The sequence below is a fragment of the Butyrivibrio sp. LC3010 genome (genome assembly GCF_000424385.1).
GTDB lineage: Bacteria > Bacillota > Clostridia > Lachnospirales > Lachnospiraceae > Butyrivibrio.
The window spans coordinates 1-57,671 of sequence record NZ_KE384179.1 but is presented as its reverse complement, the minus strand read 5'-3'; the positions used below and the strand labels follow the sequence as shown (position 1 = coordinate 57,671).

At 40.3% G+C, this 57,671-nt stretch carries 43 protein-coding genes and 1 riboswitch (1 of these 44 running past the window's edge); of the genes, 36 read left to right on the top strand and 7 right to left on the bottom strand.

Annotated features, from left to right (window positions below):
- Positions 1-222 carry the start of a GGDEF domain-containing protein gene (locus tag G622_RS0120050; RefSeq protein WP_026512123.1) on the bottom strand. The gene continues 1,488 nt to the left of window position 1, outside the view, so only the first 222 of its 1,710 coding nucleotides appear in the window; the start codon lies at positions 220-222; the stop codon falls past the left edge of the window.
- A gap of 250 nt (positions 223-472) precedes the next feature.
- On the opposite strand from G622_RS0120050, the gene G622_RS0120045 reads away from it, so the two are divergent.
- Positions 473-4,066: a PD-(D/E)XK nuclease family protein gene (locus G622_RS0120045; protein WP_081675435.1), complete on the top strand. Its 3,594-nt coding sequence runs from the start codon at positions 473-475 to the stop codon at positions 4,064-4,066.
- A 120-nt stretch (positions 4,067-4,186) separates the two neighbouring features.
- Positions 4,187-7,882, top strand: coding sequence for a helicase-exonuclease AddAB subunit AddA (gene addA, locus G622_RS0120040; protein ID WP_081675434.1), 3,696 nt, complete (start codon positions 4,187-4,189; stop codon positions 7,880-7,882).
- Here addA and G622_RS0120035 read toward each other — a convergent pair.
- Together G622_RS0120035 and asnA are read right to left on the bottom strand one after the other, a co-directional pair.
- The gene (locus G622_RS0120035; protein WP_044958217.1) at positions 7,877-8,572 is read right to left on the bottom strand and encodes an energy-coupled thiamine transporter ThiT; all 696 of its coding nucleotides are present in this window, start codon (positions 8,570-8,572) and stop codon (positions 7,877-7,879) included. The genes addA and G622_RS0120035 overlap by 6 nt on opposite strands.
- 58 nt (positions 8,573-8,630) lie before the next feature.
- Positions 8,631-8,729, bottom strand: a riboswitch (TPP riboswitch).
- Between the two features lie 104 nt (positions 8,730-8,833).
- A complete protein-coding gene (gene asnA / locus G622_RS0120030; protein WP_026512119.1) occupies positions 8,834-9,844 on the bottom strand; it encodes an aspartate--ammonia ligase in 1,011 nt (336 codons plus the stop codon).
- A gap of 272 nt (positions 9,845-10,116) precedes the next feature.
- Here asnA and G622_RS0120025 point away from each other — a divergent pair, with 272 nt between their 5' ends.
- The 12 genes from G622_RS0120025 to G622_RS23965 all read left to right on the top strand — a co-directional run bounded on the left by G622_RS0120025 (position 10,117) and on the right by G622_RS23965 (position 24,854).
- On the top strand, positions 10,117-10,347 hold the full coding sequence (locus tag G622_RS0120025) for an HPr family phosphocarrier protein (RefSeq protein WP_026512118.1): 231 nt from the start codon (positions 10,117-10,119) through the stop codon (positions 10,345-10,347).
- 250 nt (positions 10,348-10,597) lie between these two features.
- Positions 10,598-13,009, top strand: coding sequence for an ATP-dependent DNA helicase (locus G622_RS23980; RefSeq protein ID WP_044958216.1), 2,412 nt, complete (start codon positions 10,598-10,600; stop codon positions 13,007-13,009).
- Positions 13,010-13,497: 488 nt separating this feature from the next.
- A complete protein-coding gene (locus G622_RS0120015; RefSeq protein WP_026512117.1) occupies positions 13,498-16,170 on the top strand; it encodes a valine--tRNA ligase in 2,673 nt (890 codons plus the stop codon).
- Positions 16,171-16,180: 10 nt separating this feature from the next.
- Positions 16,181-17,581, top strand: a complete 1,401-nt coding sequence (locus G622_RS0120010; protein WP_049945987.1) for a bifunctional folylpolyglutamate synthase/dihydrofolate synthase — start codon at positions 16,181-16,183, stop codon at positions 17,579-17,581.
- A 36-nt stretch (positions 17,582-17,617) separates the two neighbouring features.
- On the top strand, positions 17,618-17,785 hold the full coding sequence (locus G622_RS26285; RefSeq protein ID WP_044915549.1) for a hypothetical protein: 168 nt from the start codon (positions 17,618-17,620) through the stop codon (positions 17,783-17,785).
- Between the two features lie 40 nt (positions 17,786-17,825).
- Entirely contained in the window at positions 17,826-19,238 is a 1,413-nt protein-coding gene (locus tag G622_RS0120000; RefSeq protein ID WP_026512115.1) for a tetratricopeptide repeat protein, read from the top strand.
- Positions 19,225-20,628 carry an MBOAT family O-acyltransferase gene (locus G622_RS0119995; protein WP_049945986.1) on the top strand — a complete coding sequence of 468 codons (1,404 nt, stop codon included), beginning with the start codon at positions 19,225-19,227 and terminating at the stop codon, positions 20,626-20,628. The genes G622_RS0120000 and G622_RS0119995 overlap by 14 nt, the downstream gene beginning before the upstream one ends.
- A gap of 25 nt (positions 20,629-20,653) precedes the next feature.
- Complete coding sequence (locus G622_RS24980; protein ID WP_049945985.1) at positions 20,654-21,925, top strand: GDSL-type esterase/lipase family protein; 1,272 nt, start codon at positions 20,654-20,656, stop codon at positions 21,923-21,925.
- A gap of 11 nt (positions 21,926-21,936) precedes the next feature.
- Positions 21,937-22,179, top strand: a complete 243-nt coding sequence (locus G622_RS0119985) for a hypothetical protein (RefSeq protein WP_026512113.1) — start codon at positions 21,937-21,939, stop codon at positions 22,177-22,179.
- Between the two features lie 91 nt (positions 22,180-22,270).
- Positions 22,271-22,645 carry a RidA family protein gene (locus G622_RS0119980; protein WP_026512112.1) on the top strand — a complete coding sequence of 125 codons (375 nt, stop codon included), beginning with the start codon at positions 22,271-22,273 and terminating at the stop codon, positions 22,643-22,645.
- A 16-nt stretch (positions 22,646-22,661) separates the two neighbouring features.
- A complete protein-coding gene (locus tag G622_RS0119975; protein ID WP_026512111.1) occupies positions 22,662-23,726 on the top strand; it encodes a tetratricopeptide repeat protein in 1,065 nt (354 codons plus the stop codon).
- A gap of 6 nt (positions 23,727-23,732) precedes the next feature.
- Positions 23,733-24,854, top strand: a complete 1,122-nt coding sequence (locus G622_RS23965) for a D-alanyl-D-alanine carboxypeptidase family protein (protein ID WP_049945984.1) — start codon at positions 23,733-23,735, stop codon at positions 24,852-24,854.
- Positions 24,855-24,927: 73 nt separating this feature from the next.
- Here G622_RS23965 and G622_RS0119965 read toward each other — a convergent pair whose 3' ends face one another.
- Positions 24,928-25,365 (bottom strand): PH domain-containing protein, encoded by a 438-nt coding sequence (locus tag G622_RS0119965; protein ID WP_026512110.1) that lies wholly within the window; start codon positions 25,363-25,365, stop codon positions 24,928-24,930.
- Positions 25,366-25,744: 379 nt separating this feature from the next.
- Here G622_RS0119965 and G622_RS0119960 point away from each other — a divergent pair, with 379 nt between their 5' ends.
- From G622_RS0119960 to G622_RS0119915, 10 genes are all read left to right on the top strand, one after another.
- Positions 25,745-27,406, top strand: coding sequence for a sensor domain-containing phosphodiesterase (locus G622_RS0119960; protein WP_026512109.1), 1,662 nt, complete (start codon positions 25,745-25,747; stop codon positions 27,404-27,406).
- 127 nt (positions 27,407-27,533) lie between these two features.
- Entirely contained in the window at positions 27,534-28,256 is a 723-nt protein-coding gene (locus G622_RS0119955; protein WP_026512108.1) for a hypothetical protein, read from the top strand.
- 28 nt (positions 28,257-28,284) lie between these two features.
- On the top strand, positions 28,285-28,791 hold the full coding sequence (locus G622_RS0119950; RefSeq protein ID WP_155831573.1) for a hypothetical protein: 507 nt from the start codon (positions 28,285-28,287) through the stop codon (positions 28,789-28,791).
- 18 nt (positions 28,792-28,809) lie between these two features.
- Positions 28,810-29,097 (top strand): hypothetical protein, encoded by a 288-nt coding sequence (locus tag G622_RS0119945; protein ID WP_026512106.1) that lies wholly within the window; start codon positions 28,810-28,812, stop codon positions 29,095-29,097.
- On the top strand, positions 29,090-30,454 hold the full coding sequence (locus tag G622_RS0119940) for an MATE family efflux transporter (protein ID WP_026512105.1): 1,365 nt from the start codon (positions 29,090-29,092) through the stop codon (positions 30,452-30,454). The genes G622_RS0119945 and G622_RS0119940 overlap by 8 nt, the downstream gene beginning before the upstream one ends.
- Positions 30,455-30,876: 422 nt before the next feature.
- Positions 30,877-31,551 (top strand): polyphosphate polymerase domain-containing protein, encoded by a 675-nt coding sequence (locus tag G622_RS0119935; RefSeq protein WP_026512104.1) that lies wholly within the window; start codon positions 30,877-30,879, stop codon positions 31,549-31,551.
- A gap of 40 nt (positions 31,552-31,591) precedes the next feature.
- The gene (locus G622_RS0119930; RefSeq protein WP_026512103.1) at positions 31,592-32,263 is read left to right on the top strand and encodes a DUF4956 domain-containing protein; all 672 of its coding nucleotides are present in this window, start codon (positions 31,592-31,594) and stop codon (positions 32,261-32,263) included.
- Between the two features lie 99 nt (positions 32,264-32,362).
- Positions 32,363-34,207: a CotH kinase family protein gene (locus tag G622_RS23960; RefSeq protein WP_049945983.1), complete on the top strand. Its 1,845-nt coding sequence runs from the start codon at positions 32,363-32,365 to the stop codon at positions 34,205-34,207.
- Positions 34,208-34,478: 271 nt separating this feature from the next.
- Complete coding sequence (locus tag G622_RS0119920; RefSeq protein ID WP_026512102.1) at positions 34,479-36,635, top strand: ATP-dependent helicase; 2,157 nt, start codon at positions 34,479-34,481, stop codon at positions 36,633-36,635.
- 133 nt (positions 36,636-36,768) lie between these two features.
- A complete protein-coding gene (locus tag G622_RS0119915; protein WP_026512101.1) occupies positions 36,769-37,704 on the top strand; it encodes a histidine phosphatase family protein in 936 nt (311 codons plus the stop codon).
- A 50-nt stretch (positions 37,705-37,754) separates the two neighbouring features.
- Here G622_RS0119915 and G622_RS0119910 read toward each other — a convergent pair whose 3' ends face one another.
- Positions 37,755-38,471, bottom strand: a complete 717-nt coding sequence (locus tag G622_RS0119910; protein ID WP_026512100.1) for a hypothetical protein — start codon at positions 38,469-38,471, stop codon at positions 37,755-37,757.
- Positions 38,472-38,781: 310 nt separating this feature from the next.
- On the opposite strand from G622_RS0119910, the gene G622_RS0119905 reads away from it, so the two are divergent.
- The 4 genes from G622_RS0119905 to G622_RS0119890 all read left to right on the top strand — a co-directional run bounded on the left by G622_RS0119905 (position 38,782) and on the right by G622_RS0119890 (position 43,781).
- Complete coding sequence (locus tag G622_RS0119905; protein ID WP_026512099.1) at positions 38,782-40,284, top strand: alanine/glycine:cation symporter family protein; 1,503 nt, start codon at positions 38,782-38,784, stop codon at positions 40,282-40,284.
- Positions 40,285-40,718: 434 nt separating this feature from the next.
- Positions 40,719-41,891 carry an ABC transporter substrate-binding protein gene (locus G622_RS23955; protein ID WP_044958214.1) on the top strand — a complete coding sequence of 391 codons (1,173 nt, stop codon included), beginning with the start codon at positions 40,719-40,721 and terminating at the stop codon, positions 41,889-41,891.
- 172 nt (positions 41,892-42,063) lie between these two features.
- Complete coding sequence (locus tag G622_RS0119895) at positions 42,064-42,945, top strand: ABC transporter permease (protein WP_026512098.1); 882 nt, start codon at positions 42,064-42,066, stop codon at positions 42,943-42,945.
- Between the two features lie 44 nt (positions 42,946-42,989).
- Positions 42,990-43,781, top strand: a complete 792-nt coding sequence (locus G622_RS0119890; protein WP_026512097.1) for an ABC transporter ATP-binding protein — start codon at positions 42,990-42,992, stop codon at positions 43,779-43,781.
- A gap of 142 nt (positions 43,782-43,923) precedes the next feature.
- On the opposite strand, the gene G622_RS0119885 is transcribed toward G622_RS0119890, so the two are convergent.
- Both G622_RS0119885 and G622_RS23950 read right to left on the bottom strand, forming a co-directional pair.
- Positions 43,924-44,271 carry a hypothetical protein gene (locus G622_RS0119885; protein WP_026512096.1) on the bottom strand — a complete coding sequence of 116 codons (348 nt, stop codon included), beginning with the start codon at positions 44,269-44,271 and terminating at the stop codon, positions 43,924-43,926.
- Between the two features lie 60 nt (positions 44,272-44,331).
- Positions 44,332-48,087, bottom strand: a complete 3,756-nt coding sequence (locus G622_RS23950; RefSeq protein ID WP_049945982.1) for a chemotaxis protein CheB — start codon at positions 48,085-48,087, stop codon at positions 44,332-44,334.
- Between the two features lie 100 nt (positions 48,088-48,187).
- Between G622_RS23950 and G622_RS0119875 the strand changes: the two genes are divergently transcribed.
- The 8 genes from G622_RS0119875 (at position 48,188) to G622_RS0119840 (ending at position 57,419) form a co-directional block, all read left to right on the top strand.
- The gene (locus G622_RS0119875; RefSeq protein ID WP_026512095.1) at positions 48,188-49,366 is read left to right on the top strand and encodes a response regulator; all 1,179 of its coding nucleotides are present in this window, start codon (positions 48,188-48,190) and stop codon (positions 49,364-49,366) included.
- 5 nt (positions 49,367-49,371) lie between these two features.
- Positions 49,372-50,343, top strand: a complete 972-nt coding sequence (locus G622_RS23945) for a leucine-rich repeat protein (RefSeq protein ID WP_049945981.1) — start codon at positions 49,372-49,374, stop codon at positions 50,341-50,343.
- Positions 50,344-50,346: 3 nt separating this feature from the next.
- Positions 50,347-51,882 (top strand): vWA domain-containing protein, encoded by a 1,536-nt coding sequence (locus G622_RS0119865; protein WP_026512094.1) that lies wholly within the window; start codon positions 50,347-50,349, stop codon positions 51,880-51,882.
- Between the two features lie 297 nt (positions 51,883-52,179).
- Complete coding sequence (locus G622_RS0119860; RefSeq protein ID WP_026512093.1) at positions 52,180-53,763, top strand: ATP-binding protein; 1,584 nt, start codon at positions 52,180-52,182, stop codon at positions 53,761-53,763.
- A gap of 43 nt (positions 53,764-53,806) precedes the next feature.
- The gene (locus tag G622_RS27095) at positions 53,807-53,926 is read left to right on the top strand and encodes an EamA family transporter (RefSeq protein ID WP_256374540.1); all 120 of its coding nucleotides are present in this window, start codon (positions 53,807-53,809) and stop codon (positions 53,924-53,926) included.
- A 326-nt stretch (positions 53,927-54,252) separates the two neighbouring features.
- Positions 54,253-55,581, top strand: coding sequence for an AAA family ATPase (locus tag G622_RS0119855; protein ID WP_026512092.1), 1,329 nt, complete (start codon positions 54,253-54,255; stop codon positions 55,579-55,581).
- Positions 55,582-55,583: 2 nt separating this feature from the next.
- Positions 55,584-56,270: a hypothetical protein gene (locus G622_RS23940; protein WP_049945980.1), complete on the top strand. Its 687-nt coding sequence runs from the start codon at positions 55,584-55,586 to the stop codon at positions 56,268-56,270.
- Positions 56,271-56,669: 399 nt separating this feature from the next.
- A complete protein-coding gene (locus tag G622_RS0119840; RefSeq protein WP_026512091.1) occupies positions 56,670-57,419 on the top strand; it encodes a hypothetical protein in 750 nt (249 codons plus the stop codon).
- Positions 57,420-57,671 lie beyond the last annotated feature (252 nt).

Sequence of the window (57,671 nt, the reverse complement as noted above, 5' to 3'; positions counted from 1 at the left end):
AGTGTCGCCCTTTACGGAATCAGTTATGTCAAAGTCAACAAGGGTCACGTTCTCATATTTCTTTTCTCCATACTGAACAGACCACCCTGAATCAAGCTGGTAAAAATGACTTGAAGGTCTTATTGTAAAAAGATCACTTTCAAGTGCCAAGAGAGCTATGATAGAAAAAATCAACAGCACCGAAAGGATTAGGATATCTCTTACCTTTGATTGATTATTCATGGCCTCTGCCCAAACGTATTTACGTGTGTCTATTATATTATAAAACAATAGATTGTCTTATGGTATTAAAAAGACTATAAACTTTAAGACCTTTCATTGTTTTAGGCATTTCGAAGCAACTGAAATCTCTTTATGTGAAAGATACTATATCTTGAAAACTGTGAATAGTAACGTGAGATATTTTGCTGTCCTAGATTTAGGACACCTAAGAGAGTATACTAAAAATGATTAAATTACGGAGGAAACAATTATGCTGCGTTTTGTTTTTGGACCATCGGGATCAGGTAAAAGTTATCAGATAAGACAGGAGATAATAGAAAGAAGTATAAATGAACCGGAGAGGAATTTTCTGCTTGTTGTGCCTGATCAGTTTACCATGCAGACACAGCTTGATATTGTAAAACAGCACCCCAGGCATGGCATTATGAATATTGATGCCATAAGTTTTTCGCGCCTTGCTCATCGTATCTTCGAGGAAGTGGGAGAAGAGCACGATAAGGTTTTGGACGATATGGGTAAGAGCCTTGTGCTTCGCCATGTTGCCGAGGAAAATAAGGAGAAGCTCCCTGTAATTGGCGGAAGTATGCACAAAATGGGCTACATTGATGAGGTTAAGTCCACAATTTCTGAATTCATGCAGTATAGCATTGAGCCTGACATGATGGACGAGATCATAGATGCCTGCGGGAATAAGGGTGCGCTTAAGTCTAAGCTGAGGGATCTGCAGCTTCTTTATTCAGAGTTTAAAAAATATATTAAAGGGAATTATATCGCGCAGGAGGAACTGATGGAGGTTCTGTGCAGAGCGGTTCCCTCTTCAAAACTGATTGCGGACAGTGTTATTGCTTTTGATGGCTTTACGGGCTTTACTCCTGTACAGTATAAGGTCATTAAAGAGCTTCTTAAGTCTGCATCTGAGGTCATTTTTACCTGTACCATAGGACAGGGTGAGGATCCATTTGCTTATGATAAAAGTGCGGAGCAGGATCTTTTTCTACTCACTAGGAAAACTGTTCATGATCTTCTTTGCATTGAATACGAAAATGAAAAAAGCGTTGATCCTGCAATGGTACCGGATTTTGACAGGTGGGCAGAGTATTACAGCAATAATCATGCAAAAGTGCTGATAAATGGCGAATTTGGAAGGCATGCCGCTAATCCTGAGCTGGCGTTTTTGGAAAAACATCTTTTCAGATATGGGAATGAGAAATATTCAGCCGGTAAAGATAATGGCGGTGAAACAAAGGAAGCATGTGAGAGAATAAGGATTCTGGAAGCCGATAATGTCACAGAGGAAGTGCAGTTTGTATTTTCAAAAATCCGCAGTCTTATCCGTAAAAATGAAGGGACGTTATACAGGGATTTTGCTATAGTCTGCGGAAGCCTGGACAGGTATGCTGCTGCAGTTATGACTGAGGCGGAAAAATATGATATACCGGTTTATCTTGATCAGAATGGAAAAATAAAGCTTAATCCACTGATAGAAGCCATAAGAAGTGCGCTTCTTGTGGTGACAACACGTTATAGTTATGAAGCTGTTTTCCATTATCTAAGAAGCGGACTTGCACCGCTATCCGGAGAGGAAACAGATAAGCTGGAGAACTATGTGAGAGCACTCGGTATCCGCGGAAGGAAGGGCTGGGAGAGTGCCTTTAGTATGATTCCCTCAAAAATAATGAGGAAACCTGAAGTGTCCGGATTAAAGGACAGCGAGAATGTTATATTTGAAGAGCAGAAAAAACAGTACCTTGATGAAATAAATGGACTCAGAGAAAAGACTGTAAACTCGCTTGCTCCGCTATTTGAGGCAGAGGGAGGAACAGTGCTGGATTATTCCAAAGCTCTTTATGGTTTCCTTGTAGGAATAAATGCTCAGGATAAGATAACTGAGTTTGAGAAGATATTTAAGGAGCAGAGTGACGCAATAAGGGCCAAGGAATATGATGTCATTTTCCGCAGGGTCATATCACTTTTGGAGCAGGTTACTGCTCTTATGGGTGATGAGAAGCTGACCTGGAAGGAATATGCAGAGATACTTGATGTGGGCTTTGGCGATATCGAGATTGGTACAATACCTCAGAGCGTAGACCGCATTGTGGTCGGAGATATCGAGAGAACGAGACTTACAGAGGTAAAGACGCTCTTCTTCCTGGGAGTAAATGATGATCTTATTCCCAAGTCCGCAGGAACAGGTGGTATCATTTCCGACATTGAGAGACAGTTTCTTTCGGATTCACTTACGGATATAGAGCTGGCCCCCACCCCCAGACAGCAAATGTATATCCAGCGACTGTATCTTTATATGAATCTGACGAAGCCTTCGGATAAGCTCTATCTGTCTTATGCTCACATTGATAATGACGGCAAGAGTATCAGACCTGCATATCTTATCGGGAAGATAAAAGCTCTGTTCCCGGATGTTACTTATGAGCGCTATGACAGGAGCGTGCAAAGCGGCATTCTGCAAACTGAGAGAAATGCCATGGACTTTGTGGCGGCTCATATTCAGGAATATTCCAGAGGCTATATGGATGATGCGGAAGAGAGAGCATTTACGGCACTCTATCATTCACTTCGGGAATGCGGCTCAGAGGATGAAATGAGAAGACTTACTAAGATGGTTGAGGCAGCAGGCTTTGGCTATGAGCACAAGGCGCTTTCTGAGAGTATAGCGGCTCTTTTGTACAGTAACTATCTGAGGAATTCGGTATCGAGACTTGAGAAATATGCTCAATGTTCCTATGCTCATTTCCTTCAGTATGGACTTAAGCTGGATGAGAGAGAGGAGTTTTCTTTTGATTCCTCCGATCTTGGTACTGTTTTTCACGGCGCTTTGGAGGTCTTCTCCAAAAAGCTTAAAGAGGAGAATCTTACCTGGAATGACTTTGACAGGGAGCAGGGTGAGAGACTTTTAGATGAAGCACTGAAGGATTTTACGACAGGTTATAACGGCAATATATTAGAGAGCAGTAAGCGCAATGAATTTCTGATGCAGAGGATAAAGAGGATACTTCTGAGAAGTATTGATACTCTGCAGTATCAGTTGAATAAGGGATATTTCACACCTAAGAGCATGGAGACCTCTTTTGATGAAGCAGGTGAGATCGATGCCATAAATATTAGTCTTACAGAGGATGAAAAGGGAAGAATACTCCAGAAGATGAGGCTCACAGGCCGTATAGACAGGATTGATACCTACGAGGATGCGGATCATGTCTACCTGAAGGTAATAGATTTTAAATCCGGCAATAAGAAATTTGACCTTTGCGCATTATATTATGGTCTGCAGCTTCAGCTTGTCATGTACATGAATGTAGCAAGAGGAATGGCAGAGGCAGAGAGCGCCGGGAAGGAGATAGTTCCCGCGGCAGTCCTGTACTACCATCTGACTGATCCAGTTCTTGATGGAGATGATGTGGCAAAAGATAATACGGATGAGGAGATAAATGCAAGAATACGCAAAGCCTTGTGTATGCGAGGTCTTGTGCAGGAGGATCGGCATATTGTTGATCTTATCGACAAGGAGGCCGGTGAGGCATCAGACGTAATATCTGTGGCATTTAAGAAGGATGGTGCTTTTAAGAGTGCTTCGGATGTAATGCCTGCTGAAGACTTTGAAGAAGTATCGAATTACGTTACAAAGCTCATTAAGAGAAGCGGACAGAAGATAATGAAGGGGGACATTGAGGTTAACCCCTATGAAATGAAGGAAAGGACAGCTTGTGAATTCTGCAGGTTTAAATCAATCTGCGGCTATGATGAGTCTGTTCCGGGATATTCAAAGAGGAAGCTTACGGCCATGAAGGATGATGAGATTTTAAGGCTTATAAAGCAGGATAATTAAAGCTGTGCTACGGCGATAGAAGATGGCTACAGCGATAGAAGATGACTACGTATATTGAGAATCAAACAAGTAATTAGACAAATTGTCATCCGGACAAAACACTAAGATGAGGATATAAAGATGGGTTTTACCACTGAACAACAATCAGTAATAGATGCAAGGAATTCAAATGTATTGGTATCTGCGGCAGCCGGCTCAGGAAAGACCACAGTACTGGTTGAGCGCATAATTCAGCGTATCACCGGGGATAATCCTATAGATATAGACAAGCTTCTTGTGGTTACCTTTACGAAGGCAGCAGCAGCGCAGATGAAGGAGAAGATTCTGCAGGCAATACAGAAAAAGCTGGCAGAGGATCCGACTAATACACATCTCCAAAGGCAGGAGACTCTTGTTCATGGTGCGCAGATAACCACCATAGATTCTTTTTGCCAATATATTATTAAGAATAATTTTAATGACATAGACCTTGACCCTTCCTACAGAGTTGGAGATGAGGGAGAGATGAGGCTTCTTAAGGCGGATGTGCTCGAAGAACTTCTGGAAGAAAAATATGAAGAGGGTGATCCGGATTTTACTAATTGTATGGAGTATTTCGCTACAGGCAGCAGCGACAGAGATGTGGAGGAATATATCTTAAAGCTTTATGGATACGCCATGAGTATGCCATTTCCTGAGGAATGGCTTTCACAGCGTGCTGACGATTATCTTATAGATGCTGAGAGCTTTGAGGAGGCAGAATTTGTCAGGAAGGCAAAGGAACAGTTTGCAAATGCCATCGAAGAATGTGTGGAATACACTTCCAAATCCCTTGCAATCGCTAATGAACCCGATGGCCCGTATTTTTATGGGGATTTGCTTGAGGAAGAACTGGATCAGATACAGGGGCTGCAGAATTATAAGGATAAGAGTTTTGATGATCTGAGAGCTGCAGTATTAGGGATTAATTTTAAAAGACTTCCAAGTAAGAAGGATGAATCTGTAAATACAGACAAGCGTGAGCTGGCAAAAGATCTAAGAGAAAAGTCAAAGAAGCTTCTTGGAAAGCTTGCATCGCAATACTTTGCTGAGGATAAGAAAACTATCTGCAGTCATATGGAGCTTGCCAGCAAACCCGTGAAAACTCTGGCAGAGCTGGCTATAAGCTTCAAAGAGAAATTCGATGAAAAAAAGCGCGAGAAGGGTATTATCGATTTTGGCGATATGGAGCATCTTGCTCTTGAGATAATACTTAAAGGCGGTGCAAAACAGTACCGTGACTACTATGAAGAAGTGATGATTGATGAGTATCAGGACTCAAATATGGTTCAGGAGATACTATTATCTGCTGTTTCAGGTGAATCAGATGGCATCTATAACAGATTCATGGTGGGAGATGTAAAGCAGAGTATCTATAAATTCAGACTGGCAAGACCTGATATTTTCATGAAGAAAATGAAGGATTACTCCTGGAATGAGGGTGATGATAAACGAAAAATATCCCTGCATAATAATTTTAGAAGCAGAAGTGAGGTCCTTGACGGCGTAAATTACATTTTCGAACAGATAATGGGTGAGGACCTTGGAGGAGTAAGCTATAACGAGGATGCCAGACTTGTAACCGGTGGGGAGTTTCCGGAGCCAAATGATGATCAGAAAGAAATATTTGCAACGGAATTCATGTTTGCCGATATAAAATCATCATCTTCTGATGAGGCAAAGGAAATTGAGGCAGAAATGATTGCTGCCAGGATTTCCGAGCTTATGAAGGATGGTGTGGTCACAGGTGAGGATAAGCAGCTAAGACCTGTAAGATATGGAGATATCGTCATACTCTTAAGAAGCCCTAAAGGTTCGGATGATGTATTTAAGAAGACGCTGGAGAGCAGAGGAATTCCTGCTTATGTTGAGTCAAGGACAGGATACTTTTCAGCCGTAGAAGTTGTGACACTTTTGAATTTTTTGCGGATACTTGATAATCCCAGACAGGATGTGGCACTTGTCAGTGTTATGCACTCAGCGATAGGGGGATTTTCCGATGATGAGCTTGCACTTATCAAAGCATATGACAGAAGTGTCGAAAAGGATTCTTTTGCAGATAATAGCTTTTACGGCATCCTTAAAAGGTGTCTGGATGATTCAGAGCGGGAACTTATAGATGACAGGCTCTGCGGCAAAATTCAAAGCTTTGTGGCATTTATTGAGGAATATAGGGTAAAGGCCGAATATCTTCCCGTAAATGAGCTTATAAGGCGTATTCTGGATGATACACATTATGGGGAATACTGCGCTTCACTTCCCGGTGGATCCAAGCGCCTCGCAAACCTTAATATGCTCTGCGAGAAGGCATCGGACTATGAAAGAACAAGCTTTAGCGGAGTATTCCATTTTGTCAGATACATAGAACAGCTTGAGAAATATGAGGTTGACTATGGCGAAGCAAATATACTGGATGAAAATGCAGATGTAGTCAGAATTATGAGTATTCATAAGAGTAAAGGACTTGAGTTCCCTATTGTATTTTTATCAGGTATGTCCAAGAAGTTTAATTATATGGATACCAATAGGTCCGTAGTCCTTGATGTGGACATGGGTATTGGCTCAAATGCAATGGATCTTGAACACAGAGTAAAATACAAAACTCTCAGAAAAAGCGTAATGAGTGACCTTATGAAGACAGATATCCTTGGGGAGGAGATGCGTATTCTTTATGTTGCCATGACAAGAGCCAAGGATAAGCTCATTATGACAGGCCAGGTTAAAGCTGACATAGGAGAGAATGTTGCAGAAAGTGAGTTTAATGGTAAGCTGCAAAAGCTGATGAGTTATAGGAACAGGGTAGCAGCCGAGTCGGAACAGCCGTATCTTTTACCGTATTATCTTAGGAATTCTGCAAGCACATATCAGGAGCTTGTGCTTATGGCATTGGCAAGACATCCACGGTTTGAAGAACTTTGCAGACAGATGGAGGTTGACTGCAATAAGATTGAAGAAGATGTGGTCCCATTCTCGTTCAGGCTTGTGTCAATGGATGAACTTACAGCCGAAAAAATAACTGATGAGGTAACTGCAAAAGTAAGACTCAATGCACTTACTTCAAATGCAGCTTCTTCCGAGAAAGAGCTTATTGAGAAATTTGAGAACAGGTTCAGTTATAAATATGCCTTTGTGGACTATGAAGATCTTTATGTAAAAACTACCGTTACAGAGCTTAAAAAGGCAAGGCTTGAGGAAAAGAATGAGCCTTCCTATGAGCTTATTCCTGAAAAAGAGATTGTTCCGGGCTTTATCGACAACACTGAGAAAAAGGCCTACGGTGCTGCAAGAGGTACTATTTATCATAGAGTCATGGAGCTTTTATATGGCAGTGAGGATACAAATATTGATGAGGCTGTTTCAGATCTTACTTCATGGATAAAGCAAATGGAGGAAGCAGGGAAGATACCTGAGGGTGCCCATAGGAGTGTAAACAATGAGGATATTCTTGGCTTTTGTAACAGTGAAGTCGGTTCAAGGATGAAGAGAGCTATGGAGCTTGGTAAGCTGCACAGGGAGTCTCCTTTTATGATGGGGATAAACGCGGATGAAGTTAATACGAAATTCCCTGAGAGTGAGCTTGTTCTTATTCAGGGAATAATAGACGTATGGTTTGAAGAGGGCGATAATATTGTCCTTCTTGACTATAAGACAGATAAAGTAAAGACTGCAGGTGAGCTTGCAGATAAATACAGGGTTCAGCTTGACTACTATCAGAAGGCCCTTGAGAGAATTACACAAAAAAAGGTGAAGGAGAGAATTATCTACTCCTTCACCCTTGGTGAAACAATTGCTTTATGATGCGAGTTTTAATTTATCTCTGACATCATTTTCATTTGCCATATATTTGATCTTGTTAAAGGCGTTTTTAACTGCGGGTATGCTGACAAGTACGATTGTAAGGATACCCTCAGCGCCGATATAAAGACCATTATATGCAAGAGAGTAAGTGAAAGGATGCATACCATAGTCTGCAGCGTACTGACCAAAGAAGATTACGCCTGAAAGTACGGAGAATGCAAGTCTTCCAACAATACCAAGTACATAACCTTTGATCATTCCGTGCTTGGAGTTACTGAAGAATCCTGAAAGACCAAGAGCACCAAAGGCAAGTATGTAATCGCAGATAAGCTGAGGAATGCTTATAATGTAAGGACCCATGATAAGCTGCAGAAGACCGTATGCAATTCCGGATGTAAGGCCTGCTCTTGGACCATAAAGATAACCGATGAATGTGATGAAGAACATTGAGAAGAGTGTGATGGAACCACCCATAGGCATTTCGAATACCTTGATCATAGAGGTTATCATTGCAAGAGTTACTGACATTGCTGCAAATACAAGCTGCTTAACGGAGAAATGATTCTTTTTATCGTTTCCGGTAAAGAAGCATGCGGCTACAAGGGCTACAATCAGTAGAAATACAAACAGACCATAACCAGCCGGTGTGATTTCGTAGGTATCTTCTACCTGTGTTAAGAAAAGTGACATAATAAAAACCTCCCTTTTTTGCATCAGGGAGGTTTTGGATTCATCAAAATCACAATGTGATATCAGATAAATGCTTCCTTACGCCAGTATTACCTGGTTCAAGTAGTGAGGGTCGATGGAAAACCATCATCTCAGCAGCGCTCCCCTAGCAAAAATAATTATAATAATATTTTAAATTTCATTCGACTTTATTTAATGCCATTTTTTAGATGTTGTCAACTTGTTTTTGAGTAAAATTATTGTCGTTACATCTTTTATAAATTACAAAAGAGGAATACCATTTTCTCTTGCATAGTCTGTATATTTTTCATCCCAAAGAGAGCATTGTACTTCGCCGATGTGTGCTTTTCTGAGGAAGAAAAGGCAGAGTCTTGACTGACCTATACCGCCACCAATGGTATAAGGAAGCTCCTTATTAAGAATGGCCTTCTGGAAAGGAAGCTCTGCTCTGTCAGTGCAGCCTGCTTTTTCAAGCTGAGTCTTAAGAGAATCCTCATCAACACGGATACCCATGGAAGATAACTCAAGAGCAATATCAAGAACAGGATAATAAACAAGAATATCACCGTTGAGTGCCCAATCATCATAGTCCGGAGCTCTACCGTCATGTCTTTCTCCTGAAGCGAGAATGTCACCAATCTGCATGATAAACACAGCACCCTTTTCCTTGGTGATCAGATACTCACGTTCCTTGGGAGATTTGCCCGGATACATATCTTCAAGCTCCTGGGAGGTTATAAAGAAAATATCATGGGGCAATATTTCTTCAATATAGTCATACTGAATAGACATATATTTTTCTGTTTTTCTAAGTACCTTATATATAGTGCGGACAGTATCCTTAAGAAAATCAAAGTTGCGGTCTTCCTTACGGATCGCTTTTTCCCAGTCCCACTGATCTACAAATACGGAGTGAATGTTATCGGGAATCTCATCTCTTCTAATAGCATTCATATCTGTATAGAGACCTTCGCCTGTTTTAAAGCCATACTTTTTAAGTGCATAACGCTTCCATTTAGCAAGAGAATGTACAATTTCCGCCTGGCGCTCATTCTCTTCACGAATATCAAAGGCAACGGGGCGTTCAACACCATTAAGATTATCATTTAATCCTGACTCAGGGGCCACGAATAAAGGCGCTGTAACACGAAGCAGGTTAAGGTTCTCGGAAAGGGTATTCTGAAAAAAGTCCTTAACTGTCTTGATTCCTACCTGCGTGTCGTGGAGATTTAATGCGGATGTATAATCCTTGGGAATAATAAGATTTTCCATAACAATGCTCCTCTCTAAAATTATATTTATGATTAAAACGCTTTTTATTTCATCACGCAAGAAAAAAATTGAATAAATTATAAATAGATTGGTTTAAATCTAAAATATAAATTAATAAATTGCTAGTTAATCATGATTTAATTAGTTTGATACTTGCCTAAATAAATAAAACTTAATCGTTTTAAGAAAATCTTAAGAAAATCATAAGAAAACCTACAGTATTTTTTCAAATTTTTGAGATATAATCATCAAAGTAAGGAGATAAAAAGACTATGGAAATGAAGAAGATAATCAAATTAACACCGAATCAGGTAAAGGATTTTGTTAACGCTGCAACTAAGTGCGATTTCGATATTGACGTTTCATACAATCGTTTTACAGTAGATGCTAAGTCCATTCTTGGTGTCTTTGGGCTCAACTTCGATTGTCCACTTACAGTTAGATATAGTGGATTCAACCAGGATTTTGAATCATATCTTAGTCAGCATGCAATTGCTTGCTAATTACTAAACAGACGATAGTGAGTTATAAATAAACGGCACTATGTGCCAAGCGTTATAAATAATTATCTGATACACGGGCTCCCCATGATATAATGTCATGGGGAGTGTTTTTATGATATAGGAAATTTCTCCGAAATTCCTATATCATAAAAAGCGCTCCGCTATGGATGCGCATCGGTGCATAATGTAGATGTTGCATAAATGCAAATGCGCAAAAAAATAACATAAGACTCTTTGATTATAGAAAACTATGAAAGAATTAAAAATATCAGTCAGAAGCTTAGTAGAGTTTCTTCTTAGATCAGGTAATCTGGACAATAGAATTCATCATGCACCGGATACAGCCATGCAGGAGGGCGGCAGGATACACCGCAAAATTCAAAAGAGCATGGGATCGGAATATCAGGCGGAAGTCCCGCTTAGTTTTTCATATCCAAGTGAAAACTACATATTGACTATAGATGGCAGAGCAGATGGGGTTATGGAGAGAAAAGGTAAACCCTTGCTTGTTGATGAAATAAAAGGAACTTACAGAGACCTTAAAAATATAAAGGAACCTGATCCTGTTCATCTGGCACAGGCAAAGTGTTATGCGGCCATTATCACTAAGGAACGCCGTCTTGATAAAATCAGTGTGAGGATCACCTACTGCAATTTTGACAGTGAGGAGATTAAATATTTTGAAGAAGATTATAAGGATGAGGAAATCATCAAATGGTTTGAGGACCTTATCCATATGTATCATCGCTGGGCAGAATTTACGGCAACCTGGGATAGTCTTAGAAATGATTCAATACATAAAATGCAGTTTCCGTACACCTACAGAGAGGGGCAAAAGGAGCTGGCAGCAGGTGTATATAGGACCATATATCACGGGAGAAAGCTTTTTCTTGAGGCACCTACAGGAACCGGTAAGACTCTCAGTACGGTATTTCCTGCAATAAAGGCAATAGGTGAGGAGAAGGCAGAGCGTATTTTTTATTTAACAGCAAAGACTATTACAAGGACTGTAGCTGAGGAGACCTTCGAGCTATTGAGAAAGAGCCAGGGACTGTTGTACAAAACCGTGACGCTTACGGCAAAAGAAAAAATCTGCTTTATTGATAAATGTGACTGCAATCCCGTTGCATGTCCTTACGCGGAAGGTCATTTTGACAGAGTTAATGATTGTATATATGAGCTTCTTACACAGAGCGACACCTTTGACAGAGATACTATCGTTAAGTATGCAATGAAGCACAAGGTATGTCCTTTTGAACTTTCTCTTGATATGAGCCTTTTTGCGGATGCGGTTATATGCGATTATAACTATGTTTTTGATCCTTTTATTTATCTGAAAAGATTTTTTGCATCAGGAAGTGCCGGTAATAATATTTTTCTGATTGACGAGGCACATAATCTTCTTGACAGGGGTAGAGATATGTACAGCGCAGAGCTCTATCTTGATATGCTTACAACATTTGAAGCGCTGATATCTGAGGCTCATCCCAAAATAGCATCCCTGGTGAGAGGGCTTTCTTCCGAAATGGAAAATATTATGGAGGAAGGGGATTTTGCTGAAGTTCTTGAGGATATTACTCCGATTATGCAGAAAATCAATCTGATTATTTCTGTTATATCATCCTGGCTGGAAGACCATGCTGAAGGCATGTACCGTGATGATATACTCGATTTTTATTTTGAAATATCCAGATTTGCAAATATATATGAACTCATAAACGATAAGTATGTGATATATGCAGAGAATAACGAAGAAGAGAATTTTAAAATAAAGCTTCTGTGTGTTGATCCGTCGGATAATCTTGTGAATTGCATGACGAGAGCAAAGTCATCGATACTTTTTTCTGCAACAATGCTTCCAATTCAATATTATAAAAAGCTTCTTGGTGGAAAACCTGAGGATTATGAGATTTATGCACATTCAGTATTTGACAGCAAAAGATGCGCAAGGCTTATAGCCGGAGATGTCACAAGCAGGTATACAAGAAGAGGTGAAGAAGAGTACAGGAAAATTGCAAAATATATAAATGACATTGTTAAAGGAAAAATTGGGAATTATCTGATTTTCTTCCCGTCCAGGCAGTTTATGGATGAAGTGGGCTACATTTTTGAACAGGAATACTATGATGAGGATGCTCAGGAGATACTGGTTCAGAATGAAATCATGAGCGAAGAAGAGAGGGAAGAATTTATAGGGAGATTCACAGCAGGTAATGATATTGATCTGTCCAGTGTAATTAATATGGAGATAGAGATTGAGCCATCAAAGAGTATTCTTGGCTTCTGTATGATGGGCGGAATATTCAGCGAAGGAATCGACCTGAAAAATGATAGTCTTATCGGAGTGATCATAGTTGGAACCGGAATTCCTCTTGTCTGCAATGAAAGAGAAATAATAAAAGAATATTTTGAGCTGCAGGGAGAGGATGGATTTGACTATGCTTACAGATATCCCGGAATGAATAAAGTTCTACAGGCAGCAGGGCGTGTCATACGTACCGAGAATGATTATGGAATAGTTGCTCTGTTGGATGAACGTTTTCTGCAAAAATCATATTATGAACTATTTCCAAGGGAGTGGAAAGGTATGATAAGAACATCGACCAGTAGAGTCAAAAATGACGTAAACGCACTATGGAAGCGGATTGAAGGATGTGGATAAGCGGAAACTATCATAAGAAAACGGGGTTCTGACAAGCAAAATGTGCTATTGGTTAACATAATACATAATATATAGAATATTATGTAAACCATAAAAATGCATAAATAGTTTGAATTGTTTGAAAAATATAATTGATAACTATACAATTTAACCCATATTTTATAAAAAAGTGACACGCGTGTACATGTGGATAACTCTGTGGAAATTGGGGATATTCGGATAAAATGATTTCTGAGACACGCATGAAATGGTAACGGAAAATGGTTTACGATATTAACCACAACGTGATCGGAATTACAACATGATACTAACATGGTCAATAAAACTATGTAAACCACTTAATCTTGCTGACAACTGTGTCATATGTGGCAAAAGAACACAAAATTACTATATTAATGATGAATAAGGTGCTGTTAGATTGACAAGAATAGTTGATTTGAAATATCATATTACAATATATGTAATTCTATGGTAAGAGGACATTAACAATGAGAAAAGAATTGGCTAAGACATATGATCCCCAGGGAATTGAGGATCGACTTTATAAGAAATGGGAAGATAATAAGTATTTTCATGCAGAAGTGGATGAAACGAAAAAACCGTTCACAATCGTCATCCCTCCGCCGAATATCACCGGTAAGCTCCATATGGGACATGCCTTTGACCAGACTCTTCAGGATATCCTTATCAGATGGAAGAGAATGCAGGGATATAATGCTCTTTGGCAGCCCGGAACAGATCATGCCAGCATTGCGACAGAGGTTCGTATTACAGATGAACTGAAAAAGCAGGGCATTGATAAGCACGAGCTCGGAAGAGAGAAATTCCTTGAGAAAGCCTGGGAGTGGAAGAAAGAGTACGGTGGAACTATAGTTTCACAGCTCAAAAAGCTTGGAAGCTCCTGCGACTGGGATCGCGAGCGCTTCACAATGGATGAAGGCTGTAACAGGGCTGTTACAGAAGTCTTTGTGAAGATGCATGAAAAAGGCTACATATATAAAGGAAACAGAATTGTTAACTGGTGTCCTGTTTGTAATACATCTATCTCAGATGCTGAGGTTGAATACGAGGAGCAGGCAGGTCATTTATGGCACATAAAGTATCCTGTTATTAACGAAGATGGTACTGTCAGCAAGACAGATTTCATTGAGTTTGCTACAACACGTCCCGAGACAATGCTCGGTGATACAGCAGTTGCAGTAAACCCTGACGATGACAGATATAAGAGCTTCAAGGGTAAGAAGGTTCTTCTTCCTATAGTTAACAGAGAGCTTCCTATCGTTGAGGACAGCTATGTTGATATGGAATTTGGTACAGGTGTTGTAAAGATTACACCTGCTCATGACCCTAATGACTTTGAGGTTGGAAAGCGTCATAACCTTGAGGAGATAAATATTCTTAACGATGATGCGACAATCAATAAAAATGGCGGTAAGTTCGAGGGTATGGATCGTTATGAATGCCGCGATGCCATCGTTAAGGAACTTGAGGAGCTTGGCCTTCTTGTAAAGATTGAGGATTATACTCACAACGTAGGTACTCATGACAGATGTGGTACAACAGTTGAGCCTATGATCAAAAAGCAGTGGTTCGTAAAGATGGACGAACTTATTAAGCCTGCTGTTAAGGCAGTAAAAGAAGGCGAGATCAAGCTTATTCCTCAGCGTATGGAAAAGACCTATTACAACTGGACTGACAACATCAGAGACTGGTGTATTTCAAGACAGCTCTGGTGGGGACACAGAATTCCTGCATATTACTGTGAGGACTGTGGTGAGACAGTTGTTGCAAAGGAAGAGCCTACAGTATGTCCTAAGTGTGGCTGCACTCACTTCAAGCAGGAGACAGACACTCTTGATACATGGTTCTCATCTGCATTATGGCCTTTTGAAACTTTGGGATGGCCTGAGCAGACACCTGAGCTTAAGTACTTCTTCCCTACAGATGTACTTGTAACAGGATATGACATCATCTTCTTCTGGGTAATAAGAATGATATTCTCCAGTTATGAACAGATGGGAACATATCCCTTCAAGACAGTGCTTTTCCATGGACTTATCAGAGACTCACAGGGTCGCAAGATGAGTAAGTCTCTTGGAAATGGTATCGATCCTCTTGAAGTAATAGAAAAATATGGTGCTGATGCACTTCGTCTCACTATCGTTACAGGTAATGCACCCGGAAATGATATGAGATTCTACTACGAGCGTGTTGAGAACAGCCGTAACTTTGCTAATAAGGTATGGAATGCATCACGTTTCATAATGATGAATATGGCGGAAGGCGAAAAGAGCGCAATTCATCAGCCTCAGCCTGAAGGACTTGAGCCGGTTGATCATTGGATCCTTTCAAAGCTCAATAACACTATTCGTGAAGTTACTGAGAATATGGATAAGTTCGAGCTCGGAATTGCAGTTCAGAAGGTTTATGACTTTATCTGGGAGGAATTCTGCGACTGGTACATTGAGATGGTTAAGCCTCGTCTGTACAACTCAGATGATAAAAAATCTCATGATGCAGCGTTATGGACTCTTCAGACAGTACTTATAAACGGGTTGAAACTGCTTCATCCTTATATGCCTTATATCACTGAGGAGATTTTCTGCACTATTCAGGACGAAGAAGAATCAATAATGATTTCATCATGGCCTGAGTACAAAGAAGAGTGGAATTATGCAGCTGATGAGAAGTCAATCGAGACCATCAAGGAAGCCGTAAGAGGCATCAGAAATATACGTACACAGATGAATGTTGCGCCGTCAAGAAAGGCACTTGTTTACGTTGTTTCTGAAAAAGAAGAGGTTCTCGATATCTTCCGTACAGGTAAGCTGTTCTTCGAGACTCTTGGTAGCGCTTCAGAATCTGTTTGCCAGAATGACAAGAGCGGTATTCCTGAGGATGCTGTTTCGGTGGTTCTCGCAGAAGCAACAATTTATATGCCTTTCTCAGATCTCGTAGATATTTCTGCTGAGATAGAGAGACTTGAAAAGGAAAAGAAGCGCCTTGAGGGTGAGCTTAAGAGATCCCAAAATATGCTTACTAATGAGAAATTCCTTTCAAAAGCTCCTGCTGAAAAGATTGAAGAGGAAAAAGAAAAGCAGAAGAAATATGAGCAGACTTATGCACAGGTTGAGGAAAGACTTGCGCAGCTGAAAAAGTGATAATGAAGATATGAGTGATGAATTGACTAGAAGTATTGGCGATATGCTTGCCCGCCTTGATGCAGGTGAAAGATTGGGTTTTTATGAATGCGATAAATTTGTGGACCAGATTCCTGCGTTCACAGAGAAGCATTCAGTGGAAGAGACCAGAAAGTTTCTGGAGTATCTGGGGAGTCCTGATCTGAAGATGAGGATTATCCATGTTGCCGGTACTAATGGCAAAGGTTCTGTCTGTAATTATCTCTCCGAGATATTAAGACAGGCAGGTTTTACAGTGGGGATGTTTACATCTCCCCATCTTGTAAAAACGACAGAAAGATTTTGTATTAATGGAAAACCGATAGAAGACGCGATTTTCTGTGAGATATTTGCTGATTTAATAAGAAGAATCAAGGATTACACCACGGATAATTATTTTCCTACATACTTTGAATTCCTGTTCTTTATGGCAATGATTTTGTATGACAAATATCCGGTTGATTATCTGGTTCTTGAGACCGGATTAGGTGGACGTCTTGATGCTACTAACAGTGTACATGAGCCGGTTCTTGATGTAATTACCGAGATTGGTATGGATCATATGCAGTATCTTGGCAATACAATATCAGAGATAGCCGGTGAGAAGGCAGGCATTATTCGAAAGAATACCCCGGTGGTAGTGTATAATAAACGCGGTGCCAGTACAGAGGTGATTGAAAAAAGAGCCGATGAACTCTCAGCCAGGGTATACAGAGTAGAGGCAGATTATGTTACCGAGATCACTAATTCACCGGATGATGCAGGTAACATTTGCATTGATTTTTCATATGAATCTAAGTATGATAAATATTGCAATCTCAGATTGCAGTCAGTTGCGGATTTTCAGACAGAAAATGCTGCAATTGCGATAATGTGTACCAGAGCTCTCAGAGATATGGGAGTAGCCATAACTGATGATGATATCAGTTACGGACTTAGAAAGGCAAAATGGGGAGGAAGAATGGAACTCATTCTTCCCGGCATGTATGTTGATGGGGCACATAATGTTGACGGCATGGAAGCTTTTTTGGAATGTGTGAAAAAGATTCCATGTGATAAGAAGAGAACTTTGCTGTTTGGTGCTGTTGCTGATAAACAGTATCATCTGATGATAAAGCAGATTCTCCAGAGCGGGCTTTTTGACCGCATCTGTGTCTCGGTTCTTGAAACCGGAAGATCTGTATCTGAATCTCAGTTGCGCGCAGCATTTGAAGCTGAACTTAGACACTTTAAAGAGAAGCCTGATATAAGATTTTCTTATTATACAAGTGTGCGAGATGCGCTTATGGAGATAATAACTGACCGGGGTGCCGGAGATGTGGTTTTTGCAGCCGGCTCATTATATCTTGTTGGTCAGGTCAGAGAATCATTGGGGATAATGCCCGGAAACTAAAACTATCTTTTTTAGTCAGATTTTTGGAGCTAAATCATGATCAATTTTGAAAATGAACTTAAGAAGTTTCGCCCGAGCCTCGAAATCGAGGACGCCGAGGAGATTATCTATAATCAGGATCTGGATGACATGGCAGATGTACTTGTTGGTCTGCTTAAGGATGCTAAGGCTGAAGAAGCCGCTCGGCAGACCCGTGTCCATTGACAAATCCTTTAGATAATCAGGAGGGGGCGTACTTCGTATTATGAAATGTTATCAATGTGGGGCAGAACTTACGGAACGTGAATACTGTCCGAATTGTGGTGCAGGAGTAAAGGTATACAAGCGTATAATCTCTTTATCAAACCGATATTATAATGAAGGCTTGGAGAGAGCAGAGATACGAGATCTCTCAGGTGCCATTGAGTCTTTGCATCAAAGCTTAAAACTTAACAAAAGTAATATTCAGGCCAGAAACCTTTTAGGACTGGTCTATTATGAATGTGGTGAAGTCGTTGCAGCATTAAGTGAATGGGTTATCAGTAAGAATTTAAAGCCTGAGGATAATGCGGCAGATGATTACATGGATCTTGTCCGCAATGATCCTTCGCGTCTTGAGACTTTTAACCAGACAATTAAGAAATTCAACATAGCTTTAAACCATTGTCATCAGGACAGACTTGATATGGCAGTGATTCAGTTAAAGAAAGTTCTGTCCATGAATCCCGGATTTATCAGGGCACATCTGTTACTTGCTCTTTTATACCTGAACAATGGTAATTATGCCAAAGCAAAGACAGAGGCTCAAAAGAGTCTGAAGCTGGACACCGGTAATGTAATGGCTGCCAGATATCTCAAGGAAGCAGAATCCATGATGCTTCCTCAGGATGCAAAAGCAAGTGAGGAGAAGAAGACCACCAACTCTGATGTTGTACGTTATCAGAGTGGTAATGAGACGATTATTCAGCCGGTTCGCTCTAATGTACTTACAAGGAGCGGTTCAATATGGGGAATAGTGCTCGGAGTTGTGCTCGGAATTGCTGCAGCTTATTATCTGATCTTGCCTGCAAGAATACAGTCTATGAATGCAAGCTTCAGAGAGCAGATTTCATCCATAAGTGAGGAATCTGATTCGAAATCTGCAAAGCTTGGCGAATATGAGCAGCAGATAGCATCACTTAACACAGAGCTTGAAGCGCTTAAAACAGAAGTCAGCTCTTATGAAGAAACTGACAGTTCAGGTTCAGCAGCTAATGATCTTATGGCAGCTGTGGCTATTTATATGGCTACACCTGAAGACCTGGACGGCATTGAAGCTCAGATGAATAATGTTGATTTAAACAACCTGGAAGGACCTGCCACAAGACAGTTTACCGAATTATATGATTCATTTATGACACATGTGGGAAATGACCTGTCAAAGAGAAGCTATCAGACAGGTTATGATGCATACAGAAGCCAGGACTATGAGACAGCAATTGCTGCATTGTCCAAGGCATTTCAGTATGATAAGACTAATGTAGACGCGCTTTACAACTTGGGAAATGCTTATTATGAAAGCGGAGACACTGATAACGCAAAGGTTATTTATGATCAGGTAGTTAATGATTTCTCGGATACCAGCAGCGCAAGCTCAGCCGAGACGAAATTGGCAGAGATAAATAATGCTACAAATTAATCCAAATATGATAAATTTTTCGGATCTATCTTTTATATTTAGATTTCTTCCGATTTTTCTTATTGCATATTACTTTTTACCATCAAGGCTGCGCCCTTTAATACTTCTTGTGGGCAGCCTTGCATTTTATGCAGTTGGGGATCTGAAAAGTCTGGTGATTCTTGTAGCTGCAGTTATAGTTAATATTTTCATATCTTACGGATGCCGGAAGCATAGTAAGATATGTCTGTTTGGCATAGTAACTCTGGACATAGTGTTATTGCTATCTTTCAAGTTCCTTGCAGGCTATGGAAGTGGGATTGGAATTGGACTTCCACTTGGCATCAGTTTCTTCACATTCAAAATGGTTAGCTTTCAGGCTGATCTATATGCCGGAAGAATACCCAAAAATCACGGATTCATCTGTGTGGCAGCATATTTTACTATGTTTCCGCAGGTAATATCCGGACCAATAATGAGATATTCCGATTTTGAAAAGAATAGTATGCTTTCAGGAAAAGCAGACAGATTTCTGGTTTTTAAGGACAGGCTTTCTTTGTATCTTGATAAGATCGAAGAAGGACTGGTTTATTTCACTCTTGGATTTGCTATGAAGGTACTGATAGCAGATTATCTTGCTATGATGTGGAATGATATCGGAACAATTGGTTATGAAAGTATTTCAACACCTTTAGCATGGGCAGGCGTAATATGCTATTCATTGAACCTGTATTTTGATTTCTGGGGATATTCACTTATGGCAGCAGGAATCGGCATTATGTTGGGATTTCCTCTTGTGAGAAACTTTGATCATCCATACCTGTCAAAGAGTGTAAGTGAGTTTTACAGAAGATGGCACATGACTCTTGGAGCATGGTTCAGAGATTATGTATATTTTCCGATGGGCGGAAGTAAAAAAGGGAAACTTACCACCATAAGGAATCTTACAATTGTGTGGATTCTCACAGGATTATGGCATGGAGTTACATTAAATTTCATTGTCTGGGCAGGAATGCTTTTAATGATGATCCTGTGTGAGAAGTTTGTGCTTGTTTCAAATAAGAAGCTTTTGAACATTGTAGGAAGATTCAATGTTCTTGTTATGATTCCAATCACATGGGTGATTTTTGCTCTTCCCGGGAAGGAAGACCTCGTTAATTATTTAGGAAGAATGTTCCCTTTTTGGGGAATTGGTGTAGCTGTAAATTCGGCGGACTTTGGAAAACTTTTATCAATGTATTATCCATTCCTGCTGGCCGGGCTTATTTTACTTCTTCCCGGAATATACAGCTTTTTTGCAAGGCACAGAAGAGACTGGCCGGTCAGGCTTGTTTTGCTTGTATTGTTTTGGATTAGTGCAGTATTTGTTTCAACGAAAGCGGGTAATCCGTTTATGTATTTTAACTTCTAACTGCGAGATATAGAGTAGGCAGCGTATGAAAATCTTTTTTCAGCATATTCTGTCCATGGGAATAATGGTGATAGCCCTGCTGTTCACCGTAGATTCTGCTTTTGGACAGGGACGCGTGTATGAGGAAACTGAATATAGCTTAGAGAATCCTCCACTATTGGCTTCATCTTTGCAGACAATAGCGGATGGAGAGGCACCGTATCTTTTCAGAATCATCGGTGAAAAGATTTTTTCAGATAAGTTAAATACTCCGGATAATGCGTCTGATAATCAATCAGAGAATAATAATCCCGGAAGTGAAGTGACTTCAGGAGATGCAGCAATATCTGAAGGTGGTAATGCTGAAGGTGTAGAGGTGTCATCAGGAAATGCTGAAGAGATTACCGGAGGAAACGGTATCGGGATTACTGCAGGAAATGCCGGCGAAGGAAGCATGATTTCAGATGGTAATGCAGATATTACAGAGAATGGTGAAGCTACCGGTGGTAATGCAGAACAGGGCATTTCTGAAGAAGCAGTACAAAACGAACAGACAACCGGAGATGCGGTAGAAGCTATTGAAGAAAATGTTCCTGACAATTACGTTCTTAGCAGCGTAACAGATGATTATTTTGATGATGCACTTTTTATTGGTGATTCCAGAACAGTCGGATTATCAGAGTATTGTCCGGAACTGAACGGCAGGGCTACATTTTATTCAAAGGTTTCTCTTACAATCTATGGATTGGATGATAAAGAATTTGTTTCTGTTCCGATCGTTCCCGAGGAGGGAATGGATATACCTGAAGATCAGCTGCCAAGAGAAAAAGTAACCGTATTTGAAGCACTTTCAAGAAAACAGTTTGCGAAAATCTATATCATGCTGGGACTTAATGAGCTTGGAAGCGGAACCGGCAGCAGCTTTACAGAAGCATATTCCAATGTAATAAATCAGATAAGAGAGCTTCAGCCGGATGCTATAATCATAATTCAGGGTATCATGCATGTGACACATTCAAAGAGCAGTAAGGACCGTGTGTTCAAGAATTCCACCATTAATGAAAGGAATGAAATGCTGAAAGCCCTTGCAGACGGTGAGCATGTTTTCTATGTGGATATGAACGAAGCTACTGATGATGCCAATGGTGGGCTTACGCAAGATCTTTCATTTGATAATGTACATTTAAAGGCAAAATCTTATGCATTATGGTATGATTATTTGAAAAACCATGCTTATGTCAGAGAGAGTCAGGTGGAACAGTATAAGCCTGTAGCCGAAGCTCAGGAAGAAGCAGCTCCTGAGGAAAAATCAGAGTGAGGAGTTTTAATATGGTCAGAGAGATGGTTTTTAAAATGGAGCGTCCGGGATTATTAAAAGAAGGTGACGAAATAACCGTTACTGAGGGCGAGCTTCCGAGTAATGTTTATTACACGATAGACCCTTCTCTTGCGATGTCAGCCAATTTTCCGTTCAGAGAGAGGATGAAAGAGCGCAAGGGAGTTGTATTAAAGGTTGAAGAGAACGACAGAGGCTTTTATGTCACTGCTGCGTTTGATTCTGATAAACAATGACATGTTTTCAGGGGAATTTTGATCTCCACATAATTTATTGATTGCAAAAAAAATATATTAAAGTTTTACCGGTTCAAAGGAGGATGAAAAAATGAAGTATGTATCAACAGACAAAGCACCTGCAGCAATAGGTCCTTATTCACAGGCAATAAAGGCTGGGGATTTCCTTTATGCCTCAGGACAGATTCCGATAAATCCGGCTAACGGAAATATAGAGGGAAATGATATTTCTGAGCAGGCAGATCTGGTTTGTCGCAACATTGGGGAGATTTTAAAGGCAGCTGAAACAGATTTTGATCATGTCGTAAAGACAACCTGTTTCCTTGCTGAAATGTCAGATTTTGCTGCATTTAATGCGGTTTATGAGAAGTATTTTACAAGTAAACCTGCCAGAAGCTGTGTTGCAGTGAAGAAGCTTCCCAAGGATGTTCTTTGTGAGGTTGAGATTGTAGCATATCTGAAATAAGCGAGGATTTGACAAAATGGCTGTATTTGAAAAGAAACCAGCCGTGTTGATGGTAATGCTTGGTGCGCTGCTTTTGGGCAGTGGTTGTGGAAGTATTTCAGGGCATAATAATGTTGATCTTGGACTTGCACATTTAAAAAGCTATGAGTATGAGGAGGCTGCCGCGTGCTTTGATGCCGCAGAGGCAGCGGGGGAAAATGCCAGTTTACTATATAGGTCCAAAGGATTACTGAACAAGGATCTTGGAGAGTATGATGTTGCAATAGAGAACTTTTTAAAATCTCTGGCAGCTACCAGCGGAATCCCCGGGGATATGGATTTTGACACCAATTACTATCTGGCTGACACTTATATGAAGCTGGGAAAATATGATGAGGCTATTAATGTATATGATGCCATTCTGGCTCTCAGAAAAAGGGACAAGGATGCCTATTACATGAGAGGCCTGGCAAAGCTTAGTATCTCTGACAGTGAAGGAGCAATAAACGATTTTAATAAATCCATGTCACTGTCTCCCAGGAATTATGATCTGAGAATTATGATATACAAAGCCTTGTCTGCAAATGGTTTTGAGGAGGATGGAAGGAGTATTCTCGAAGCATGTCTCAATAATTCTGATCCTAATATGACCAATTACGAGAAGGGACAGATTTCATATTATTTAGGGAATAATGCAGATGCACAGAGTTATCTGGAACTTGCAAGAAGTGAGAGAGACACTAAGAAGGCCCCTGTAGTATTACTGCTTGGACTGACCGGCGAAAAGCAGGGTGATTATAATTATGCTGTTAGTGTTTACAAGACTTTTCTTGCGGAAGAACCTGATCATCCCGACATATACAATCAGCTCGGACTATGTCAGATCAGCACCGGCGACTATGAGGGTGCAGTTAATTCTTTTGAGGCAGGGCTCGCTCTGGGAAGCAGTGAATATGACAGAGCACTACTTATGAATGAGATTACGGCGTATGAATATGCCGGTAATTTCGCTCAGGCAAAAACTTTAATGGAAAAATACAGGAAGGCGTATCCTAATGACACGGATGCGGAGAGAGAGGAAATTTTCCTTTCAACAAGGTAATTTATATTGGGGAAAAATCGTTACAGAAATCTGGATAATAATTATTATGTCAGGCGCAGGCCTGGAAAGAATAAGATAAAAACTCTGGTTATACTTGGAGTTATAGCTGCACTTGTCATTGCAACAATAGTGGCAGTGGTTTTGTTAGTACTTAATAAGAATAAGGCAGATGATGCTGCTGCCGATTTAGCAACAATACAGGAATCAATTCCTGAGGAGGAGATGCCGGTTCAGGAACCTGAACCAGAGGTGGAGCCGGAGCCTGAACCCGAGGTAGAGGTCAGGCAGCTTTCTCCTGAAGTAGCAAGCTTTGCTGAAGGATATACTGTTCAGGAGACAGCTTCTACAACAGATATAGTAAGCGAAGATGTGATCAGTGAAAATGCAGTGCTGATAGATGTGGATAAAGCTGAGATCATCGCAAAAAAAGCTGCAGATGTCAGAATATCTCCGGCATCCATGACAAAGATACTGACTGTGCTTGTGGCTGCAGAGAATGTTGAAAATCTTGATGACACATTTACTATTACAAGGGATATAACTGATTACTCATTTTCAAATGAATGCAGTATTGTAGGTTTTGAAGTCGGAGAAGTCGTTACTGTCAGGGATTTGATGTATGGAACCATACTTCCCTCGGGAGCGGATGCAGCTATAGCCTTGGCAACATATGTAGCAGGTTCTCATGAAGCTTTCGTGGAAATGATGAATCAGAAGCTTGATGAACTTGGACTTTCAGGATCGGCGCATTTCACAAACTGTGTAGGAATATATGATGAAAATCATTATTGTACGCTTACAGATATGGCAATGATTCTAAAGGCAGCAGTTGAAAATGACCTGGCAAGAGAAGTTCTTTCAGCTCATACCTATACAACAAGTCCTACCGAGCAGCATCCCGAAGGAATGATCATTTCAAACTGGTTCCTCAGAAGGATAGAGGATAAGGACACTCATGGTACAGTTATGTGTGCAAAGACCGGATTTGTAAATCAGTCAGGCTGTTGTGCTGCAAGCTATTCTGTATCAAATAGCGGAAATCACTATATTTGCGTATCTGCCAATGCATGGAGCTCCTGGCGTTGCATTTATGATCAGGTTGCTATCTATGAGACATATCTAAATTAAAAAAGAGCACTAAGTGCTCTGCTCAAATAAAAACACACGTCGCAAGGATATACTTTGCGGCGTGTGTTTTTTGTCAGGTTATATCATCAAGGTTACCATCACCATCAGTGTCAAAACCAATGTTTTGCATATTTACTGTACGACGGCGAAGGCGGGCACGTTCAGATTCCTGATTTATGAAGTCTTTGATCTCGCGGCCGTGCTTAATGTTCTTCATTATTATGGTCTTATCTGTTACATCAGAAGTAAAGAGTGTGATTGTGGAGAGCCCTGCCAGCCTCTGGAAAAATGTTCTTGAGAGCTCCACATCTGTTATCTTGTACATGAAGCAGTCATCTTCTTTGATACTAAGAAAGCCGGATGTGATCGTAAGCTCATTCTCATATATTTCGTAGTGTTTGAATGGCCACGGAATTCCAAAGAAGATAAGCCTTCCGTATTCCTTGTACTGAAGATTCCCCTTTGCCAGAATGGATGCTTCATTTTGTGCCGGATTAGATACTTTTGCCATTTGATATTTACCCCATTTCATAAAGATTTACTAGCAATTGCACATGAGTTATAATTTGAGCATGTATTATAATATCTATATTTTAGCATATTACAGTTTTGTTGTGGGATTTCTAATTTGGAGCTGGTTAACGTTAGCGCACACCCTTTGAGTGCTTACGTTATCCATATCTGACCGGACTGAGTCCGTTTATAGGAGGAACCATCATGACGAAGTCATGATTTGGAATGGTTCCGACGACTTGGCAGGATTACGAAGTAATCGTGCCGATACACAACGAGGAGGAACCATCATGACGAAGTCATGATTCGGAATGGTTCCGACCGATAGGGCAGGATTACGAAGTAATCGTGCCGATACACACAGAGGAGGAGCAATAATGATCGAGCACCGGGCGGCATATGAAAATATCAGTAAAATCTATGATACGTTTGCCGTAACATCTAAAAGCAGATATGTTTACGTGTATGACATTGAAAACAACATTGCCAAGTGGTCTGAGAATGCAGTCAATTATTTCGGACTGCCTGGGGAGTTTGTCTATAAAGCAGATCAGGTCTGGGAGATGCATGTACACCCGGAGGACAGGGCTAATTATAGAGAGCATCTTAGAGTTGCTTTTGATGGAAACAGAGTAAATCCAAGCTTTGAATACCGTGCCAGAAATAAGAGCGGTGAATATGTTGCCTGCTCCTGCAGAGGCGTGGTTATAAAGGATTATTCGGGAAAAGCGGCTTTTTATGCGTGTTCTCTTATTAATAAAGGTATCGTGGATAACACTGATCCGATCACAGGCCTTTCCAATCACTATGAAATGTACAATTACATGAGCAGACTGGAGAATGAACAGAAAAAGTATATTCTTCTTCTGGTAAATGTGATTGATTTTGGCGATATAAACAGACTTTACGGATACATGTTTGGTAACAGGATGCTTAAGGAAATGGCACAGTGGCTGCAAAATGAAGCCGGTGAGATGGGGCATGTATACCGCGGAGAGGGAACTATCCTCGGATTATGTACTGTTTCAATGGATCTTGAGAAGGTAAAAAGCCTTTATCAGAGAATGAGAATGCATGTCCGTCAGAATATTCAGATTGGACAGAACAAGGTGTCAGCTGAACTTGGCGGCGGTGTGATAGTAGTGGACGAAACCGGAATAGATGTACATGCAGTTTACACCAGTGCCAAATACGCTCTGGCTCATTCCAAGACTGAAAAGCATGGAAACCTTATAATTTTTCATAATAATGAGCTTGAGTACAATAAGAGCACAATAGAGCTGGTGGGAGCTGTCCGTGAAAGCGTTATTGATCACTGCAAGGGCTTTTATTTAAATTATCAGCCCATCATCAATAAAAATGATGGGAAACTTGCAGGTGCAGAGGTGCTTCTTCGATGGAAAAGAGAACCCTATGGGGATGTTTCTCCCAGTGAATTTGTTCCATGGCTTGAGCAGGACAGTACATTTTATAAGCTTGGGAACTGGATTCTGGATAAGGCAATGAAGGACGGATTGGAGATACTTAAGGACCATCCGAATTTTTATCTCAGTATCAATCTGGCATATGTTCAGTTGGAGCGAAGTGAATTCAGAACTACCATAATGGAGCTTCTTAGAAGAAACAGATTTCCGGGGACTGCTCTGTGCATAGAACTATCAAATGTCTCAAGAGATACTAATTTTGATTATCTGAAAAGCCAGGTGATTTTCCTAAAGTCCTGTGGAATCCGGATTGCTCTGGATGTGACGGATTTTTCAACGCTTGATCTTGCGACCAGACTGCCGATAAATATCATCAAGCTTGGACCAGAAATCACAGAAAATATCGGTAAAAACCCGCTTAGCAGGTATATGACGGAAGCTATTACCGGTTTTGCTGCCAACATGAATATGAATATATGTGCAACCGGTGTTGGAACTGCCGATACAGAGCACAGACTTTTCAAGTATCCGGTTGACTATTATCAGGGCTACTATTATGCAAGGCCTGTTATGCTGTCTGAGTTCAGAAAACTTGGACTATACAAAGATAAGTAAGTCAGTGCAACTATTAAGAAAAAATGATTTTATAATTAATATTTTATTAAACACGGTTATAAACAATAAAAAGAAGTTATAATTATAGTGAGTTATTGCATTTGAAAGGTGGAAACAAATGTAAATCATGTTTACTTACATAAAGCCGGAGTTTTTGATACATGCTTTTTGCAAGCAGCGGGATGAGCTTCTTAAAAACCGCAGTATTTGTGTTGCCCGATTAGGCAATTTGTCTGTATCAATGACTCGTATTAATGATGATTCATTCTCGCTTTCACTTGAGGATGTACAGAACGGAACGCAGTATTCCGGAAGGGCTTTTAATATAAAGAGATCCAAAGAAGAAGACATTATCCCTATGGTTGAGGACCTCTTTAAGAAAATGCAGACCATCTATGATCAGGAAAGATTCAACAAGCGCGAGCACGTCTGGAAAATGTATGCGTTGGACTGGCTCGAAAGTCACGGAATATCTTTTGATGATTACATAGATAGCAGAATGTCACATCTGCCAAATGATGGGGGATTGCATTGGAAAAGCCTTGAGGATTACATATCCAGTGATTATATGAATCTCTCGGCGACGATGAGGATTATTGCTAAATATTCCGATTCAGAAGAGGAAAAGAAGGAGTACACGGATTTTGTAGCGAGGGATATAGTCGAACTAAGACAACATTACTCACTTGCTGCAATGCAGGAGAAATTCGATAAGCATGACGAGATTTTACAGAATAGAAAAGCGTTTTCGTTTAGTATAGAAGTCGAGGCAGATAGCAGGGATGAAGCAAGGGAAAAATTGAAGAAAATTATCGGAGATAATTCAGACGGGGTGATTATCAGAGGATAATTCTATTGTCACGAAAAGGGGAAATAATATGAGGAGAGTAGTTAATAGAATCTTAACGGCGATCATGGCATTTGCTATGATCATATCACTTTCGGCTTATCCGGCGAAGGCTGCCATAACTACTACTAATAGCAACAATACAGCTATAAAAGCCAATCAGATTGATATAACTGTGGGACAGGATGAGGAAGGTAACGTAACCGTAACCTATGGCAGATATACTTTCATAAGAAAATATAACGGCTGGTACATACCTGCAGCTTACATTTATAACGGAAGCGAGCTTGCTAACTTTTTGGATAAGGCTGTAAGAAGAACAAGAAGAACAAGTGTAAGATGCGACGGATTCTTATTTATCAAGGTTTCAGGAGGATGGTACAGGCATGAACTCCATGTAAATGACGGCAGAACGCTTGCTACACTATTTAATAAAGCAGCCGGAATTAAGAGTACCTACGATCCGAACAATTTGAATTCGGAGGACGCTACAAAGTCTAAAGAAAATAATACAACAAGAAACAGTAATGGGAATTAACTAAGTGTTGAATTATACATGTACTTTGTAGTACATTATTACATGCTGGAAAAAGAATGTCTTTTGGCATTCTTTTTCTTTTTGAGTATAACACTTAGCGAAGCTCTTCATGAGCATAGCGTGAGTCAGGCGGGTTCACTTAGCGAAGCTTTTAATGAGCATAGTGTGAGTCAGGCAGGTTCACTTAGCGAAGCTCTTCATGAGCATAGTCTGAGCCAAGTGGGTTCACTTAGCGAGGCTTTTTATGGACTTAGTGGAGTTTGCAAGAACAGCGATTTAATTATGAAAGAGGTAACATATGTCTAATTTAGGCGAAAACAGGATGGGAGTTCTTCCTATTAAGAAACTTATAATTTCCATGTCACTTCCAATGATGGCTTCAATGATGGTTCAGGCACTTTATAATGTTGTGGACAGTATATTTGTTGCGCAGATTGATGAAGCGGCACTTACAGCAGTTACACTTGCTTTTCCATTGCAGAACCTTATGATATCTCTGGGTGCAGGTACCGGAGTCGGTATGAATGCATTACTTTCAAGGTCACTTGGGGAGAAGAACTTTGAAAGATCTGACCAGGCTGCCAATACCGCACTTTTACTGACGCTTATAAACTATGCAATATTTTTGCTCGTAGGTCTGTTTGTTGCTAAACCGTTCATTATGTCACAGACTCAGGATGAGAAAATCATCGCATATTCAGTTTCATATCTTAGAATCATCTGCTGCTGTTCACTCGGAGTTTTTTGCCAGATGACCTTTGAGAGAATGCTACAGTCAACAGGACGTACCTTATATAGCATGTTTTCTCAGATGGCAGGTGCAATAATAAATATCATAATGGATCCTATTCTGATATTTGGACTCTTTGGACTTCCCAAAATGGGAGTAACCGGTGCAGCTCTTGCGACAGTTTTCGGACAGATAGTTGGTTCCTGCATCGGATTTTACTGCAATATGGCTCTGAATCCTGATGTCAGAATCAAACTATCGCTAATATTCCATCCTGTAGCAGATGTTGTTAAAGAGATTTATTACGTGGGCGTGCCTTCCATACTAATGATGTCGATAGGCTCGGTAATGACCTATGCCATGAATCTTATTCTTATAACCTTTTCAACTACTGCTACGGCGGTATTTGGTGTTTACTTTAAGCTCCAGAGCTTTTTCTTCATGCCGGTGTTTGGATTAAATAATGGTCTTATCCCTGTACTTGCATTTAATTTTGGTGCTAAGAAGAAAAAGAGAATAAGAGAAGCACTCAAGTTTTCAATGGCTCTTGCGGCAACCGTAATGATTATCGGAACATTGACTTTTCAATTGCTGCCTGACAAGCTTTTAAGTCTGTTTAATGCATCTCCTGATATGATAGAACTAGGAAAACCTGCGCTTAGGATTATTAGTCTGAGCTTTCCAATAGCCAGCATATGTATTGTAATGGGATCAGTTTTTCAGGCATTTTCAGAGAGCATCTATTCACTTGTTGTATCAGTAGGCCGCCAGCTGGTGGTACTTATACCGGTGGCGTGGCTTCTTGCCAGAAGCGGAAATGTTGATGCAGTATGGTGGGCATTCCCTATTGCCGAGATAGCGTCCCTTGCAATGTCGGTACTGTTCTTTAATAAAGTTTATGGTAGAAAAGTCAGAACACTTCCTGAGGGGTGAGCTGATTCTGAATATTTTAAAATGCGAGAGTTTAGAAAAACAAAACAATTCGCATCATCAGTAAGGGGCAAAATTCACTTTTGCCTCTTATTTCATATTATTTATGAATTCTCTTTCAATTGTTATTGGAAGAGACTTTTTTATGATATAGGAAATTTCTCCGAAATTCCTATATCATAAAAAGCGCTCCGCTATGGATGCGCACTCGCGCGATAGGAATATGTTGCCTTCAGCAACCGCGCTCGGCGCGAGAATGTCGCAAGCGACATTCTTTATTGTATTACAGGAAATACCATTGGATTTCTTTAAGGATGAAAACACTACGCTAAGAGTATTTAAGGTTCGATTTAGGTTCAGATAATATAATCACTTTCGTTGATACAGCACGGCTATTAAGGTGCTGACATTGAAAGGAGTGAATCGTGCAGTTTAGACATGAATTAAAACATGAAATCACAACGCAGGATATGATCACCATACGGCAAAGGTTACGGGCGGTTGCAACTCCGGATGCTCATGCAATTGATGGGAAATATCTGATAAGAAGTCTGTATTTTGATACGCCTGAGGATAAGGCACTTATTGAAAAGCAGGCAGGTGTCAGTCGAAGACAGAAATTCAGAATCAGATACTATAACGGGGACAAAAGCGTGATCCATCTTGAGAAGAAAAGTAAAACCGCGGGTCTTGGCACGAAAGTATCTGCAAACCTTACAAAAGAACAGGCAGATAGTATTGTCAGTGGGAACATTTTATGGATGAAAGATCAGGATAATGAGCTTATAAGAGAGCTTTACTCAAAAATGATTTCTGAAAGATTAAGACCAAAAACAATTGTTGACTACACCCGTGAACCATTTATCTTCGTCCCGGGAAATGTGAGAGTGACACTTGATTATGATATCCGGACGGGCCTTGATAATACTGATTTTCTGGATATGGATTGCGTGACAGTACCGGCGGCTTTTGGCATTTGCATCATGGAAGTTAAGTGGGACAATTTTTTACCTGATATTATTCGGGATGCGGTGCAGCTGAAAAATACAAGGACAGAGTCGTTTTCAAAGTATGAAGCCTGCAGGCAACCAATAATTTGATAATTTATAACAAATATTCAATTCAAAAGGAGATAAAGAAATGACTTTTAAAGATATATTTAAATCAAGCTTTTTAGAGAATGTAAGCAGTATAAGTATCTTAGATATGGTTTTGGCACTTACACTGGCGTTTGCTATAGGAATGTTCATTTTTCTTGTTTATAAAAAGACCTATCAGGGAGTTATGTATTCCTCAAGCTTTGGGGTGACACTGGTAGCGCTTTGCATGATCACAACGCTGGTTATTCTGGCAGTTACAAGTAACGTAGTTCTTTCACTTGGTATGGTCGGTGCTCTTTCTATTGTTCGTTTCAGAGCAGCGATAAAGGAGCCTTTGGACATTGCATTTTTATTCTGGTCAATAGCAGTTGGAATAGTTTTGGCAGCAGGGCTGATACCACTGGCAGTTTTTGGAAGTGTAATAATAGGAATCATTCTTCTTATTTTTGTGAATAAAAAAGCTTATCTTGCTCCATATATTGTAGTAGTTAGCTGCACTGGTCATGATGCAGAGGTTAAGGTCTCTGAATACTTAAAGTCCAGAGTGCAGAAATTCGTCGTAAAGAGTAAGAGTGCACAAAAAGGAAATCTTGAACTTAATATTGAGGTGAGATTAAAGGAAGATAACACCGATTTTGTAAATGAAGTAGCCGATATGGATGGTGTAAACAGTGCAGTTCTTGTAAGCTACAACGGAGAATACATGGGTTAAGCTGGTGGAAATACACTGGTACAAAACCAATTTTGAAAACATCGGACAGGTCTCAGGAATCCGCTAAGCGGAATTCGCTTGGGCTTAAGAGGAAAACATATGTCGAGTAGTAAAAACATAAATAGGATATGCGTTATCATAACTGTCATCGCCGTTCTGGTTACTGTACTTTTCATGAATGGAAGAGCATTTGGAATCACAGCAGATGATTCTGTATCCTTTGGATATGAGAATAAAATCTTTGATGACAGTTATGTTCATACAATAGATATTGAAATAGATGATTTTGACAGTTTTTTAGAGAATGCTCTGTCTGAGGAATATACCAATGCTGATGTGACAATCGATGGTGAAACAATTAAAAATGTAGGTCTTCGCTGTAAAGGAAACACCTCACTTACGACGGTATCCCAGCTTGATAGCGACAGATATAGCTTTAAAATTGAATTCGACTGCTATGAGTCCACAGGAAACTATTATGGCTTGGATAAACTTTGCTTAAACAACCTGATTCAGGACTACACCATGATGAAAGATTACATAACCTATAAGCTTATGTATGAATTTGGTGTGAGTTCCCCACTTGTTAGCTATTGTTATATAACGGTAAACGGAGAGGAATGGGGATTATACCTTGCAGTTGAAGCTGTTGAGGATTCTTTCCTTGAGCGGAATTATGGAACAAGTTACGGAGAACTCTATAAGCCGGACACAATGTCAATGGGTGGCGGCCGTGGAAACGGTGGCGATTTTGACATGAAAAATGTGGATTTCGACAAGCTTGGAATGGAAAATCCGTTTAAAGAAAATTCTGAGGAGAAAGCAGGCGAAAACAATGATGGTACCGAAAAGAATACCTCAGATAACAGCGAAAGGAATACATCAGGCGAAAACAATGATGGTACCGAAAAGAATACCTCAGATAACAGCGAAAGGAATACATCAGGCGAAAACAATGATGGTACCGAAAAGAATACCTCAGATAACAGCGAAAGGAATACATCAGATGAAGGCAAAAAATCCAGCGGTGACTTTAGTGAGGGAATGCCAGGTGGTCCCGGAGAAATGCAAGGTGGACCAGGTGGAGACAAATCCGGTGGACCAGGTGGAGGTCCCGGCGGCGGAATGGGAAGCGATGACTCCAAGATAAAATACATAGATGATGATACAGACAGTTACTCGGCAATTTTTGACAGCGCCAAGACGGATATCACAAAGTCCGATAAAAAGCGACTTGTCAATTCAATCAAATCATTAAGTGAAGGCATCGCCAATTCTGACACAGAAGCCATCGAAAGTGCAGTAGATACTGATGCTCTTATGCGATATATGGTGGTACACAATTTTGTAGTAAATGGTGACAGCTACACCGGCAGCATGATACATAATTTCTATCTTTATGAGGAAGATGGTCTTATGACCTTTATCCCATGGGATTATAATCTTGCCTTTGGAACTTTTAATGGAAATGATGCAACAAGTATAGTCAATGATCCAATCGATACACCTTTGTCTATATCTGAAGATGATACTGACAGACCTATGTTTTCGTGGATTACATCTACTGATGAATATACTTCAAAATACCATGAATATTTTCAGTCATTTATTGAGCAGTTCTATACAAGTGGATATCTGAATGAGCTCATAAACAGTACCTATGAAATGATCTCAGAGTATGTGGACCGTGACCCAACAAAGTTCTGTACAACTGAAGAATTTGAAAAAGCTGTTCAGTCATTAAATGAGTTTGTGCCGCTAAGATGTGAGAGTATTATAGGACAGCTTGATGGCACAATACCATCAACGGATTCAGGACAGGAGGCTGATTCATCAAGCCTTGTAGATGCTTCTACCATAACAATTTCTGACATGGGCGTTATGGCAAACGGCGGGGGAGGTGGTGATGATCATTTCCATTCGCGAAGGGACAGTGAACATTAGAATTGGTAATCGCGTAAGCAGGCCGTTTATATTGCTCTGATTACGACAGCTTTATGGTGAAAAAAACCTGAAGCTGTCGTTTTTATTTTATTAGGATGTTTCTTTTGTATACTGGAAGTTGGGTTACATTAAGTAGGAAAAGTTAGTTCATATTGTAATAAGAACGCTTGTTTGGTACAATGAAGAGCAAAGAAAAGTTTGGTCTGAGTAAAAGTACTTAGTGAAGTTCAAATCATTAAGCTAATTCAATTTGCAGTGTAAAAGAGGTATTATGCAGGAGATTTTGGAAGGGTTAAATAAAGCGCAGCTGGAGGCGGTCACCACTACAGAAGGTTATGTGCGCGTCATAGCGGGAGCAGGAAGCGGTAAGACAAGAGCTTTATCTCACCGATTTGCTTATCTTGTTAATGGTCTGGGGATAATGCCGGGCCATATCCTGTGTGTAACTTTTACCAATAAATCAGCCAACGAGATGAGGCAGCGAATCCATAGACTTACAGGTGACAATGATACAGGATATATCAATACTTTCCACGGTTTTTGTGTATCCGTTCTTCAGGAGGATTCTCATGCGGTTTCTTATCCTAAGAACTTTCTGGTGCTGGATAATTCAGATATAGATGACATGCTCAAAATCATTTATGAGGAGAGAGGGCTGTCTCTTCGTGACATGACTTTTAGTAAGGCACGAGACATGTTTGAAATCAGGAAGATTTTTTCAGAACCCGAGTATTATCTTGATATGATTACGATGTCCCTTGATACTCTTAAGGAAAAATATGATAAGGCAACAGATGTACAGGACATATTGTTTTATGGATATCTATATCAGGAGAAAAAGTGCTTTGGGCTTGATTATAATGATCTGATCAAATTCAGTCTCTATATTTTCAGCCAGAATGAGGACATTAAGCTCAAGTGGCAAAAGAGGCTTGAATACATAATGATAGACGAGTTTCAGGATATTGACAGCCTTCAGTATGAGCTAATGGAAGTGCTTGCAGGTTATCACAAGAATCTTTTCATAGTGGGAGATCCTGATCAGACCATCTATACCTGGAGAGGTGCTAACGTCAAATACCTCCTGGACTTTGATAAGAATTTTCCTGATGTAAAGACCATAATGATGAATGACAACTATCGTTCTACACCTCAGATTTTGAGGGCTGTCAATTCATTGATAGATACAAATAAGCAGAGGATAAAAAAGGAACTCTCGGCGACACTCCCTGACGGAGAGAGTGTTTTGTGTCACCTTGCGCCAAATACTGCAGATGAAGCGGACTGGATAACAGGAGAGATACTTGCTTTAAAGGGATTGGGGATTCCTTACCGTGATATCACGATTCTTTACAGGGCGCATTATGTAACCAGGACTATTGAAGAGGGACTTTTAAAGGAAAAGATTCCATACACCATTTATTCGGGTGTGCAGTTCTTTGGAAGGATGGAGATAAAGGACGCGCTCTGTTACTTGCGAATGATTGTGTACCGTGATGACATTTCATTTAGAAGGATTGCAAATGTTCCTAAGAGAAATCTTGGAAAAAGGCGTATGAGCTTTCTGGAGCAGTATGCTGCTGACAATTCCTGCAGTTTGTATAAAGCACTAAATGACAATCTTGATCATGAGATAATGAAGGGAACCAAGGCTAAGAAATTCATTGATCTGATCGACAGATTTTCAGAAAGCTATGAGGGGCTTCCTGTTTCCGAGGTTCTATCAAAGATTCTGAACGAGAGCGGATACGAGGAGATGCTAAGGACCGAGGGTGCTCAGGAGCGGCTTGATAATCTTGCAGAATTGAAGCAGTCTGTATTTGAGTATGAGACCACCTGTGGAGAAGAGGTGGGACTTGAAGATTACCTTAGGCATATCGCACTTTTTACAAATGCGGATTCAGATGCAGGAAATGATGATAAGATAAGACTCATGACAGTTCATGCAGCGAAAGGACTGGAGTTTCCATATGTGTTTTTGTGCGGCATGAATGAGGGAATATTCCCTTCAAGAAAAATTCATACCCTTGAGGGAATGGAAGAGGAGAGAAGGCTTGCTTTTGTTGCAATGACCAGAGCTAAAAAGCGACTTTTTATAACTGAAGCAGGTGGCATGAACTTTGAGGGAATACCGAGATATCCTTCGCGATTTATTTTGGATATAGATCAAAATCTTTTGGAATTTACGGAAAAACCGGATGAATCGATGATGAGTGCCGTAAGAAAATATATTGATAATGATTCAAGACATTTAAAGGGAGCTGAAAAGCTAAATCTTCTTGAGCCCGGACAGCGCATAAGGCATGCCATTCTGGGAGAGGGAACAATCCTTGAGATCAATGCGGCAGATAATTGTTATCTGGTACAGTTTGACGAGATGGAAACGCCAAGACAGATAGCATTTAAAATAAAATTGGAGAAGCTTTGAGCTTAGGCAAAATGAAGGCCATTATATATTGTCTTGAGCTTAGGCAAAATGAAGGCCATTACATATTGTCTTGAGCTTAGACAAAATGAAAATCATTATATTGTTTTGAGCAATTTTTAAGGAAAGTAATACAGTGAAATTATATATACTTCGTCATGGAACAACTGAATGGAATAACAGGCATTTAATACAGGGGCAGACAGATATTCCTCTGGATGATTTTGGAAGGCTTATGGCTAAAGCGACCGGAGAAGGACTTAGGAAAAAGGGAATTACTTTTGACAAGGTCTATTCCAGTCCGCTTAAGCGCTCTGTGGAGACTGCAAGGATCGTGCTTGGGCAGCAGGGAGATATTACCGACGATGATTATAATAGGGACAGAATAATTTATAGTCAGAAAGAAAATATTACAGATGAAGATAGGCAAAGTATAGCTGAGGATAGCCCTCAAATTGAAATAATTACCGATGACCGCTTAAAAGAACTGAGCTTTGGCTTTATGGATGGCGGAAAAGTGGAGGAGATGACCGCAGACGATAACTCCCCATTTAGATTCTTTAAAACTGCTCCCGATAAATATGAGGAAGCAGTCCTGAGCTGGAGAAGGGATAATCTGCCATCTGTTATTCAGAACAATTCTGAATCGCCTGAGCTTTTAAGCGAGCTTTGCGAGAGGGCAAAGGAATTCCTGACTACTGTAATTGAGCCGATGGTATTTGAAAATTATAGCGAGACTGAAGGGAATTTGGACGAATATCTGAATCAAGAGGTGAACCAAAATCTGAAGCGAGATTTGAATCGAAATTTGAATCAAGATATGAATCAGGCTTTGAACCAGGATACTTCAGTTCTCATCAGTGTACATGGGGCATTGAGTAAGGCACTGCTGATGCACATTCGTGGAGAAAGGAACCTCGCGGAGTTTTGGGGAGAAGGCCTTTTACCAAATTGCGGAATCGCGATAGTAACTTTGCAAATTAAAAACGGCAAACCGGATTATCATATAGATAATCCCGCTGCCGTTTTCTATGATGAAAGCATTAAAGCAAAAGCGCCGAAGCTTTTATGAGTATCTAGAAGAACACAGCTCTTTAAAGCAGAGATTTTAACGAGTTTGGTTTACTTATATCCCATCTTCGCAAGTGCGTAATCAGCCTGTTCGTCACTAAAGCGCAACATTTTATTGGTGAGGGCTGATTTTAATTCATCCTTTGTATAACCATCATAAATATCAAGATAGAGCTGAGCTGCTTCTGCGCATTCATGATTCCAGTCAACCAGATCGTGTGCCTCAAGATATTCAATTGCTACCTGTGCTTCATCCTGTGTATATTCAGGATCAGCGGTTGCTGCAAGCTGGCACATAAGCTCATACTTAGAATAGAAGGTTGTTCCTAAAAAGAATTTTGCATCATCTATTGCCTGCCACTCATGGTCAGTTAACTGGTCATCAGAAACGTAGTGAGCATCACTGTCAAATTCTGGTCCCAGATGTTCTACTTCTTCTCTGCCAGTATCTTTTGCTGTATCAGTATTGTCACTTGATTCATCAGTCTTGATTTCTGAAATTATTGCTGTTTCATTCGCTCTTTTTACCCTTACATTATGAAGAATTCTTGCAAACATAAATGCGCTTGTTCCGATGATAAATGCAAGTGCTACGAGAATAAAAGTGAGTGCATTTGACGCGATACTTTTTGCCTCCATGCTCTTGTCAATAGCCGATGCATTTGGAATGTTGGTACCACAAACTTCACATTTAATAATCTGTTGATTTTTATCTGCGTAGACTGCCGCATGACATTTTGGACATTTTCCCCATAATATTTTTCCCATATTTTCTCCTCCATCAATGGTAGAATCCATTTTTTCTATCCGGGACAATTATAACATTGAAGGAAGAAGATAATATATACAAACATCTTCGGGATAAATACCTTTAATTGTAGATTTTGTCAGATTATTTGAATCGTGTTGCTCACGTAAACTCTTTTTCGCTTTACAAATGTATTGCGTTAAAGTGTAAAATTTGATATATTATGAAAAAGAACAAAGATGTTCCATGAAAGTGGAGCATCTTTATTCATACCCAAAGGAAATTACGTCAAATTTTCTACGACATTCAGTGCTTTATTTAGGAGGAGATATGCAAAACTTTTTATCAATTGTGGAAAACGTCAATAACGCTGTGAACGGTTTCGTGTGGGGATTACCCATGCTGATACTGCTGGTTGGATGCGGTATTCTGATGACTTGTCTGACAAGATTTTTTCAGATATCACATTTCAAACACTGGATTAAAAGCACCGTGGGCGGAATCTTCAAGGATGATCATGTAACTGCTCACACAGGCAAAGAGGATACCCAGATTTCACAGTTCCAGAGTCTCTGTACGGCACTCGCAGCTACTATAGGAACAGGAAATATTGCCGGTGTTGCAGCAGCCATTGCAGCAGGCGGTCCCGGAGCTATTTTCTGGATGTGGGTGGTTGCATTCTTTGGTATGATGACTAACTTTTCAGAGAATGTCCTTGGTATCTACTACAGAAGAAGAAACGAGAAAAATGAGTGGTGCGGCGGTGCTATGTACTATCTTAAGGATGGACTTGGTGCTAAAAAAGGATGCCGTCAGGTAGGCAGTGTTCTGGCAGTTCTTTTCAGCGTATTTTGCGTATTTGCTTCATTTGGTATAGGAAATATGGGACAGATTAATTCCATAGCAGTTAACATGAATTCTGTTTTTGGAATCCCCAGCCTCGTTACCGGTGTGATACTTATGATGCTTGCAGGTCTTGTAATTGTTGGAGGATTAAAGAGAATTGCAGCTGTAACTGAGAAGCTTGTTCCTTTCATGGCAGTAATATATGTACTTGGAGCGCTTATTGTTTGTGCGACAAATATCGGACAGTTCGGTGCAGTTTTTGTTTCAATATTCAAAGGAGCTTTCGGAGCTCGTGCAGTTGGCGGCGGTATTGTCGGAAGCGGCGTTGCCATGGCAGTTCAGTGGGGTATGAAAAGAGGTGTATTCTCCAACGAAGCCGGACTTGGTTCCTCAGTTATGGTTCACTCAAGTTCTAATGTAAGAGAGCCCGTAATCCAGGGTATGTGGGGAATCTTCGAGGTTTTTGCAGATACAATGATTGTTTGTACTATTACAGCGTTCACAATTTTATCAAGCGGTCTTGTTGATCTTAATACAGGAAAAGTTGTATCAGACCAGGTTTCAACAGCACTTGTGGCTGAGGCTTTTTCATCAGTATTTGGCAGATTCGGAGCAGGCTTTATTGCTGTTGCTATTTTGTGTTTTGCATTCTCAACCGTACTTGGATGGAGCCAGTATGGAAGTAAGGGCTTTGAATATCTCTTTGGCACAAAGAGCGTAAAGTTCTACCAGATCATATTTGTTGCTTTCGTTGTAGTTGGTGCTACCATGGATCTGACTCTTGCATGGGATCTTTCAGATACTTTCAACGGAATGATGGCAATCCCGAACCTTATCGGTGTCATCACATTGAGCGGAACAGTTATGAAAATTACACACAACTATGTTGAGAGAAAACTACTTGGAAAAGATATAAAGCCTATGCTTTCCGCTCATGATGAAATTCAGGAGATTCATGAAAGGGAAGTTCAGGAAAAGATATCTTAAGCTTAAATTCTTAGCTGCATCGACTACTGATGATAACGAAGCAGGTCACCATATATTAAATAATAATAGTGACATTTAGTGTCCAAAGTAATATAAGCAATCGCATCAGTTTTGGTATTTTATAGAAAATATAGTTGTAAGCAAACTGACAATGATAAATATGATGGCATAGCCAAAACAAAGAAAGGAAAGGTGATCATATTATGTGACTACCTTTCCTTTTTTGATGCATTTTCTAAGTCTTATCTATGTGATTTACAAAGGACGGCAAATTTGTTCCTGTGATGAATATGAATAATCTTATGCTGATATTGTAAGCATTTACATTATTTCGATTGACCAAATATTATGTTTGCGATATTATAGTACAAGAACACTTTTACAGTTTAAAGCGTCAAAATGTTTTTGCAATTTCTAGAACGAGGAGGATAAGTATGAAAAAGAAAATTCTTGCCGCAATTCTTAGCGGCGCAATGATTTTTAGCATGACAGGCTGCGCACGTACAGCAGGTGGAAACACAAGTACAACACAGGCTGGCACAGAGGAAAAAGCTGACGAAGATACAGCTGCAGAGGCATCTTCAGAAGCCGAGAGCGCAGAAGAGGCTGATAGTGAAGAAGCTGAGAGCACAGAGGAAGCTGCTGAGGTTACAGAAGAAGCTACTGAGGAAGCTGCAGAGGAGACCGCTGATAAGCCGGAAGAGGGAAAGACTTTCCACGTAGGTGTTATCCAGCTTGTTGAGCATCCCGCACTTGATGCTGCTACCAAGGGCTTTGAGGAAGGACTTGAGGAAGCACTTGCAGCTGATGGATATTCTGTAGAGTTCGATTATCAGAACGCTCAGGGTGAGCAGACCAACTGTGCAACTATCGCAACAAAATTCGTTAATGATAAGGATGATCTTATCATGGCCAATGCTACACCTGCACTTCAGGCAGTAGCAGCAGCTACAGGCGATATCCCGGTTGTTGGAACATCAATCACTGATTACAAGTCAGCAGGCGTTATCAAGGATAACAATGAACCCGGAACAAACGTAACAGGTGCTTCTGACCTTGCTCCCGTAGATGAGCAGATTGCACTTCTTCAGAAGCTCGTACCTGATGCAAAGCAGGTTGGAATTCTTTATTGCTCATCTGAGGCAAATTCAAAGTTCCAGGTTGATCTTGCTAAGGAAGCTCTTGATGCAGCAGGCATTTCCTACAAGGAATATACAGTAGCTGATTCAAATGAGATTCAGTCTGTTGTAACTAATGCAATTGCAAACAGTGATTGCCTCTACATCCCTACAGATAACACTATCGCTGATAACATGTCTATCATTAAGAATGCAGCTTGGCCTGAGAAGCTTCCCATCATCTGCGGTGAGGAGAATATGTGTAAGAATGGTGGCCTTGCTACACTTTCAATCAGTTATTATGATCTTGGTGTGACAGCAGGTAAGCAGGCGTATGAAATTCTTGTAAATGGTAAGAACCCTGCAACAATGCCTATCGAGTTCGTATCTGAGGGTATTACATCTGAGTACAATCCTGAGACAGTAACTGCTATCGAGTTTGATGAGAGTCTTCTTGAAGGCCTTGTTGCTATCGAGATGGGTGAGTAAGATACTTCGCGAGGACTTAGTTCAATACGATTCAACTGTACTAGTTCCATCCTTGTATAAAAGCAGATCTGGCTAAGCCAATTTCTGCAGATATCTAAAAAATATAAGAATTAAAGTGCGAAGGTGCCCGGATTTTATGAGCACCTTCGTTCTTGTAGAGAAGGAGTTTTTTATGGTTTCATTATTGCATGCACTGCCGGGTTCAGTTGCCCAGGGACTAATTTGGGGAATCCTGGCAATCAGTGTTTTCTTAACATTTAAAGTGCTTGATTATGCGGACATGACTGTTGACGGTTCATTTTGTACAGGTGGTGCTACCTGTGTCATGCTGATGCTTTCAGGTCAGAGTGTATATGTTGCACTAATTTGTTCCTTTATCGCAGGAATGTGTGCCGGATATATCACCGGTCTTCTTCACACAATGCTGAAGATTCCGCCGATACTTTCCGGAATTCTTACACAGCTTGGATTGTATTCCATTAACCTTGCTATCATGGGAAAATCGAACCAGGCCATCAGTGTAGATCAGTATGCGCTTATTGTAAGCCTTAGATTTATCAACTATTCAATACTCATGAGTGTAATCATTATTGCAATAATAATATTCCTTCTGTACATGTTCTTCGGAAGTGAAATAGGTTCAGCGATTCGTGCCACAGGTTGTAATCAGAACATGGCAAGAGCTCAGGGCATAAACACCGGAAGATGCATCAGAATTGGTCTTGTGGTAAGTAACGGCCTGACAGCTTTCGCAGGCGGCCTTTATGCACAGTATCAGGGAAATGCTGATGTAAACGCCGGCCGTGGTGCAATTGTAATAGGACTTGCAGCTGTAATCATCGGTGAAGTTATTTTTGGTTCAAGACACAATTTTGCTGTAAGAATGGGCGTTTCAGTTGTTGGTGCGATCATTTATTACATCGTTATCGCAATAGTACTTCAGCTTGGACTTCCTTCAACATATCTCAAACTCTTGAGTGCAGTGCTCGTTGCTATCTTCCTTGGAATACCTGCAATTCAGGGATACCTTGGAATAAAAGTAAAGCAGAGATAATTTGTTTGTAACAGAAATTGCACAGAAAAAGAGGATGATAAATTATGTTAGAAATTAAAAACCTTGTAAAAATATTCAATAAAGGTACGATCAATGAAAGAGTTGCACTAAACGGTGTCAACCTCACATTAAATGACGGAGACTTCGTAACTGTTATCGGTGGTAACGGAGCAGGAAAGTCCACAATCCTTAACGCTGTTGCAGGTGTTTGGCCTGTGGATGCAGGAAGTATTGTTCTTAACGGACATGATATTACAAAGCTTCCTGAATATAAGAGAGCAAAATACATAGGACGTGTTTTCCAGGATCCCATGATGGGAACTGCTGCTACAATGCAGATAGAAGAAAACCTTGCTTTGGCTGCAAGACGCGGACAGAGCAGAGGCTTAAAGAGCGGAATTAACAACTCTGAGAGAGCACAGTATAAGGAACTCTTAAAATCTCTTGATCTTGGACTTGAAGACCGCCTCACAAGTAAGGTTGGACTTCTTTCAGGTGGTCAGAGACAGGCTGTAACACTTCTTATGGCTTCCCTTAAAAAGCCTGATCTGCTGCTTCTTGATGAGCACACCGCAGCACTTGATCCCAAGACTGCGAAGAAGGTTCTTGAGATATCCGAGAGCATCATTCAGGAGCACCACCTTACAGCTCTTATGGTTACACATAACATGAAGGATGCCATCGCCCACGGAAACAGACTGATTATGATGAGCGAAGGAAAAATCATCTATGACGTATCAGGCGAAGAAAAGAAAAAACTTAATGTTTCAGACCTTCTTCAGAAATTCGAAGAAGCCGGAAACGATGAAGTTAATGACTCCATGGTATTATCATAAATTTCAAAATTATAACAAAGGCTGTCACGATGTGGCAGCCTTAAACTTTATATTATTGAGTTTTAGAAAATCACTGCGCAGCCGAAAACGCACATTAACGGATGGCTGTAATGTGTCTGGCCGTAATTATACGACACGTGACCTACTTCAGGGCTTCGAGCAGAGAGTCTCTGATTTTTACGGCTCGCTCATAGTTGTACATGAGGGAGGGGCGGATTTCATTTCTGAGATCATCTGTTACATCGCATAGTGCATAGTAAAGCGGTGTAAGGGATAGATCAGCGCAGGAACCCTTCATTCTGTGGGATACCACAAAGGCATCCTTATATTTCTTTTCTGACATAAGATGAACAAAGTCATCCCAATCATTATTGGTTATGAAGACATCTATCAGACTAAGATAGAACTCCTCATCACCAAGCATTCTTTTAATAGCCGAAGCGGTATCTGCACCCCAGGTATTTAGAGCCTCTATTTTTTTATTCTGCATTCTTTTTCCTCTTAGTGAGAGCCGAGTTTGTTTTGCTTTTCCTTGCTATTACCTGGAAAATTATAAGATTGGCTCATCCAATTGCTTCTGGATAAGAGTAGCAAGATATGAGAAAAGCTTCGATTGATCGATAGGCTTTTCAAGCACTCTATCCATTCCGGCAGCTTCAGCTCTATGCTCTACGTCATTTGCTATGTCAGCTGTCAATGCGATTATCGGGATTGTTGCTGCATCCGGATTACGAAGCGCACGTATATCCTTTGATGCTTCAAGTCCGCTCTTTACAGGCATCATCAAATCCATGAGAATAGCCTGATAGTGGTAAGGTGGTCTGGTCTTGAACATATCAACAGCTTCCTGACCATCTCTTGCTACCTCTGCATGTATTCCTTTTGTCTTTAAAAGCTTTATTATAACCTCAGCGTTAATGGTGTTATCTTCTGCAAGAAGAACGGTTTTGCCAAACAGTAGCTGATCTTCATACTTTTCTGAGCGCTGAGTGTGAAGCGAAATCTGCTCATCTGTGGCGATGGGATAGGAGAGCACCACAACAAATTCAGTGCCTTTTCCCGGAGCACTTGTGCAACTGATGGTACCACCCATAAGCTCAATAAGACTCTTACAGATGAAAAGACCAAGGCCTGAACCCTCTCTGTAAATATCATCAGCTTCTCGGTACTGCTCAAATGGAAGGAACATCTTCTTTTGGAAAGCTTCGCTTATACCTATTCCGGTATCTCTGATTATATAGGTATGGATTGCTTCTTCATCCGTGTATGTGATGTTGGTTGTAAAGAAAATATCTCCGCCACTGGGGGTGAACTTGATGCTGTTGGAAAGAAGGTTTAACAGCGATCTTTCCACATGCTTGGTGTCCATAAGCACATAACGATCCTTGGAACCCGATACCTTACAGTTGAAATGAAGTCCTGCACCTCTTGCCTGCTCACGCGCAATAGTTGAAATTGATGTCAGGATAGCTTCTTCCTTAATGGCTGTACTGATAGATACTATCTTACCTGCGTTAATGCGGCTTGTTTCCAGTATCTCCTCTATAAGAGAAAGAAGGTATTTGCTGGAAGTGAGTATCTTATCAAGATTATCCTTTATGGTGTCAGACACATCATTCTCCTGAAGAGAAAGTTGGGTGAGGCCAAATATAGCTGTTAAAGGAGTTCTCATATCGTGAGACATCTGTGACAGGAAGGATTCCTTCTCGCGGCTGGATTTTACTGCGGCACGGAGTGCTTTTCCCATCTCATCAATCTGTTCCTGATCGTCAATCTGCTTTGTCGTATCAACAAAGGTAAGGACAAGACCTTTAAGCTCACGCTTCTTTTTACGGCTGCCATCCTCGGGATCATCGATGACACCTATTTCATGGTAGGGTGCAATTCTTATGAGATAAGTTTTTCCTGCAACAGAAGCACATCTTTTCTCCACAGGGTTCATCGTATTAAGTACGGTGCGGCATAGTGCGATAAGGTCAATTGTTGCAAAATTATAACTGATATATCTAAGAGACCTTCCTACGTCCTGATCTGCCACGCTGAATTCTGAGGAAATGTACTCTGTATACTTCCTGATGTTGAGGTCATTATCCACCATGAGGATGCCCACAAGGGTGGAAGAGAGGAAGTTCGCCATATCATTGTTGGCAACAGCCAGCTCTGTAACCTTCGACTGGTATTCCGAATTAACGGTGTATAACTCTTCATTAACGGACTGAAGTTCCTCATTACTGGACTGAAGCTCTTCGTTTGCAGTAAGGAGCTCTTCGTTAGCAGCCTGGAGTTCAGCGTTTGTTGACTCAAGTTCAGTAACAGTCTGACGCAGGGAGTTCTTGGTCATCTTGAGCTCGTGCTCAAGGTCGGATATACGCTGAGTGGCAGCAATATCGACCTGATACTCCTGCATATCGATGCTCATATTCTGCCTTCCCCTTAAGAAAGAGATGGCAGTAAAGTCAGTTTCCTGACCGTGATTATCATTGATAGGCTGAGCCACTATTGAAACAAATTCGCCTTTCCCTTCTATTTCAATAGGAATATCTGTGTAAGCCTTCTGACCTTTTTCAAGTCGTGCTTCCTTCAGAGCTGTTGACAGAGCAATCTTAAGGTCATTTCTGATAAGCTGGAAAATATCAAGAGTGACCTGGCCAACAGGCAGGGATATGAGCTTCGAGCAGTCGCCGTAGCTTCTTACCAATTCATTTTTATCATTGATCAAAACTGTGGCGGGCATGAGCTTTTCAAGGACTGAGGTGTCGATTTCATGAGCTTTATAATAAACCGGCTCATCGTCATCATAGCCTGAAACAGCGATAGGATCGATCGGTGTCTCTATGTTACTCATGGAGTAGGCAAGCTGCTCGTGGGATGGTGCATTGCCTTCAGCATAGTGAATGAAAATCTTTTCATCAGCACACACAACTCTGAAAACATCGGAGTAATCAATTACTGACTCCGAGCGTCCAAGGAACAGATAACCTCTGTCAGATAATGCCATGTGGAAAATAGCAAAGAGATTCCTCTGCAGTACAGTCTGGAAGTAGATAAGCACATTTCTGCAGCAGATAAGATCCAGTTTTCCAAAGGGCGGATCCTGGAATACATTGTGCTGTGCAAAAATAATCATCTTCCTTATATCATGGTGGATGACATACTTATTGCCCTTTCTTGTGAAATACTTGGAAAGGCGTGCAACAGAAACATCTTCTATTATATTATTGCCATAAACACCACGTACGGCAGTTCCGATGGAGTCAGGGTCAAGATCAGTGGCAAATATTTTTATATCGCGGCGGATTGAGAGCTCTTCCATGGCTTCTGCAAACAAAATTGCGATGGAATAAGCTTCTTCACCGGTAGAACAACCTGCAACCCAGACACGAAGCTCATCATCTAAATGAGAATCGGTGATAAGCTTTTTGATGACGGTTTCCTTTAGTACTTCGAAATAATCGGAATCTCTGAAAAAAGCGGTAACACCAATAAGAACTTCCTTTGCAAGAAGCTTTGCTTCTTCAGGATTATTGGTCATGTAATTTACATATTCCTGAAGGTTCCTGTTGTGGGTAACAACCAGACGCCTCTCTATTCGCCTTAAGATAGTGGTCTGCTTGTAATAAGCATAGTTAATATTGGTGACGTTCTTAAGTATTGCGAAAATCTTGGAAAGAAGATCATCATCGGTTGTTCCGATCTGAGCCTCTGCATCGATCATGGATTTAGATATATGAGCAAGCTCTCTTGCTATGGAATCCGGTTTTAACATCAGGTCCACGAAACCTGTGGTAATGGCATTTCGCGGCATTCCATCGAATTTAGCGGATTCCGGAGACTGAACTATGATCATACCATTTTGTTCTTTTATGGCTCTTATGCCATTGGTGCCATCGGAGCCTGTTCCTGACAGGATGACGGCAACTGCACGATTTTCATAAGCATAGGCAAGAGAACGGAAGAAGATATCAATAGGATGATTTATCTCCTGGGAGTTCTGCTCTTTAAGCTTCAATATGCCATTTTGAATTTCAATATTATATTTGGGAGGAATCATATATATATGATTTCGCTCTACAGACATGCCATCCTCAATTTCGGTTATGGGCATGGAATTATATTTACCAAGAATATCTACAAGCATACTCTTGTGATTGGGAGCAAGGTGCTGGATTATTACAAATGCCATACCTGTATTGGAAGGCAGGAAAGTAAGAAACTGCTGAAGGGCTTCAAGACCGCCGGCGGATGCTCCTATCCCAACAACACAATGTGGCTGAATATTCACTGACATGTCTTGATGTGTGTACATAATAGATCCCCTTTTTCACAATTAAATTTATAGTAAACTTAACGATGTTATGGTATTATTATCTCACATTTATTATTTTTTTCTAGAGGGGAAAATCGGTATGACAGATAATAAAAATATCCGTGACAAGCTTATTGAAACCAGGCATAAGCTTTATTTTAGTGACTCATTTCTTGAGCAGATGAGCAGAACTGTAAGAGGACCATTATATTCTATCATCGAGTTTTCTAAACTTGCCAGGGACACTAAGGACAGCGGGGTATCCATTGAGCATTATCTTGATCAGATAAGCCGTGCCGGACGTGAAATGAATGAGTCCCTGGATGATGTAATGGCTATGCGTCAGATTGTTATGAAAAACGTAAGCCTCCATGCTGAGAGTATCAAGATTTCTGATCTGGTTAAAGCATTACTGAATGATATGTCATTTTTCCTAAAACACAAAGGAGTGGAAATTGATGTAAAAGATGATGAGTTAAAAGATTATGTTATAGTTGCGGATTATTCTATCCTGTTCCAGGTTCTTAGAAAAATGATAAGAATAGTTTCCGAGACATTATCCAGTAAGAGCAGAATTGAATTCGATATATATAGAAATGAAGAAGTGAACAGAATACTTGAAATAGGATTCAAGGTACATGGGACTGATGTGTCTTTATCCAGCAGTCAGATAGATGCTCTAAAGCTTGAGTATGAAGGGCTTGAGTATGATATGTATTCGACCATTGATACAATGGATCCCATGATTTTCATTTTCAGGTGCTATGTTCATGAGCTGGGAACGGATAATGTCACAGTGAAGAAAGAGGATGACGGCGGATTAAGCATAGATGTGAAGATTAAATTCCCATATATAACAGGTGAGCAGCTTGCGATTCTGAATTCCCGTTCTTATGATTTTTCAAAGAAGAGGATACTTGTGGCAGATGATGATGAGATTAATCTTGAAATCATTGATAAGCTGTTAAGAGCAAAGGGTGCCGAGGTCATTACTGTAAGAGATGGAAGGGAGGCGCTTTTGACCTACAGGACTGAACATGGAAAATTCGATCTCATTTTACTTGATATTGTCATGCCGGATATAGATGGTCTTGCAGTTGCCCGCCAAATAAGAGATACTACTACTATCCCTACTTCTAAGAATATTCCGATCATAGCAATGACGGTAAATGCTTTTCATGAAAATTATGAGCAAAGCCTCAAGGCAGGCATGAACTCACATCTTGTAAAGCCGATAGATTCAGGGAGATTATATAATACATTGGCGGAGTACATTTAAATACAATGAGCTTTACATTTGAATTGAAAAATGGAGCTGACCACAGCTTTTTTGAAATAAAAGGAGACAAAGAAACACCTGCAGGCACGCGGGAGAGAGTTTTGGAAATCCCACAAAGTGCCACTGATGAAAACAATAAAGAGTACCCGGTAGAAGTAATCGGGAATCATGCATTTTCTTCAAGAAAAGATATAGAGGAGATTCATGTTCCTGATTCCATACATACCATACTGGGCTTTGCTTTTCACAATTGCAGTAATTTAAGGAAAATTAAAATGTCAGACAGCGTCACTGAATACCTGGATGGAAGTACGAGGCAGTGCGAAAATCTGACCGAAATAGAAATAGACATAAACCGTGGAAATTATCAGATTATAAGGCGAATTCTGGAGGATAACGACAGAAGACTGGCCTTTAGAATGCATCTTTCGGGAGAGGATGCATTTCTGGTTTTCCCCGGTTTTAATTATGACTTCGTTGAAAATACAATGGCAAGGACAATTCAGTTTGCTATCGAAGGGACAGGCTATGCCTATCGCGAATGTGTTAAAGCCAGTGAGATAAATTTCAGAGAGTATGATAATATGTTCTCCAAAGCGTCAGCTGATGACAGCGTTACAGCGGAGATGATTGCTATCGGAAGACTCTCGTTCCCGTATGAACTCTCTGATGATAGCAGGAATAATTATGAAAACTGGCTGTCTCAAAATGCTCTTAAGAATCTAAAGAGAGTGATCAACCTGAAAAATGGTATAGTTACAGAACCGGATTCCGGTCCGGAGGATCATTTTGATTTCTATATTAAAAGGAAGTTTATCGGGAAAGAGGTCGCAGATCAGCTGTCACATATAGCATCTGACCATGGGATGACTGCCCTTGTGGGAATGTTAATGAATTATGCAAACAGCCTTTCTATGGAAACTGCAGAAGGCGCAGATGCTCTAAAGGATGATGGATTTTTGGAATTGGATTTTTAATATATGACAAAAAACGAACAACAGGAAAAACTTGGAAATAAAATATGGAATTCTGTGAAAACTGAACTGCTTTTATCCATGCGCTTTTTGGCGCCTGGCCTCTCGGTACTGGAGATCAGAAAGGATCTTAGCACCACCTCTGTCGGGACTGACGGCGAGAGCGTTCTTTACAATCCTAATTATGTTTTCAAAACCTATGTGGAGGATCCCTCTAAGTTAAACAGAACTTACCTGCATATGCTGCTGCATTGCATGTTCAGACATTTGTACAGGGCGGCTGAGTTTGGTGACACTGAGATGTGGGATCTTGCCTGCGATATAGCGGTTGAGCATATACTTGACTCCATGGATTATCAGTGCATCTATCGCGTGAGCTCTGACCTCAGGGAGAGATGGTATGATAAGCTTCAGGAAGAGCTGAAGGTGCTGACCGCAGAGAAGATATATCACTACTTTGAGAGCCATGTCAGCTGGGGGGAATATTCTTATACTAATAGTTCAAGTGAGAATGTTTCTTTTTTGGATAAGAGTGAATCATACAAAAGAAGTTCATCGGAAGCAGCAGGTAATAGTACCGGGAGTGATATTGCAGAGACAACTGTAGAGGATAGTACCGGCGTAAGTAAATCGGGCAAATCCGGAGAAAAGAGTTTGATCACAGAGGATACCTGGAACCGCCTTGTGAGGGAATTTAAGTTTGACGATCACGGTTTCTGGGAGCGCCTTGAGGATAAGAAGGACGAGAACCAAAAGCAGGATAAGCCTGACATCGATATGCAGATGCAGATGAGGCTTAGAAGAGCCAATAAAAAGGAAATAGAGGATGCCTGGAAAAATACCGCCAAGAGAATAAAGAGTGACATTGCAAGTCTTGGTGATGAGAAGAGCAAGGAGAGCGGAAGCCTTAAGTTTTATCTGAAAGCTGAAACCGCAGACAAGGTTTATTACACGGAGTTTTTGAATCAGATAGCTGTTGTCAGGGAAGAGATACGAATAGACCCCGATTCCTTTGACTACGGACTTTATAATTATGGAATGGAAATCTATGGTAATATGCCGCTAATTGAGGAAAATGAGTACAGCGAGACCCACAAGATAGATGAGCTTGTCATAGCAATTGACACCTCTGCTTCATGCTCAGAGGAGCTGGTTCAGAGTTTCCTGAATGAGACAGCGGGGATACTCAGGATGAGTGGTAACTTTTTCAGGCAGATCCATGTTCACATCATTGAATGTGATAACAAGGTGCAGAAGGATATTGAAATAAATCACCCCGAAGAGATGGAAGAATACGCCCGAAATTTTGAAGTGGCAGGTGGTTATGGTACTGATTTCAGACCTGTCTTTTCGTATGTTGATGACCTTAGAAGAAAGGGACAGTTAAAGCATCTGAGGGGACTTATGTATTTCACGGACGGATTCGGTGATTATCCTGAGAATCCCACAGATTATGATACAGCCTTTGTTTTTCCTATGGATAAACAAAACGGTGCAGACAAGATGCCAAACTGGGCAATCCAGTTATACATAGATTATTGAATTTCCTCAGAAATTCAATAATCGTACTGGACCAGGCCCTCGCAAAGCGAGGGGCGTGTCCTGCGGAACGCAGGATTCTTGAACGCTTTTACCTTTTTGCGTTCAAGAAGTCATAGATTCCTGTTTTTCCTCAGAAAAACGGGAATCGTATTGGACCAGGTCCTCGCGAAGCGAGGGGCGTGTCCTGCCGAAGGCAGGATTTTTGTGGGCGATTTCCGCTTTTGCCCACAAAAAGTCATGACTTCTTAAAAGCGATAAGGAAAAGGCGTTCAAGAATCTCAATATAAAGGAGCATAAATGAATATCAAAGAAGCAAAACAGGAAATTATCAATACGATCAAAGCGTATCGGAAAAAGGATGAGATGGGAAACTATTTGATTCCTGTTCAGAAACAGCGCCCGATACTTCTAATAGGACCTCCGGGTATAGGAAAAACCGCTATCATGGAGCAGGTTGCAGAGGAACTGTCTGTAAATCTGGTTTCATACACAATAACTCACCACACAAGACAAAGTGCGATTGGACTCCCATTTATTTCAAAAAAGGAATACGGCGGAAAGGAAACTTCTGTAACCGAGTACACCATGAGTGAGATCATTGCCTCTGTATATGACAGGATAAATCAGACGGGAGTTAAGGAAGGCATACTTTTCCTTGATGAGATCAACTGCGTGTCCGAGACACTGGTTCCCACCATGCTTCAGTTTTTACAGTATAAGACCTTTGGTGCGCATCAGGTTCCCGAGGGCTTTATTATCGTAACCGCAGGAAATCCGCCCCAGTACAACAAGGCTGTAAGGGATTTTGATATTGTAACCCTTGACCGTGTAAAGAGAATTGACATCGAAGAGGATCTTGAAGCCTTCAAGGAATATGCCGATGTGAACGGAGTGCATGGTTCAATCCTTGCATACCTTGATATTCACAAGGACAACTTTTACAGCATTAAAAATGACATCCAGGGAAAACGTTTTGTCACCGCAAGAGGCTGGGAGGATTTATCACAGCTTATCAGAGCTTATGAAAAGCTTGGAATCGAAGTGGATGAAAAGGTTACTATCCAGTATCTGCAGGAGCCTGAAATTGCAAGAGATTTTGCTATGTATTACGCCCTCTACCACAAGTATGAGGACCTCTATAACATAGGAGAAATCCTTAAGGGAAGCATACCCGCAGAGCGCGATAAGCTAAGAAAAGCGCCCTTTGATGAAAAGCTCAGTATCATAAATCTGCTGATTGACAGACTTAATCAGGAGTTTTCTTCTTACGACAGAGAACTGAATGTTCAGAAGCAGGTACAAAAGGAGATTCTTGCTATTGTTAAGGGAAATGCGCCTCAGAGCGGAGATGGTAAGGCAGCAGGAATTAGAGAGAATAGTAGTGATTCAATAGGGAATAATAGTTCTGTGGCAGAAGAAAATAAAGATGCAGTAAGTTGTGTATATGAGAGACTTTCAAAGAGAGTATCAGAGCTTATGGAGGAGTATGACCACAAGGCAGGTGAACACCTTATGAACAAGTCTTCTGAAATAGTATTAAAGAAGACAATCTCAGCCCTCGAAGAGCTCGAAGCCCAGATTAATGGAATACAGGATGAAGATGCCAAGAAGCAGATTAAGGTTTGGTTCCAAGGCCGGGAAAAAGACCGCAGAGGAAATGCACATACAACAGGTAAGCACCTGTCCAACTGCTTTACTTTCCTTCAGAAAATCTATGGAGAAGAGCAGGAGATGGTTCTTTTCCTTACAAGACTTGATGCAGGACATTACAGCCTTAATTTCATTCAGAATGAAGGCTCGGAAGAATATTACAAATATAACCAGCTACTGCTATTAAGGGATAGAAGAAGGGAAATAGTTGAGCAGATATTGGAAGTATGATAAGAGGTGTTAACTTGAAGAGATTACTGGCTATCGCATCTTTTTGACCTATATGTGGACAATGTTTCTTTCGTATTTGATTCTTAACGAGAAGATTACTAAAAGAAAAATAGCAGGTGTCATACTTATACTTATTGGGGCGGTATTTGTGTCAATTAAATAATGAGGATTTGAAAATGAATTAAACTTTTTGGGGCCGAAAAGTTTAATTCATTTTTATTTAGGAGAATATATCGACTAAAATATAAATGAATTAAACATTGATATATTTATAACAATAAAAAATAATACAGCAGTAGGTATTTGAAAAATGAATTTAAGGACAGAATTGAGTATTGATATATAATAAATAATGAATTTTATTTAAAGCTATAATTCATAGAACTAAAAACTCTACATGATATATAAAAATAAAATGAAGTACATGTATAGATTGAATTCATTTATAAAATTTGGTATTGTAATATCAGGAAATATGGAGGAAAAAAGGTGAAGATTAATAGTATCACTGTAGCAGGTTTTAAGAATATAAAAAAGACGCGGCTTGAACTAGATAGCATATGTGCGCTTATTTCGACAAATAATTATGGCAAATCTAATCTTATGGAGGCCATAGATTTTGGTTTTGATTTTATTCATGAGTCACGTAAGGGTAGAAAGAACATGATGTCATGGATAAAAGGAATTCCTTTATGTACCATTATGCAGGATGATGAATATTATTTTGAGGTTGAATTCTGCGATGAAGAGCTAGCGGAGTATAAGTTCGTTAGATATGGTTTTTCATTTAAGTGGCACCGAGATGATGATTCCGGTGAAGTGATTACTAATGAATGGATTGAAGCAAGAGAAAATACCAGTGTCAGATATAATTCTTTCTTAAAACGTAACGAAGGGAAATATCGAAAAGGCAAGGATACAGTAGCATACAGGAAGATTGAACTTGATGATCTGCAGCTAGCAATTGATGTATTAGCTCTTTTAGATGACATTGATATTTCGGGCGTAGTCAAGGATATTCATGACATTACATTTAGAGTTTGTTCGTCATTGGATTTAGGCGATAGATATCAACCATCTCCTCTTGAATATATTGAGGATGAGGAGGATTCAATAAGATTTGATGATGCAGATGTTCCAAAGGCATTATTTGTTCTAAAAAAGAAGAATCCTGAGCTTTATGAATTGTTCGAGGAAGCGGTATATACGCTATTCCCTGACTTTGCATCCATAAGTTTAAACGAATTCACCTTGATGGATCAGAACATGGAAAAACAGATTGCTGTTAAGGTAGGAGACAAAGAACTAACACCTGAAGAAATAGAAAAAGAGATACCGTTTAAAATACGCGAGCATGTATATAGATTATTCGTGAAGAGTGAGTTTATGAATCAGCCTGTTAGTATGGCGAACATGTCAACAGGTACAAAGAGAGCAATTTGGCTACTAACTAATGCTTTTGTTGCAAACCTTGTCAAGGCAGGGATAGTTGGAGTTGAGGAAATTGAGACTAGTATTCATCCTCGAATGATTAAGAATTTGCTTGAAATAATTAATGAAGCTTTAGGAGATGCTCCACTTATTGTTTCTAGCCATTCGCCATACCTTGTACAGTACCTTAAACCTGAGAAAATCTATGTCGGTATTCCTAATGCCAACGGAGTTGCGGAATTTAGAAGGATTCAAAAAAATAAGGTCAAAAATATTGTATCTAATGCCCGTGATCTTGGCCTTTCAGTAGGTGAATACCTATTTGAACTACTATCCGGTGACTCAGATTCATTTGAAATATTAGAGAGCTATTTGGAGGTGAACTGAGTTTGGGAGAGTATACAAGGGGCATAGCCTTTGTCTTAGAGGGAGCGACAGAGAAAGTATTTTATAGAACTTTCTTGAAATGGCTTGCAGAACAGAATAACTGCTCGTTTGTGAAGGGCGACAATCTTGACAATGGCGACATTTATTTTGAATGGGACAATGGCGCAGAGACTATATTGATAAAATTTAATATTGTTGGTACGGTTACACAGGTATCGCATTCCGGAAAGTGGTTTGCAAGTAAATGCGCTAAGAAATATAAGATGCCATGGAAGGTTTTTCTGTGCTATGACACTGATAGTTCCGAATATGATATTACCAAGTTTTATCAGGATGATTGGAGACTATTACGCAAGGACTTGGTAAAGGCAAAAGCAGAGGAGATAATTGATCTTGCTGCCAGTGCAGACATTGAAGATATAATCCTTTTTGATTTGCAGGGAGTATGCGCATACTTGGGAATTGATATACCAGAAAAACTATCTGGTCGCAAAGGAAAGGCCAAGATTAAGGCGTTATACAGATCTTGTGGCAATACATATCATGAAGGTGATAAGGCTGAGTCCATGATTGAAACGTTAGATTTTCAAAGAATAGTAGATTGCAGTCCGCTGGAATTAGAAAAGTTATCCACAACATTAACAAAACCACAAAATATAATGGAAGACTCAGAATCAAATAAAGAATGATTTGAATTGGTCAGACAGTGTCTGACCAATTAGACAGATAGGAGTAGCATAATTGCTGCTCCTTTTTCTATGTAACAAATTGAGAACAGCGCGTAACGTATTGAGACCGCTTTTTGTACGGCAGTTGCCTTATGATTAAAGAGTCTTAAGAATATCGATATTTCCAAGTGTATGAGACCATTTCAAAGGAGTGAGACGATGGCTAGAAGAAATATAGTAGAGCGATACAGCAGAGCTACAGTAGAGAAACGCGTTGAGATCATTCTTGATAATTACGCGACATTTAACCGCATTTATCAGTAAAATAATGCTTTCTTTACATGGTTTTTATATTTATATGAGAAAATTAAATTAGCATGAGAAAATGGAAGTATTGTCCACAAATGAAAGGAGGCCGGTATGCATAATAAGAATCATATTTTGGCAGCTGTAATGCTATCTATGGCGGTAATTGTCATGAATACTTCAGCATTTGGTATGCGAAGCATCGCCGGTCCTTCAGAAGATAGGGGAAGTAACACATTTTCAAATCAGGAAAATGCAGAAGGTAATGGGAATTTCACGGCTACAATGCCTGGTGATCCGGGAAACATTTCCAGGGAGACAGAGGTGGAACTCTCTGATTTTGATTGGTTTTTGGATAACCTGATCTACGATGATTTTGAGAAAATCTATTATTACGATATACATCCTCTTTCACAGACTGTGACAGATAAGAGTAAGCTTGAAGGTACCTGGGACATGGTTATCTATCATCATCCGGATCAGACAGTATTTGCACCATCACCGCTTTTCTTGGGGAAGGAAATTGGAAAACTCTACATTGAGAATGATGGAGATGACAATCTGAAGATTTCCATGAAAATCACAGAGGCCATACCTGATAACCCCGGTGATACGAATCCTGTTGATGAAAATGCCTTTGTTATAGATGGCTTTTGGAATTTAAGCGGAATAATAAATGCAAATATTGAGGGCGGAGGCTCTCTTGATATCTATAACTTTTTCACTTTACCTGATGAGAATGTTCATGCAACCGGATCATTGAGAATTATGACCCAGGATAAGAGTATCTATAATGCATATCTTGGACTAAATAAGTGTGATGAGAGACCGCTTCGTGGTGATGCGGCCAATATCGTACATTAAATGGCACTGAAGTTTGATTTTGGGCTGATGAAAAGATAGTGTCAAATAATCTATGAAAAAACTGGGTCAAAAAAATAGGCTCAGATGAACCTTGAAAAATGCAGATATTTAGATTGAGGTAGCCGGACGCCACCCTTGACAGCACAAAAAATAACTGCTGACGGTTAATCACCGACGGCGAAGAACTCAAGAACAATCAGATTTTCTCCGTCGTTTGCAGCAGTGTAGCAGTTATTTTTTGTGCCATCAAGG

Coding starts and splice junctions, on each gene's coding strand:
- G622_RS0120045 (WP_081675435.1), top strand. CDS start 473: ATGCTGCGTTTTGTTTTTGGACCATCGGGATCAGGTAAAAGTTATCAG.
- addA (WP_081675434.1), top strand. CDS start 4,187: ATGGGTTTTACCACTGAACAACAATCAGTAATAGATGCAAGGAATTCA.
- G622_RS0120035 (WP_044958217.1), bottom strand. CDS start 8,572: ATGTCACTTTTCTTAACACAGGTAGAAGATACCTACGAAATCACACCG.
- asnA (WP_026512119.1), bottom strand. CDS start 9,844: ATGGAAAATCTTATTATTCCCAAGGATTATACATCCGCATTAAATCTC.
- G622_RS0120025 (WP_026512118.1), top strand. CDS start 10,117: ATGGAAATGAAGAAGATAATCAAATTAACACCGAATCAGGTAAAGGAT.
- G622_RS23980 (WP_044958216.1), top strand. CDS start 10,598: ATGAAAGAATTAAAAATATCAGTCAGAAGCTTAGTAGAGTTTCTTCTT.
- G622_RS0120015 (WP_026512117.1), top strand. CDS start 13,498: ATGAGAAAAGAATTGGCTAAGACATATGATCCCCAGGGAATTGAGGAT.
- G622_RS0120010 (WP_049945987.1), top strand. CDS start 16,181: ATGAGTGATGAATTGACTAGAAGTATTGGCGATATGCTTGCCCGCCTT.
- G622_RS26285 (WP_044915549.1), top strand. CDS start 17,618: ATGATCAATTTTGAAAATGAACTTAAGAAGTTTCGCCCGAGCCTCGAA.
- G622_RS0120000 (WP_026512115.1), top strand. CDS start 17,826: ATGAAATGTTATCAATGTGGGGCAGAACTTACGGAACGTGAATACTGT.
- G622_RS0119995 (WP_049945986.1), top strand. CDS start 19,225: ATGCTACAAATTAATCCAAATATGATAAATTTTTCGGATCTATCTTTT.
- G622_RS24980 (WP_049945985.1), top strand. CDS start 20,654: ATGAAAATCTTTTTTCAGCATATTCTGTCCATGGGAATAATGGTGATA.
- G622_RS0119985 (WP_026512113.1), top strand. CDS start 21,937: ATGGTCAGAGAGATGGTTTTTAAAATGGAGCGTCCGGGATTATTAAAA.
- G622_RS0119980 (WP_026512112.1), top strand. CDS start 22,271: ATGAAGTATGTATCAACAGACAAAGCACCTGCAGCAATAGGTCCTTAT.
- G622_RS0119975 (WP_026512111.1), top strand. CDS start 22,662: ATGGCTGTATTTGAAAAGAAACCAGCCGTGTTGATGGTAATGCTTGGT.
- G622_RS0119965 (WP_026512110.1), bottom strand. CDS start 25,365: ATGGCAAAAGTATCTAATCCGGCACAAAATGAAGCATCCATTCTGGCA.
- G622_RS0119960 (WP_026512109.1), top strand. CDS start 25,745: ATGATCGAGCACCGGGCGGCATATGAAAATATCAGTAAAATCTATGAT.
- G622_RS0119955 (WP_026512108.1), top strand. CDS start 27,534: ATGTTTACTTACATAAAGCCGGAGTTTTTGATACATGCTTTTTGCAAG.
- G622_RS0119950 (WP_155831573.1), top strand. CDS start 28,285: ATGAGGAGAGTAGTTAATAGAATCTTAACGGCGATCATGGCATTTGCT.
- G622_RS0119945 (WP_026512106.1), top strand. CDS start 28,810: ATGTACTTTGTAGTACATTATTACATGCTGGAAAAAGAATGTCTTTTG.
- G622_RS0119940 (WP_026512105.1), top strand. CDS start 29,090: ATGTCTAATTTAGGCGAAAACAGGATGGGAGTTCTTCCTATTAAGAAA.
- G622_RS0119930 (WP_026512103.1), top strand. CDS start 31,592: ATGACTTTTAAAGATATATTTAAATCAAGCTTTTTAGAGAATGTAAGC.
- G622_RS23960 (WP_049945983.1), top strand. CDS start 32,363: ATGTCGAGTAGTAAAAACATAAATAGGATATGCGTTATCATAACTGTC.
- G622_RS0119920 (WP_026512102.1), top strand. CDS start 34,479: ATGCAGGAGATTTTGGAAGGGTTAAATAAAGCGCAGCTGGAGGCGGTC.
- G622_RS0119910 (WP_026512100.1), bottom strand. CDS start 38,471: ATGGGAAAAATATTATGGGGAAAATGTCCAAAATGTCATGCGGCAGTC.
- G622_RS0119905 (WP_026512099.1), top strand. CDS start 38,782: ATGCAAAACTTTTTATCAATTGTGGAAAACGTCAATAACGCTGTGAAC.
- G622_RS23955 (WP_044958214.1), top strand. CDS start 40,719: ATGAAAAAGAAAATTCTTGCCGCAATTCTTAGCGGCGCAATGATTTTT.
- G622_RS0119895 (WP_026512098.1), top strand. CDS start 42,064: ATGGTTTCATTATTGCATGCACTGCCGGGTTCAGTTGCCCAGGGACTA.
- G622_RS0119890 (WP_026512097.1), top strand. CDS start 42,990: ATGTTAGAAATTAAAAACCTTGTAAAAATATTCAATAAAGGTACGATC.
- G622_RS0119885 (WP_026512096.1), bottom strand. CDS start 44,271: ATGCAGAATAAAAAAATAGAGGCTCTAAATACCTGGGGTGCAGATACC.
- G622_RS23950 (WP_049945982.1), bottom strand. CDS start 48,087: ATGTACACACATCAAGACATGTCAGTGAATATTCAGCCACATTGTGTT.
- G622_RS0119875 (WP_026512095.1), top strand. CDS start 48,188: ATGACAGATAATAAAAATATCCGTGACAAGCTTATTGAAACCAGGCAT.
- G622_RS23945 (WP_049945981.1), top strand. CDS start 49,372: ATGAGCTTTACATTTGAATTGAAAAATGGAGCTGACCACAGCTTTTTT.
- G622_RS0119865 (WP_026512094.1), top strand. CDS start 50,347: ATGACAAAAAACGAACAACAGGAAAAACTTGGAAATAAAATATGGAAT.
- G622_RS0119860 (WP_026512093.1), top strand. CDS start 52,180: ATGAATATCAAAGAAGCAAAACAGGAAATTATCAATACGATCAAAGCG.
- G622_RS0119840 (WP_026512091.1), top strand. CDS start 56,670: ATGCATAATAAGAATCATATTTTGGCAGCTGTAATGCTATCTATGGCG.